The 57,671-nt window shown below is 62.3% G+C and carries 48 protein-coding genes and 1 tRNA gene (2 of these 49 only partly in view); 27 read left to right on the top strand and 22 right to left on the bottom strand.

Features of this window, described 5'->3' with window-relative positions:
- Together AC6IY7_RS16050 and AC6IY7_RS16045 are read left to right on the top strand one after the other, a co-directional pair.
- Nucleotides 1–487, top strand: the 3' portion of a protein-coding gene (locus tag AC6IY7_RS16050; RefSeq protein ID WP_497780411.1) for a D-glycero-alpha-D-manno-heptose-1,7-bisphosphate 7-phosphatase. The gene continues 86 nt to the left of window position 1, outside the view; only the last 487 of its 573 coding nucleotides appear in the window; its start codon lies beyond the left edge, outside the window; the stop codon is at nt 485–487.
- Between the two features lie 15 nt (nt 488–502).
- Nucleotides 503–1,816: an O-antigen ligase family protein gene (locus tag AC6IY7_RS16045; protein ID WP_497780410.1), complete on the top strand. Its 1,314-nt coding sequence runs from the start codon at nt 503–505 to the stop codon at nt 1,814–1,816.
- 16 nt (nt 1,817–1,832) lie between these two features.
- On the opposite strand, the gene AC6IY7_RS16040 is transcribed toward AC6IY7_RS16045, so the two are convergent.
- Complete coding sequence (locus tag AC6IY7_RS16040) at nt 1,833–3,101, bottom strand: rhamnosyltransferase WsaF family glycosyltransferase (protein ID WP_497780409.1); 1,269 nt, start codon at nt 3,099–3,101, stop codon at nt 1,833–1,835.
- A 78-nt stretch (nt 3,102–3,179) separates the two neighbouring features.
- Nucleotides 3,180–3,407, bottom strand: coding sequence for a hypothetical protein (locus AC6IY7_RS16035; RefSeq protein ID WP_497780408.1), 228 nt, complete (start codon nt 3,405–3,407; stop codon nt 3,180–3,182).
- A gap of 72 nt (nt 3,408–3,479) precedes the next feature.
- On the opposite strand from AC6IY7_RS16035, the gene AC6IY7_RS16030 reads away from it, so the two are divergent.
- Nucleotides 3,480–4,673: a glycosyltransferase family 2 protein gene (locus tag AC6IY7_RS16030; protein WP_497780407.1), complete on the top strand. Its 1,194-nt coding sequence runs from the start codon at nt 3,480–3,482 to the stop codon at nt 4,671–4,673.
- Nucleotides 4,674–4,681: 8 nt separating this feature from the next.
- Here AC6IY7_RS16030 and AC6IY7_RS16025 read toward each other — a convergent pair whose 3' ends face one another.
- Entirely contained in the window at nt 4,682–5,839 is a 1,158-nt protein-coding gene (locus tag AC6IY7_RS16025) for a polysaccharide biosynthesis/export family protein (protein ID WP_497780406.1), read from the bottom strand.
- 442 nt (nt 5,840–6,281) lie between these two features.
- Here AC6IY7_RS16025 and AC6IY7_RS16020 point away from each other — a divergent pair, with 442 nt between their 5' ends.
- From AC6IY7_RS16020 to AC6IY7_RS15990, 7 genes are all read left to right on the top strand, one after another.
- Entirely contained in the window at nt 6,282–6,515 is a 234-nt protein-coding gene (locus AC6IY7_RS16020; RefSeq protein ID WP_497780405.1) for a hypothetical protein, read from the top strand.
- Nucleotides 6,512–6,994: an acyltransferase gene (locus tag AC6IY7_RS16015; RefSeq protein WP_497780404.1), complete on the top strand. Its 483-nt coding sequence runs from the start codon at nt 6,512–6,514 to the stop codon at nt 6,992–6,994. Before AC6IY7_RS16020 ends, AC6IY7_RS16015 begins: the two co-directional genes overlap by 4 nt.
- Before the next feature lie 303 nt (nt 6,995–7,297).
- Entirely contained in the window at nt 7,298–8,344 is a 1,047-nt protein-coding gene (locus AC6IY7_RS16010; protein WP_497780403.1) for a Gfo/Idh/MocA family protein, read from the top strand.
- Nucleotides 8,323–9,447: a DegT/DnrJ/EryC1/StrS family aminotransferase gene (locus tag AC6IY7_RS16005; RefSeq protein WP_497780402.1), complete on the top strand. Its 1,125-nt coding sequence runs from the start codon at nt 8,323–8,325 to the stop codon at nt 9,445–9,447. The genes AC6IY7_RS16010 and AC6IY7_RS16005 overlap by 22 nt, the downstream gene beginning before the upstream one ends.
- Nucleotides 9,444–10,085 carry an acetyltransferase gene (locus tag AC6IY7_RS16000; protein ID WP_497780401.1) on the top strand — a complete coding sequence of 214 codons (642 nt, stop codon included), beginning with the start codon at nt 9,444–9,446 and terminating at the stop codon, nt 10,083–10,085. Before AC6IY7_RS16005 ends, AC6IY7_RS16000 begins: the two co-directional genes overlap by 4 nt.
- A gap of 25 nt (nt 10,086–10,110) precedes the next feature.
- Nucleotides 10,111–11,079: an NAD-dependent epimerase/dehydratase family protein gene (locus AC6IY7_RS15995; RefSeq protein ID WP_497782860.1), complete on the top strand. Its 969-nt coding sequence runs from the start codon at nt 10,111–10,113 to the stop codon at nt 11,077–11,079.
- Nucleotides 11,076–12,281 carry a DegT/DnrJ/EryC1/StrS family aminotransferase gene (locus tag AC6IY7_RS15990; RefSeq protein WP_497780400.1) on the top strand — a complete coding sequence of 402 codons (1,206 nt, stop codon included), beginning with the start codon at nt 11,076–11,078 and terminating at the stop codon, nt 12,279–12,281. Before AC6IY7_RS15995 ends, AC6IY7_RS15990 begins: the two co-directional genes overlap by 4 nt.
- On the opposite strand, the gene AC6IY7_RS15985 is transcribed toward AC6IY7_RS15990, so the two are convergent.
- Nucleotides 12,240–13,334: an NAD(P)/FAD-dependent oxidoreductase gene (locus AC6IY7_RS15985; RefSeq protein ID WP_497780399.1), complete on the bottom strand. Its 1,095-nt coding sequence runs from the start codon at nt 13,332–13,334 to the stop codon at nt 12,240–12,242. The two genes, AC6IY7_RS15990 and AC6IY7_RS15985, sit on opposite strands and share 42 nt — an antisense overlap.
- A gap of 171 nt (nt 13,335–13,505) precedes the next feature.
- Here AC6IY7_RS15985 and ilvD point away from each other — a divergent pair, with 171 nt between their 5' ends.
- A complete protein-coding gene (ilvD, locus tag AC6IY7_RS15980; protein ID WP_497780398.1) occupies nt 13,506–15,350 on the top strand; it encodes a dihydroxy-acid dehydratase in 1,845 nt (614 codons plus the stop codon).
- A 70-nt stretch (nt 15,351–15,420) separates the two neighbouring features.
- Here the strand turns inward: ilvD and pgi are convergent, their stop codons facing one another.
- Nucleotides 15,421–17,064: a glucose-6-phosphate isomerase gene (gene pgi / locus AC6IY7_RS15975; RefSeq protein WP_497780397.1), complete on the bottom strand. Its 1,644-nt coding sequence runs from the start codon at nt 17,062–17,064 to the stop codon at nt 15,421–15,423.
- A gap of 575 nt (nt 17,065–17,639) precedes the next feature.
- On the opposite strand from pgi, the gene AC6IY7_RS15970 reads away from it, so the two are divergent.
- Nucleotides 17,640–18,677, top strand: a complete 1,038-nt coding sequence (locus AC6IY7_RS15970) for a C45 family peptidase (RefSeq protein ID WP_497780396.1) — start codon at nt 17,640–17,642, stop codon at nt 18,675–18,677.
- Here AC6IY7_RS15970 and AC6IY7_RS15965 read toward each other — a convergent pair whose 3' ends face one another.
- Nucleotides 18,678–19,664, bottom strand: coding sequence for an L-threonylcarbamoyladenylate synthase (locus AC6IY7_RS15965; RefSeq protein ID WP_497780395.1), 987 nt, complete (start codon nt 19,662–19,664; stop codon nt 18,678–18,680). It lies immediately after the preceding gene.
- Nucleotides 19,661–20,407, bottom strand: coding sequence for a proteasome-type protease (locus AC6IY7_RS15960; RefSeq protein ID WP_497780394.1), 747 nt, complete (start codon nt 20,405–20,407; stop codon nt 19,661–19,663). Before AC6IY7_RS15960 ends, AC6IY7_RS15965 begins: the two co-directional genes overlap by 4 nt.
- A gap of 182 nt (nt 20,408–20,589) precedes the next feature.
- Between AC6IY7_RS15960 and AC6IY7_RS15955 the strand changes: the two genes are divergently transcribed.
- Nucleotides 20,590–20,665, top strand: a tRNA-Ile gene (locus AC6IY7_RS15955).
- A 458-nt stretch (nt 20,666–21,123) separates the two neighbouring features.
- On the top strand, nt 21,124–21,771 hold the full coding sequence (locus tag AC6IY7_RS15950) for a phospholipase D-like domain-containing protein (RefSeq protein ID WP_497780393.1): 648 nt from the start codon (nt 21,124–21,126) through the stop codon (nt 21,769–21,771).
- Between the two features lie 41 nt (nt 21,772–21,812).
- On the opposite strand, the gene AC6IY7_RS15945 is transcribed toward AC6IY7_RS15950, so the two are convergent.
- From AC6IY7_RS15945 to AC6IY7_RS15930, 4 genes are all read right to left on the bottom strand, one after another.
- Entirely contained in the window at nt 21,813–22,997 is a 1,185-nt protein-coding gene (locus tag AC6IY7_RS15945) for an SAVED domain-containing protein (RefSeq protein ID WP_497780392.1), read from the bottom strand.
- 111 nt (nt 22,998–23,108) lie between these two features.
- Complete coding sequence (locus tag AC6IY7_RS15940) at nt 23,109–23,621, bottom strand: Mov34/MPN/PAD-1 family protein (RefSeq protein ID WP_497780391.1); 513 nt, start codon at nt 23,619–23,621, stop codon at nt 23,109–23,111.
- A complete protein-coding gene (locus AC6IY7_RS15935) occupies nt 23,621–25,402 on the bottom strand; it encodes a ThiF family adenylyltransferase (RefSeq protein ID WP_497780390.1) in 1,782 nt (593 codons plus the stop codon). Before AC6IY7_RS15935 ends, AC6IY7_RS15940 begins: the two co-directional genes overlap by 1 nt.
- Entirely contained in the window at nt 25,395–26,687 is a 1,293-nt protein-coding gene (locus tag AC6IY7_RS15930; RefSeq protein ID WP_497780389.1) for a nucleotidyltransferase domain-containing protein, read from the bottom strand. The genes AC6IY7_RS15935 and AC6IY7_RS15930 overlap by 8 nt, the downstream gene beginning before the upstream one ends.
- Nucleotides 26,688–26,850: 163 nt before the next feature.
- Here AC6IY7_RS15930 and AC6IY7_RS15925 point away from each other — a divergent pair, with 163 nt between their 5' ends.
- The 4 genes from AC6IY7_RS15925 to AC6IY7_RS15910 all read left to right on the top strand — a co-directional run bounded on the left by AC6IY7_RS15925 (nt 26,851) and on the right by AC6IY7_RS15910 (nt 30,137).
- Nucleotides 26,851–27,765, top strand: a complete 915-nt coding sequence (locus tag AC6IY7_RS15925) for a helix-turn-helix transcriptional regulator (protein ID WP_497780388.1) — start codon at nt 26,851–26,853, stop codon at nt 27,763–27,765.
- A 143-nt stretch (nt 27,766–27,908) separates the two neighbouring features.
- Nucleotides 27,909–28,151: a hypothetical protein gene (locus AC6IY7_RS15920; RefSeq protein WP_497780387.1), complete on the top strand. Its 243-nt coding sequence runs from the start codon at nt 27,909–27,911 to the stop codon at nt 28,149–28,151.
- Between the two features lie 121 nt (nt 28,152–28,272).
- On the top strand, nt 28,273–29,196 hold the full coding sequence (locus AC6IY7_RS15915) for an HNH endonuclease (RefSeq protein WP_497780386.1): 924 nt from the start codon (nt 28,273–28,275) through the stop codon (nt 29,194–29,196).
- 92 nt (nt 29,197–29,288) lie between these two features.
- Nucleotides 29,289–30,137, top strand: coding sequence for a hypothetical protein (locus AC6IY7_RS15910; protein ID WP_497780385.1), 849 nt, complete (start codon nt 29,289–29,291; stop codon nt 30,135–30,137).
- Nucleotides 30,138–30,150: 13 nt separating this feature from the next.
- Here the strand turns inward: AC6IY7_RS15910 and AC6IY7_RS15905 are convergent, their stop codons facing one another.
- Entirely contained in the window at nt 30,151–30,975 is an 825-nt protein-coding gene (locus AC6IY7_RS15905) for a Ros/MucR family transcriptional regulator (RefSeq protein ID WP_497780384.1), read from the bottom strand.
- Between AC6IY7_RS15905 and AC6IY7_RS15900 the strand changes: the two genes are divergently transcribed.
- Together AC6IY7_RS15900 and AC6IY7_RS15895 are read left to right on the top strand one after the other, a co-directional pair.
- The gene (locus AC6IY7_RS15900) at nt 30,974–33,598 is read left to right on the top strand and encodes a PD-(D/E)XK nuclease family protein (RefSeq protein ID WP_497780383.1); all 2,625 of its coding nucleotides are present in this window, start codon (nt 30,974–30,976) and stop codon (nt 33,596–33,598) included. The two genes, AC6IY7_RS15905 and AC6IY7_RS15900, sit on opposite strands and share 2 nt — an antisense overlap.
- Nucleotides 33,595–36,750, top strand: coding sequence for a UvrD-helicase domain-containing protein (locus tag AC6IY7_RS15895; protein ID WP_497780382.1), 3,156 nt, complete (start codon nt 33,595–33,597; stop codon nt 36,748–36,750). Before AC6IY7_RS15900 ends, AC6IY7_RS15895 begins: the two co-directional genes overlap by 4 nt.
- A 183-nt stretch (nt 36,751–36,933) precedes the next feature.
- Here the strand turns inward: AC6IY7_RS15895 and AC6IY7_RS15890 are convergent, their stop codons facing one another.
- Nucleotides 36,934–37,704 carry an AIPR family protein gene (locus tag AC6IY7_RS15890; RefSeq protein ID WP_497780381.1) on the bottom strand — a complete coding sequence of 257 codons (771 nt, stop codon included), beginning with the start codon at nt 37,702–37,704 and terminating at the stop codon, nt 36,934–36,936.
- Nucleotides 37,705–37,732: 28 nt separating this feature from the next.
- Nucleotides 37,733–38,686 (bottom strand): AIPR family protein, encoded by a 954-nt coding sequence (locus AC6IY7_RS15885; RefSeq protein ID WP_497780380.1) that lies wholly within the window; start codon nt 38,684–38,686, stop codon nt 37,733–37,735.
- Nucleotides 38,687–38,859: 173 nt separating this feature from the next.
- On the opposite strand from AC6IY7_RS15885, the gene AC6IY7_RS15880 reads away from it, so the two are divergent.
- Nucleotides 38,860–39,498: a hypothetical protein gene (locus tag AC6IY7_RS15880; RefSeq protein WP_497780379.1), complete on the top strand. Its 639-nt coding sequence runs from the start codon at nt 38,860–38,862 to the stop codon at nt 39,496–39,498.
- Between the two features lie 11 nt (nt 39,499–39,509).
- Here AC6IY7_RS15880 and AC6IY7_RS15875 read toward each other — a convergent pair whose 3' ends face one another.
- A complete protein-coding gene (locus AC6IY7_RS15875) occupies nt 39,510–40,466 on the bottom strand; it encodes a helicase-related protein (protein WP_497780378.1) in 957 nt (318 codons plus the stop codon).
- Nucleotides 40,467–40,831: 365 nt separating this feature from the next.
- Here AC6IY7_RS15875 and AC6IY7_RS15870 point away from each other — a divergent pair, with 365 nt between their 5' ends.
- Both AC6IY7_RS15870 and AC6IY7_RS15865 read left to right on the top strand, forming a co-directional pair.
- A complete protein-coding gene (locus AC6IY7_RS15870) occupies nt 40,832–41,716 on the top strand; it encodes a hypothetical protein (RefSeq protein WP_497780377.1) in 885 nt (294 codons plus the stop codon).
- A gap of 303 nt (nt 41,717–42,019) precedes the next feature.
- The gene (locus AC6IY7_RS15865) at nt 42,020–43,141 is read left to right on the top strand and encodes a hypothetical protein (protein ID WP_497780376.1); all 1,122 of its coding nucleotides are present in this window, start codon (nt 42,020–42,022) and stop codon (nt 43,139–43,141) included.
- Between the two features lie 12 nt (nt 43,142–43,153).
- Here AC6IY7_RS15865 and AC6IY7_RS15860 read toward each other — a convergent pair whose 3' ends face one another.
- A complete protein-coding gene (locus AC6IY7_RS15860; RefSeq protein WP_497780375.1) occupies nt 43,154–43,840 on the bottom strand; it encodes a DUF2971 domain-containing protein in 687 nt (228 codons plus the stop codon).
- Between the two features lie 591 nt (nt 43,841–44,431).
- Between AC6IY7_RS15860 and AC6IY7_RS15855 the strand changes: the two genes are divergently transcribed.
- Nucleotides 44,432–45,574 carry a hypothetical protein gene (locus AC6IY7_RS15855; RefSeq protein ID WP_497780374.1) on the top strand — a complete coding sequence of 381 codons (1,143 nt, stop codon included), beginning with the start codon at nt 44,432–44,434 and terminating at the stop codon, nt 45,572–45,574.
- Nucleotides 45,575–46,568: 994 nt separating this feature from the next.
- Here AC6IY7_RS15855 and AC6IY7_RS15850 read toward each other — a convergent pair.
- Together AC6IY7_RS15850 and AC6IY7_RS15845 are read right to left on the bottom strand one after the other, a co-directional pair.
- Complete coding sequence (locus tag AC6IY7_RS15850; protein WP_497780373.1) at nt 46,569–47,312, bottom strand: hypothetical protein; 744 nt, start codon at nt 47,310–47,312, stop codon at nt 46,569–46,571.
- A gap of 50 nt (nt 47,313–47,362) precedes the next feature.
- The gene (locus AC6IY7_RS15845) at nt 47,363–49,579 is read right to left on the bottom strand and encodes a carboxypeptidase-like regulatory domain-containing protein (protein WP_497780372.1); all 2,217 of its coding nucleotides are present in this window, start codon (nt 49,577–49,579) and stop codon (nt 47,363–47,365) included.
- Nucleotides 49,580–49,682: 103 nt separating this feature from the next.
- Here AC6IY7_RS15845 and AC6IY7_RS15840 point away from each other — a divergent pair, with 103 nt between their 5' ends.
- From AC6IY7_RS15840 to AC6IY7_RS15830, 3 genes are read left to right on the top strand one after another with little or no spacing between them, the layout of a single operon-like run.
- Nucleotides 49,683–49,964 (top strand): hypothetical protein, encoded by a 282-nt coding sequence (locus AC6IY7_RS15840; protein ID WP_497780371.1) that lies wholly within the window; start codon nt 49,683–49,685, stop codon nt 49,962–49,964.
- Nucleotides 49,961–52,273: a DUF1549 and DUF1553 domain-containing protein gene (locus AC6IY7_RS15835; protein WP_497780370.1), complete on the top strand. Its 2,313-nt coding sequence runs from the start codon at nt 49,961–49,963 to the stop codon at nt 52,271–52,273. Before AC6IY7_RS15840 ends, AC6IY7_RS15835 begins: the two co-directional genes overlap by 4 nt.
- 36 nt (nt 52,274–52,309) lie before the next feature.
- Entirely contained in the window at nt 52,310–53,758 is a 1,449-nt protein-coding gene (locus tag AC6IY7_RS15830; protein WP_497780369.1) for a DUF1501 domain-containing protein, read from the top strand.
- A 95-nt stretch (nt 53,759–53,853) separates the two neighbouring features.
- Here AC6IY7_RS15830 and AC6IY7_RS15825 read toward each other — a convergent pair whose 3' ends face one another.
- From AC6IY7_RS15825 to AC6IY7_RS15810, 4 genes are all read right to left on the bottom strand, one after another.
- Nucleotides 53,854–54,378: a hypothetical protein gene (locus AC6IY7_RS15825; RefSeq protein ID WP_497780368.1), complete on the bottom strand. Its 525-nt coding sequence runs from the start codon at nt 54,376–54,378 to the stop codon at nt 53,854–53,856.
- A gap of 209 nt (nt 54,379–54,587) precedes the next feature.
- Nucleotides 54,588–55,514, bottom strand: a complete 927-nt coding sequence (locus tag AC6IY7_RS15820) for an MBL fold metallo-hydrolase (protein ID WP_497780367.1) — start codon at nt 55,512–55,514, stop codon at nt 54,588–54,590.
- Nucleotides 55,515–55,804: 290 nt separating this feature from the next.
- Nucleotides 55,805–55,966, bottom strand: a complete 162-nt coding sequence (locus AC6IY7_RS15815) for a hypothetical protein (RefSeq protein ID WP_497780366.1) — start codon at nt 55,964–55,966, stop codon at nt 55,805–55,807.
- Between the two features lie 46 nt (nt 55,967–56,012).
- Nucleotides 56,013–57,671, bottom strand: the 3' portion of a protein-coding gene (locus AC6IY7_RS15810; RefSeq protein WP_497780365.1) for a DUF885 domain-containing protein. 174 nt of this gene lie beyond the right edge of the window; only the last 1,659 of its 1,833 coding nucleotides appear in the window; its start codon lies off the right edge, out of view; the stop codon is at nt 56,013–56,015.

Genomic DNA, 57,671 nt, shown 5'->3' with positions numbered 1-57,671 from the left:
CATCGACGGCATTTTCGATCTCTGCCGAGCGGCGATCGCGAAGGGCTTCGACATCATCATCGTGACAAATCAGGCCGGCATCGCGAGGGGCCTCTACGAGGAAAAGGATTTCGCGGCGCTGACCGACTGGATGCGCCGTCGCTTCGAGGAAGAGGGCGTCGTCATTCGCAAAGTCTATTATTGCCCGTTTCATCCGACGCATGGCATCGGCGAATATCGAAAAGACGCCTTCTGCAGAAAGCCGAATCCCGGCATGATAATCGCCGCGCGCGACGAATTCGGATATGATCTCGCGCGCTCTATGCTCATCGGCGACAAGCCCACCGATATCGAAGCCGGAAGGCGCGCCGGAGTGGGGCTCAATCTCCTCATCGACGCCGCCGTGACCGGTCGACCACCCGGCGCATTTCGTCGGTTGCGGGACATGCTTCCGCTATTTGGAGGCGGCGCGCGCATTTCCCATCCGACAGCGGACGAAAATGGATAGATCGCGAGCAAAGCGATGAGCCCTTTGGTGAATTCCGATGTGACGCTCGACGCCGACGAGCGCGTCTCGGCCGACGCGCCTTCGGTCGGCGCGCCGCTCATTCTGGCCTTGATCGCCGTGACGATGTTCCTTCCAGAAGAAGCGTCATTCTATCTCGGCGAACGCCGCATGACGGTCACCCGGATTCTTCTGCTCCTCGTCGCTCCCCTCACAGTGATGCGCTTTGCCCGGCTGACGGCGGAGGGGCGCTATCACTTCGTCTTGCCCGATCTGCTCGTGCCGCTCACCGGCTTGTGGATGTTCATCGGCCCGGTCGCCAATGACGGAGTCGAAAGGGCCCTGGTCGCCAGCGGGTCCTCGGCTCTCGAATTCTGTATTCCCTATATGGCCGCGCGCCTCTTTCTATCCGAACGCGGACAAGCCATGGCGCTCACGCGCATTCTTTGCATCGTCATCGCGTCAGTGGGAATGCTCGCTATAGCAGACGAGGTCACGCGGCGCTTCGTGCTGCGGGAAACGATCGGGGCGCTCACTGGCTACGACAATGGCGCACTGGAAGGCGACATGCGCGGCTTTCTGTTTCGCGCGACGAGCACGCTCGAGCATCCGATTCTGATGGGAACCGCCTGCTCTTTCGGACTGCTGCTGGCGACGACGCTCAGCGGCTGGTCGCGGACATTCGGCGCTGCGGGCGCCGCTATCGGTCTCGCTCTATCGGTTTCCTCGGCTCCGACGGGGGCAACGCTCATCGGAGCCGGCGTTCTCGCCTATGAGCGGGTCACGAGAGGCCTCCCTTTGCGCTGGGTCCTGCCGGCGGCCGGCCCCTTCCTCTTCGTCGCGGCGATCTTCATGTTTCATCCGAGCCCGCTCGGCTTCTTCCTGCGCTATCTCACTTTCGATCCCGCGACCGCATGGTATCGCGTTCTACAATGGAGCTGCGCCGGCGATCTCGTCATGCAATCGCCCATTCTCGGCATCGGCCTGTCCGACGAATGGGCGACGATCTGCGGATTGGCGAAGACGATCGATTCCGTCTGGCTGCGCATGGCGATGATGTATGGACTTCCGGGGTCCGCGCTCGTCTTTTTCTGCTATGCCGCCACATGCTTCTTGCCGATCGGCGCCGAGGAGGAGAATTGCGACTCCTTGGAGCCGGAACGACGTTTGGGCTTCGTCACGAGCGTCATTCTCGGCCTCGCGATTTTTATCGGATTCACCGTGTTCTATTGGGGAACCGTCTATATTCTGACGATGTTTCTGATGGGGATGAAAGCCCATTTGAGCGCGCTCGCGGCGTGGCCCGACGAGTCGGAGGTCGACGATGCGTAAAGCGCGGCGCGCCGCTTCAGCGCGGAACATCGTCGGCGATTTTCGCGCGAGCTCGCGCTGCGATCGCTTTCCGGATGATGGAATCGACCTTGTCGCCCGCCTCCTCCCAGGTCGTGGCGCGCACGCTCGCCGACGCCGCGCGTGACAATGTGTCGAAATCGGATGCGGTCACGACATCCTCGAGCGCGCTCGCCAAAGCGGCGGGATAGGGCTGCGCGTAACGAATAAACGGATTGTCGAGCACGAGCCGATTATGATCGGCGTCATTGACGATGGGGATGCAACCGGCGGCCAGCATTTCGTGAGGGACGAGCGATGCATTGGTCATCGACAGGCTGAGACCGGCATAGCAGCGGTTATAGACGAGGTTGAGCTGCTCCGGCGCAATCGAGCCGTGATCGACGAAGGGGAACGACTGCTTGCCGATCGCAGCGCCGTAGAAATGCAGCTCGACGTCGGGGCGTCGGGCGGCGAACAGCTCCATGGCGATCAATCCGAGCTCGAAGGCGCGACGCGACGCGCCGGGACGCGCGTAAAATGCGACGCCGGAGCGCCGCGCATCGGTCGAGAGGCGATAGCGCGACGCATCCGATCCGAATTCGAAGAAATCCGTCTCCATGCCGAATTCGCTGCGCAGCTTGCTCGCCAGCCAACGTCCCGCGGTGATGCCGTGGAAGCCCATTCTATATGTGTTTTCGGCGAGGTAGCTCGCGGCGCCTCGAGGATGGAAATAGGGTTCGAAGTCCTGAACGAAATAGAAGCGCAGGCCGCTGCACCGCGAATTGAACACAGGATAAGCGGTGGGCCAGGCGGTGGCGACGACCGCATGCGCATCGGCCATGCCGTCGTCGACCTTTGCGACATGGCCGTCGAAATCATAATGCCGCCGAACGATGGCTTCGTAATAGCGAAGATCGCTTCGATAGACATCATAGAAATAAAGTCTGTTTTCGTAGCCCTGCGACGCGAGATGTCGGATGATCCGGAACAGCGTCGTATGGCCGCCGGACCTCGGAGCGGGCGGCGTCGTCACCCAATTGACGATCGGCGCTCGTCCGGGCTCGAGATCGGGAATTGGCGGAACGAAGCGAGACAATAGGTCGGCGGCGAGAAGGTCACTATGTGCGACCGGCAAAATCTCGCTCTCCGCGCCAAGGCGAGCGACGAGCGCCGAGCGCAATCGAAGAGCGACGCCGCTCGCCCCTTCATGTTTCGAAATATCGAGCAATTGCCGTCCCAAGCGGCCCAATTGCGCCGGGATCGACGCCGGGTGAAAGCTCATCATCGGCTCCGACACGCTGCGACTGGACGCGCTGGTCGAGCAGTCGCCGACTCCTCCGCGATCCAGTCGCCGCGAGCTTTATCACGAGGTCGCCGCAGCATCGCGCCCATCCGGTAGAAAGTCATTCAAATAGAGTCGGGTCGTCTCGAAGTCGTCAATTCGCTTATTCCGGCACAATCTCGATGCTTTGTCCAGCGCGGCGACGCCGACGAGAAATTCGAGTCGAGATCGCCGGAAAACTATGCCATCATCGCTGAAATTCGATTTATCGGCGCCGATCGAGGATTCGAGCGGCGGATTTTCAATCACGGACCGCTCACGAAAAATTTCGACGCCGGCGTCCTCCGGCTGAAGCGGTCGCCGAATTTCGGAGATCGAGACATGATCGATATCATAGAAATTTCGATCGCGGCGCTGGCCTTTGTCATCGGCCTTCAGGCCCTCTATTTCCTCTGCCAGGTCGTCGCCTCGCTTCGCGACGAGCCGGACGCGCCCCGCGCTACTCCGCAGCGCAACGGCGCGCTCTGCGTGCTGATTCCCGCCCATGACGAAAGCAGGCTGATCGCCGCGACAGTGAGCGCGATCAGGGCGCAATTGACCGCCGCCGACCGGCTCCTCGTCGTCGCCGACAATTGCTCGGACGACACCGCCGAGAGAGCGCGGCTCGCCGGCGCCGAAGTGGTCGAGAGACGCGATCCGCAAAGGATCGGCAAGGGATATGCGCTCGATCGGGGGATCGAGTTTCTCGCCCGCGGCACGCCGCCATCGCTCGTCGTCTTCGTCGACGCCGACTGCGAGCTGGCGCCCGGCAGCATCGCCGAACTGGGCGCGGCTTGCGCCACGCATGGGCGGCCGGCGCAAGCGACAAATCTGATGGAGGCGTCCCCCTCCGCAGGGAGAACGGCGCGCATCGCGCAATTCGCCTGGAAGGTGAAAAATTTTGTCCGGCCGCTCGGAGTTGAACGATTGGGACAGCCGTGTCAGCTCACAGGGACCGGAATGGCGATTCCCTGGCCCCTGCTCGCCTCTGTCGAGCTGTCGACCGGACATATAGCGGAGGACGCCAAGCTCGGCGTCGAGCTCGCAATCCAGGGTTTTGCGCCGCGATTTTGTCCGCGCGCGCGCGTGACGAGCAGCTTTCCGGTCACCGCCGGCGGCGTCACAGCTCAAAGAACCCGATGGGAGCATGGGCATCTGACGATGATCCAGCAGCATGTTCCCTATCTTTTGCGCAATGGCTGGACCCAACGGCGACCGCAGTTGCTCGCCATGGCGCTGGATCTCAGCATCCCGCCATTGGGCCTTTTCCTGCTCACGACGACGGCGCTGGCCGGCGTCGGCCTAGCGACGACGCTCAGCGGAGGCTCGCCTTGGTTCGTCTTTGCGGACATGGCTCCGCTCGCTCTCTTCACCGTCGCGATCGCGCTGGCTTGGCTGCGACACGGACGCTCGATCGTCTCCGGCCGGGACCTTTTGTCTACGCCCGCCTATGCGCTCACCAAGCTGCCGACCCTCTGGCGCTTCGTCACCAAGCGCCAGATGATCTGGGTGCGAGCGGAGCGCAATGTGGATTGAGCCTTTCGTCAATTGGCGCCGCCGCCGGTGGTCAATGTCGTGATCACGCTCGTCCCCGCGGGGTGAAGGAGGCCCTTCAGCACGAGAGCGCCGCTCGCTGCGACAATCGGATCATTGGCCGTCGCGACGAGCAGGCGGAAGTAGGACATCGCCTTGGCGCTCTCCACCGCGAAGGAATTGGAGACGTAGATCACGTCCTTGTTGCGCATCGCAAATTTCGTCGCGAGAAAATAGCCCGCAGGATCGCGAAAATTGACCACATAGATGACCGGAACGATAGGGCCGGGAAAAGCCGAACAGTCGACGCCGAGCCGTTCCGCGACATTTCGCGTTTCACCGCGATAGAGGAAGACGGCCGCCGGATCGGCCCTGTCGTCATTGAGCCCGCCGGCCTTTCCGACCGCCTCCGCCAGCGAGATTCGCCAAGCGTCGAAGGGCAATTGTCCCTGGCGCCCCGCGGCGCCGAAGGCGACGAAGGTCTGCGGCTCCCGATACAAATAGAGCGTGTCATTGGGATGCACATAGATGTTGTTGGCGGGCTCATAGACGAGAGCGCCGAATGGCACGGTCGCCCGGCGTCCTCCCCGCTCCAGCATGACCCAGCTGTCGAACCCTTGGCTCTTCGGGCCCTGCGCGCGCGTGATCGCATCGAGAATATGCTCGCCCGAGGCGTTCGCCGGAAAGCGCGAGGGCATGTTCACATCGCCGAGCACGCTGATCAGCGAGGTGCGCGCCTCGACCAGGCTGACAACCGCCTGCGGCTCGATCGCACGCTTTTTCAGCGCGTCGACGATGGCGCGCTGCACTTCCGGCGCGGTGCGTCCTTTCGCGACGATCGGCGGCGCATAGGGAATTGTGATATTGCCGAGATTATCGATCGTCTGATTGGGCAAGGTCACATAATTGCCCGGCCGAACCCCCGCCTCCGCCGGCACGAAGAGGCCGCCCGCTCCCGCTTCGAAAATCGTGACGCTGATGATGTCGCCGACGCCGAAGACAATGTCCTTGGGCGGGCGCCGATCGCCGAAGGCCGTCGACAGCCGCGGCGTCTCCTTCTCGAGAATATCCACGGCCTCGGGGGCGATCTTGACGATCGCATAGGACAGGCTCTCGGCGTCGGTCTGGCCGCCGCGCACATCCATGGAGGCGGGACCGGACGCAGGCAATATTTCGCAACCACTGAAAAAGACCGACGCGCACAATGTTACGCCAACTCGAAAATACGAAGACATCATAAATAGACCTTCGTTGTCTCAATGCCAACGAGCCGCCATCGGGCGACGCGAATGCTCGACGAGCCAGCCCCCGCCGAGAGCGCCCCGCGCCGACTCGCCCGCGGCGCAGACCGGAGCTCGACTGTACCGTAAAGCAGACGATGCTCTGGCCGCAAGCGCTCGCGCGAAACGGACGCGCTTTCGACGCCGGCCGGCTTCGCCCTCCGCGACAAACGAAAGCGCGCGTGGACAAACAGCTCCGTCTGTGCTGTTGACCTTTAAATAATCTGCGATAGTATAACTGCGTCTAACATTGGAATATCAAATACCGGCCTGACGCCGACAAAAGTTTTCTCCTGTCGACTGGGACGCGCTCCATCGCTGTGGAGCCGAAATGGCGGTTTTTTATGTAGTCGGGCGCTTTCTGTCCGATGACGACAAAGGTTTTCAGCTCGTGGCGTATTTTGTAAATGGCGCAGCGCCGCCGATCCCCTCTGACGAATTGTCCCACGCTGAGTGGCCGATCGCCGTCATCGCCGCCGATATCTCGGTAATTCTTCGCTTTTCTTCGATTGAACGATCCTCGAGGTCGCGGCGCGCCTCGCAGAGCGGGGGCGTCTCCAGATGATCAGCGATGATGTCGTGCTCGGCGAGGGCGTGCAAATCTTCCATCCATCGATGGTCAATCTCTACGGATGCGCGGTCGGCGACAAAACCAAGATCGGCGCTTTCGTCGAGATCCAACGCGGCGCCTCGGTCGGACGCAATTGCAAGATATCGAGCCACGCCTTCATTTGTGACGGCGTCGAGATCGAGGACGGCGTCTTCATCGGCCATGGCGTGATGTTCACCAACGACATCTATCCGAGCGCCGTCAATGCCGATGGAACGCTTCAGAACCCGGACGATTGGAAGCTGGTCAAAACGCTCGTCAAGACGCGCGCCGCCATCGGCAGCAACGCGACAATTCTCGCCGGCGTGACGATCGGGGAAGGCGCACTGATCGGCGCCGGAGCGGTCGTCACTCGCGACGTTCCCGACAATGTCGTCGTCGCCGGCGTTCCCGCTCGCGAGACAGGCAATCTCGAGAACCGGAGGAGCGAATGATGAGCGCTCCGATTTCGGCAAATCGTCCAACGCTTCGCGCCGGCTGGGGAGGAGTTCCGCCGCCCACTTCGCACGCGCAAGACATTTCGCGGCGATGTGGATGACCATTTGACGAATGTCGCCCTGGACACGGGTCGGCGATCAGCAATATGCGCCGCGATTCGATATCGAATTCGCCGCACGGATTTTGAACGAATTCTTTCTTATCGGGCGCCGCGGCGGCCCACGACCGACCAATGCCGCTCGATATCTCCGGCTCGAACGAGTCGTCGTAATATTTCGTAACAAAATAAGAGATTGGCCATGATCAATATTGGCGTCATCGGATATGGTTATTGGGGCGCGAACCTTCTGCGCAATTTCGCAGAATCGCTAGCGACGCGGCCGCATGTCGTCGTCGATCCAGATCCCGCGAGGCTCGAGATCGCGCAAAGGCGTTATCAAGGCGTCAAAACCGCGACCGACATCCACGACGTGCTCGACGATCCGGCGCTCGACGCCGTGGCGATCGCGACGCCGGTCAGCACGCATTTCGATCTCGCCATGACGGCTCTGCGCGCCGGCAAGCATGTGTGGCTCGAGAAGCCTATGACGGAGACCTCCGCTCAGGCGCGTCAACTCATCGAAGAAGCGGAAAAGCGCAATCTGACTCTGCTCGTCGATCACACATTCATCTATACGGGCGCGATCCGCAAAATGCGCGAGATCGTCGCCAGCGGCGATCTCGGCGAGATTTTCTATTACGACTCCACCCGCATCAATCTCGGGCTCTTCCAGCGCGACGTCAATGTCATCTGCGATCTCGCCGTCCACGACTTCTCGATCCTCGATTTTCTGCTCGAGGAGCATCCTATCGCGGTCACCGCGAGCGGCACGACGCATTTCTCCGGCGTTCCCGAGAACCTCGCCTATGTGACGCTGTTCTACAATTCGGGAAAGATCGCGCATGTGAACGTCAATTGGCTGGCGCCGGTCAAAGTTCGCCAGATTCTGCTCGGCGGCAGCAAGAAGATGATCGTCTATGACGATATGGCGGCCTCGGAAAAGATCAAAGTCTATGATTCCGGCGTGAAGTTCACCACCAGTCCGCAAGAAATCTATCAGCTGCTCGTCGGCTATCGCACCGGCGACATGTGGGCGCCCAAGCTCGACACGACGGAAGCGCTGCGCATCGCCAGCGAGCATTTCGCCAAATGCATCGAAACCGGCGCCGCGCCGATCACCGATGGTCGCCTCGGCCTGCGCGTCGTCGAAGTCATCGAAGCGGCCACGACCTCCATGCATGGACGTGGCGAGACGGTTCAAATCGAATGTCGAGGAATGAAGTCATGGTCCCCTTTGTCGATCTGAAAGCGCAATATACGAGCATCAAGGACGAGATCGACACAGCGATCGGCCGCGTGCTGGAGAGCTGTCAATTCACGCTCGGACCGGAGGTCGGCGCTTTCGAGACGGAATTCTCCGCCTATTGCGGAGCGACGCAGGGAATCGCCGTGAACAGCGGCACCAGCGCGCTGCATCTCGCATTGCTGGCGGCCGGCGTCGGCCCCGGCGACGAGGCGATCACCGTTCCCTTCACCTTCGTCGCAACGGTGTCGGCGATCTGCTATACGGGCGCAACGCCCGTCTTCGTGGATATCGATCCGCAGTCGCTCACCATGGACCCGACGCAGATCGAGGCGGCGATCACCGATCGGACCAAGGCGATCATCCCCGTTCATCTCTATGGCCAGACGGCCGATATGGACCCGATTCTCGCGATCGCCGCGGCGCATGGTCTCGTGGTGATCGAGGACGCCGCGCAGGCCCATGGCGCCGAATATAAGGGCCGTCGCGCCGGAAGCATGGGCGACATGGGCTGCTTCAGCTTCTACCCCGGAAAAAATCTCGGCGCCTATGGCGAGGGCGGGATGGTCGTGACCGACAATCCGGAATTCACACGCACGATAAGAATGCTGCGCGATTGGGGCGCGGAGAAAAAATATCAGCATGTGCTCAAGGGCTACAACTACCGAATGGAAGGACTTCAGGGAGCGGTGCTGCGCGTGAAGCTGCGCCATCTCGAGACGTGGACGCAAGGGCGACGAAACGCGGCGGCGCGCTACGATCGCCTTTTTTCGGGAAGCGGCGTATCGACCCCGACCGAAATGCCCTATGCGCGACATGTCTATCACGTCTACGCCATTCGCACGCAGAGCCGGCAAAGCTGGCAGGACGCATTGCAGGCGCGCGGAGTCTCCACCGGAATTCACTATCCGATTCCCATTCATCTGCTGCCGGCTTTCGCCGATCTCGGCTATGTCGAGGGGCAATTCCCGCATTCGGAGCTGGCCGCTGCGCAAGTGCTGTCGCTTCCCATGTTTCCGGAGCTCACCGCGGCGCAGAGCGCAGATGTCGGCGACGCCGTGATCGCGCTCGCGCGGGAGTCGCGAGCTTGCGCGGCGACAGCATGAGCGGCGGACGCGAGCCAGACCCATTGCTGGTTTTTCCCTGCAATGGAAACGGTCTCGAGGCGCTCGATTGCCTCGCGGATCGCTACCGCTGCCTCGGCTTCGTCGATGACACGCCGGCGAAGCAGCAGGCGGGCGCCTATGGATATAGGGTCTTCGACCGAAGCGCATTGGAAACGTCGCCGCAAGCGAAAGTGCTCGCCGTCCCCGGCGGTCCCGCGTCCTTCCGATCGCGACGCGAGATCATCGCCGGGCTCGGGATCGAGACGCGCCGCTTCGCGCGCGCGATTCATCCCGCCGCCAGCATCGCGCCTTTCGCCACGATCGGCCATAATGTGCTCATAATGGCGGGCGTCGTGCTCACCAGCAATTGCGTCATCGGAAATCATGTCGTCATTCTTCCCAATACCGTCATTCATCATGACGCGGTGATCGGCGATTGGAGCCTCGTCGGCTCCAATGTGACCATCGCAGGCGGCGCGTCGGTCGGCGAGAATTGCTACATCGGCAGCGGCTCCAGCATCATGAACGGCGTCACTCTCGGGGCGGGCGCCATGCTCGGCCTCGGAAGCAATCTGATCTGCGATCTCGCGGCGGGCGTGGTCGCGGTCGGCAATCCGGCGCGGCCGATAGGCCGCTAGAGACATCGGGCGGTGAGACATGGAAATCAACGGTTCACGAATATTGGTGACTGGCGGTTGCGGTCTCGTCGGCTCGACGACGATCGATCTGCTGCTGCGCGACTATTCTCCCGAGCGCATCGTCATTCTCGATGATTTGAGCAGAGGGTCGCTGGCGAATATCGAGTCCGTGCTGGCGACGCCGCGCGTCACGCTCGTGCTGGGCGATATACGCGATGCGAACCTCGTCCACGAGCTCAGCGCCGGAATGGACGCCGTCATTCACATGGCGACATTGCGCATCACCGCCTGCGCCGCGGAGCCCCGCGAGGCGCTCGGCGTCATGTGCGACGGAACATTCAATGTCGTCGAGGCGGCGCAGGCCGCCGGACTGAAAAAGATCGTCACCGCCTCCTCGGCCTCCATCTATGGTTTGGCCGACGTGTTTCCGACGCGGGAGGATCATCATCCCTATAATAATCGCACCTGGTACGGCGCGAGCAAGATCATGCTCGAGGGCCTCCTGCGCTCGTTCAACGACATGTATGACCTGCCCTATGTCGCGCTTCGCTATTTCAACGTCTATGGCCCGCGCATGGACATTCACGGCAAATATACGGAAGTGCTGATCCGTTGGATGGAGCGGATCGACAGAGGCGAGCCGCCGCTCATTCTGGGAGACGGCAAGACGACGATGGACTTCGTCTACATAGAAGATGTCGCCCGCTCGAATATTCACGCGCTGGCGTCGGATGTGACGGATGATGTGTTCAATGTCGCGAGCGGCTCCGAAACCAGTCTCGAGGAGCTGGCCGAGGCGCTGCTCCGCGTCATGGGCTCCGATCTTCGTCCAGAATACGGGCCCGAACGCAAGGTCAATCCGGTGCGACGGCGATTGGCGGACGTCTCCAAGGCGGAGCGCTTGCTGGGCTTTCGCGCGGAGGTCGGCCTCGAGGAAGGCCTCGCGCGTCTGGTGCGGTGGTGGCGCGCCAATAAGGACAGGATCAATTCATGATACCGATCACCAGGCCTTCGATGGGCGAAGCCGAGGCGGAGGCGGCGCGGCGCGCGATAATGAGCGGCTGGATTTCGCAGGGGCCGGAAGTCGCGGCCTTCGAGCGCGAGTTCGCCGAAGCCGTCGGCGCGCCGCACGCCTGCGCCGTGTCGAATTGCACCACGGCCTTGCATCTCGCTCTGCTCGCCTGCGGCGTCGGGCCCGGCGACGAAGTGATCACCGTGAGCCATTCCTATATCGCCACGGCGAACGCCATACGCTATTGCGGCGCGACGCCGATCTTCGTCGATATAGAGCCCGATGGATTCAACATCGACGCCTCGCGGATCGAAAGCGCGCTGACCCCTCGCACGCGGGCGATCCTCTGCGTGCATCAGATCGGCATGCCTTGCGATCTCGCGACGATCGTCGAGATCGCACATCGCCGAAAAATTCCGGTCATAGAGGACGCCGCCTGCGCGATCGGCGGCGAAATTCTCTGGCGCGGACGCTGGGAGCGGATCGGCAAGCCGCATGGCGACATCGCCTGCTTCTCCTTCCATCCGCGCAAAGTGATCAGCACCGGCGACGGCGGCATGATCACCACCGCGAATGCGCAATGGGACGCGACATTTCGTCTGCTGCGGCAGCATGGCATGAGCGTTCCGGACACGGTCCGCCACGGCGCGAACCGCGTGATCTTCGAATCCTATGGCCAGCTCGGTTACAATTATCGCATGACCGACATTCAGGCGGCCGTCGGGCGCGAGCAATTGAAGCGCCTGCCGCAGATCGTCGCGGCGAGACGCGCGCTCGCCGATCGCTATCGTTCGCTGCTCGCGTCAATTCCCGGATTGGAGCTTCCGCGCGAGCCGAGCTGGGCCCGCAGCAATTGGCAGAGCTTCTGCGTTCGTCTGCCGGACGGCTGCGACCAGCGCGCGGCGATGCAGACGATGCTCGACGAGGGCGTCTCCACGCGACGTGGAATCATGTGCAGCCACAGAGAGCCGGCCTATGGCGATCTGCCGCTGCGCGCGAGTCTGGCGCGCTCGGAAGTCGCTCAGGATCGGTCGATCATTCTGCCGCTCTATCCGGAGATGACGTCCGCGGAGCAGGATCTCGTGCAGGCGGCGCTGGCGCATGCCTGTCTCCTGCATGAGCCGGCGACGAGCGCCGAAAGCTCATTCCAGCAGGGACGCGGCCAGATCGCCGAGCGACAATGAGGATGTGAGGCCCGGGCTCTCTATGCCGAACAGGCAGACCAGCCCGGACAAGCCGTGATCCGCCGGACCACAGATGCGAAAATCGACCGCGGGCGCGCCCGGCCCGGTCAGCTTGGGCCTTATCCCCGCATAGTCCGGGCCGAGCCTTTCGGCGGGAAGCTCGGGCCAATAGCAGCGGATGCGCTCCGCGAAGGCGGCGCGGCGCTCCTCCGCCACCAGATAATTCTCTTCGTCGATCCATTCCACATCCGGGCCGAAGCGCATGCGCCCGGCAAGGTCCAGTGTGACATGCACGCCGAGCCCGCCGTCGACCGGGGCGGGATAGATCAAGCGGCCGAAAGGCGCGCGGCCGGAAAAGGCGAAATAGCTCCCCTTGGCGAGAATGAGAGGCGGGATCGAGCCAGGATCGAGCCCGTCTATGGCGGCGGCGACCGCCTGGGCGCGCAGGGCCGCCGCCACGACGAGAAAATCGACGTCGACGGCGCCCGGCTCGGCGCCGCCGAAGCGCACGCGCCAGCCATTGCCGGCCCGCTCCGCGCCCAGCGCCGGCGTCGCCAAGGCCACCGCGCCGCCATGATCCTCGATCTCGCCGCGCAGCGCCAACATGAGGCCATGCGCGTCGATGATCCCGGTCTCGGAGCTGAGCACAGCGGCGGCGCAGGAAAGGGCCGGCTCCAGGCGTCGCGCCTCGGCGCCGCCCAAGGCGACGAGGCCTTCGACGCCATTGGCGATCCCATTCGCCAGCAGAGCTTCGAGCTTCGTCTCCTCGCCCGGCTCGGTGGCGACGATCAGCTTGCCGAGGCGCCGATGCCCGACGCCATGGCTCTCCGCGAAAGCGTAGAGCGCGCGCCGCCCGTCGACGCAAAGCCGGTGACGCAGGCTGCCGGTCGGATAATAGAGCCCCGCATGGATCACCCCGCTATTGCGGGAGGAAACGCCGCCGCCGATGACATTGGCGGCCTCGGCGACGATGACCTCATGGCCTTTCAATGCGAGGGCGCGGGCGACCGCTAATCCGACCACGCCGGCGCCGACGATCAATGCATGCGCCATCGGCCTCCTCCGCGCGTCGGCAGGGTCAGCCTAGTCCTCTATGGCTGAAGTTCAAGTTCCGAGGGCCATGTTGTCGAGCGCCATGCCGCCGGCTCGGTCGGCGGGTTGCGGGGGCCTGCTCCTTGGGATAGTTCATCTGCGACATGCCTCGAGAAGAGAAGAGAGCCGCCCATGCCGCCGTTCCGCTCACGCACCACCACCCATGGACGCAATATGGCGGGCGCGCGCGGTCTGTGGCGCGCCACCGGCATGAAGGACGGCGACTTCGGCAAGCCGATCATCGCCGTCGCCAATTCCTTCACCCAATTCGTGCCCGGCCATGTGCATCTGAAAGACCTCGGCCAGCTCGTCGCGCGCGAGATCGAGAAGGCCGGCGGCGTCGCCAAGGAGTTCGACACGATCGCGGTCGATGACGGCATCGCCATGGGCCATGACGGAATGCTCTATTCCCTGCCCTCGCGCGAGATCATCGCCGACAGCGTCGAATATATGTGCAACGCCCATTGCGCCGACGCTCTCGTCTGCATCTCCAATTGCGACAAGATCACGCCCGGCATGCTGATGGCCGCGCTGCGGCTGAACATCCCCGCCATCTTCGTCTCCGGCGGTCCGATGGAGGCCGGCAAGGCCGTGCTGCATGGCGAGAGCCACGCGCTCGACCTCGTTGACGCCATGGTCGCGGCCGGAGACGACAGGGTGAGCGACGCCGATGTCGAGGTGATCGAGCGTTCGGCCTGCCCGACCTGCGGCTCCTGCTCCGGCATGTTCACCGCCAATTCCATGAACTGCCTCGCCGAGGCGCTCGGCCTCGCTCTGCCCGGCAATGGCACTGTGCTGGCGACGCACGCCGATCGCGAGCGCCTCTTCGTCGAGGCCGGCCATCTCATCGTCGATCTCGCCCGCCGCTGGTACGAGCAGGACGATTCCAGCGTGCTGCCGCGCTCCATCGCGAAGTTCGAAGCCTTCGAGAACGCCATGACGCTCGACATCGCCATGGGCGGCTCCACCAACACCGTGCTGCACATTCTCGCCGCCGCCTATGAGGCGGAAGTGCCGTTCACCATGGCCGACATCGACCGCCTGTCACGGCGCGTGCCGGTTCTGTGCAAGGTCGCGCCCAGCGTGCCGGACATTCATCTCGAGGATGTGCATCGCGCCGGCGGCATCTACGCCATTCTCGGCGAGCTGGCGCGCGCCGGCCTGCTGCATACGAATCTGCCCACCGTCCATGCGACGACGCTCGGCGAAGCGCTGGCGCGCTGGGATGTGCGCGTCTCCAATAGCGAGAGCGTCGCGACATTCTTCCGCGCCGCGCCCGGCGGCGTGCCGACACAGGTGGCCTTCAGCCAGAGCCGCCGCTTCGACGCGCTCGATCTCGACCGCGAGAAGGGCGCCGTGCGCGACGCGGACCACGCTTTCTCCAAGGATGGCGGCCTCGCCGTGCTCACCGGCAATCTGGCGCTCGACGGCTGCATCGTGAAGACGGCGGGAGTCGACAGTTCCATTCTGAAATTCGCCGGCCCGGCGCGCGTGTTCGAGAGCCAGGACGCCGCGGTCGACGCGATCCTCGGCGGCAAGATTGTCGCCGGAGACGTCGTGGTGATCCGCTATGAGGGGCCGCGCGGCGGCCCGGGCATGCAGGAAATGCTCTATCCGACGAGCTATCTGAAATCGAAAGGCCTCGGCAAAGCCTGCGCGCTCATCACCGATGGGCGTTTTTCCGGCGGCACATCGGGCCTCTCCATCGGCCATGTCTCGCCGGAGGCGGCCGAGGGCGGCCTCATCGGCCTGGTGAAGGAAGGCGATTCCATCGAGATCGACATTCCGGCGCGCTCCATCCACCTCGCCGTTTCCGAGGACGAGCTGGCGAAGCGCCGCGCGGCGGAAGACGCGCGCGGCAAGGACGCTTGGAAGCCTGCGGCTCGCGCCCGCAAGGTCTCGAAGGCTCTGCGCGCCTATGCGGCGATGACGACGAGCGCCGCGCGCGGCGCGGTGCGCGAAGTTCCGGAGGAGTGACGCGCGTCATTGGCGCGTAATTGGCGCGTCGTCTTGCGGGTGAAAGGCGAAACAGCAGCCGCCTGACGGCTCAGGCGCCCTTCTCCCGCCGCCAGGCGATGAGTCCCGCGGTCGAAGCGTCGATCCCATCGAGCGGCGCATCCGCATTCTCGACGATGGGCGCGAGGCGATTGGCGAGCTCCTTGCCGAGCTCCACGCCCCATTGATCGAATGGGTTGATGTCCCAGATCACCGATTGCACGAAGACCTTGTGCTCATAGAGCGCGACGAGCCGGCCGAGCGTGCGCGGATCGAGCCGGCGATACAGCAGCACGCTGCTCGGCCGATCGCCCGAGAAAACCTTGTGCGGCGCGAGCTCGTCGACGCGCGCGGCGTCGAGGCCCTGAACGGCGAGCTGCGCCTTCGCCTCCGCCAGCGTGCGCCCGCGCATGAACGCTTCGCTCTGCGCGAGGCAATTGGCGAAGAGCAGCGCATGGTGATGCGCGTCGGCGTCGGTCGGCTCGGCGGCGATCAGGAAATCGATCGGCGTGACATCGGTTCCCTGATGCAGCAATTGGAAGAAAGCGTGCTGGCCATTGGTGCCTGGCTCGCCGAAGACGATCGGCCCCGTCGCGAATTCCGCGACGCCGCCGTCGCGCGTCACCGATTTGCCGTTCGACTCCATATCGAGCTGCTGCAGATAGGCGGGAAAGCGCGCGAGGCGCTGATCATAGGGAATGACGGCCTGCGCCGCCCTGCCCTCGACGTCGCGGTGCAACACGCCGATGAGGCCCATCAGGACCGGAATATTGCGCTCGAGCGGCGCGGTCTCGAAATGCGCGTCCATGTCGGAGCCGCCGCGCAGAAATTCGGTGAAATTTTCCGGGCCGATAGCGATGACGAGCGAGAGGCCGATCGCCGACCAGATCGAATAGCGTCCGCCGACCCAGTCCCAGAATCCGAAGACGCGTGATGAATCGACGCCGAATTCGGCGACCTTGTCGAGCCGCGTCGAAACGGCGGCGAAATGCGCGGCCACCGCCGCCTCGCCCAGCGCCGCGACGATGAAGGCGCGCGCGCTCGCGGCGTTGGCCATCGTCTCCTGCGTGGTGAAGGTCTTCGACGACACGATGAACAAAGTGCGCGCCGGATCGAGGCCGGCGAGCGTGTCGCCAATGTCGGCGCCGTCGAGATTGGACACGAAATGCGCGCGCGGCCCCTCTTTCGCGAAGGGCGCGAGCGCGCGCGCCGCCATGGCCGGCCCGAGATCCGAGCCGCCTATGCCGATATTGACGACATCGGTGAAAAGCTCCCCGCTAGCGCCGCGCAGCGCGCCCGAGCGCACCGCGCGCGCGAAGGCGTAGACCTTCTCCCGCTCCGCCTCGACGGCGCCGCGCACATCCTCGCCTTCGACGATGAGCGGCCGCTGCGAGAGATCGCGCAGCGCCCAATGAGCGGCGGCGCGGCGCTCGGTGAGATTGATCGGCGCGCCGGCGAACAGAGCCGCGCGCGCCCCCTCGACATCGGCGGCGCGCGCCAGCTCGACGAGCAGACGCAGCATCTCGGCGTCGATGCGATGCTTGGAGAAATCGAACAAAAAATCGTCGAGCGCCACTGAGAATTTTGCAAAGCGATCGGAGTCGGCGTCGAACAGATCGACCGTGCGCGAGGAGCGCAGCTGCTCGGCATGCACTCGCAGCGCCTCGATCGCCTCGACGACTTTCGAACGGTACATTCGGGACTGCCTCGGAAGAAAGACGAAATCACAGGACCGGCCGCGGCCCCGCCCGAGACCATGCGACCAGCGAAGCGCTCGATCGCCGATCTGCGGGACGAAACTTAGAGCACAAACGCACGATCCGAGCGAGTCGGCGCCACGCTCGAGAGCTGGTCGCCGACGCTCGAGCCGTACAGCCTTTGCTCGGCCTCCACGGTTTTCGTAAATCGCAGGTGAATCGTCGATGAATAGCCGACGCGCTCGCGGCCTTTTTCATGCTCGTTCCGCCTATCGTCGGAGGAGGCGAGAGAACGCGTCCGCCGGCGCGCGATCGAATTCGAGCCGCTATTCGCTGCTCGTGGCGACGATGCTCGGCTGAAAACGCCGGCCCTCGCCGCAGCGCGAGGGCGCGCCGCAAGACGCCTTTCTCCCGACCTCGCGATCACGCGCTCGCCGCAGGCGCAGCGTCGACGCACGCCTCATCGCCTTTGCGAGAACCACCGCGCTTTGCGGCGAAATGCGTAGGACGCCCTATATTATGACAGTCGCATGTGAGAATTGTTTCGATTGGATGACATCGGAGGACATTCGGAATGCGGCAGATTCCCCTGCTCGATGTGCGCGAAGGCGGGCCGATCGCCCATGCGGCCGCGCGCGTCGCGGCCGCCTTGGCGCTGCGCGACGCCTGCCTCGCGCCTATGCCGCGCTGGGGCCATGTCTGCCTCGCGCCGGTCGACCGTCTGGCGCGAGCCTGGCTGCGGAAATCGGCGTCCCGCTATTTCGAGGATTTGGAGCGCATCGCCGAGATATTGGGGTTTCACGGCGCGGCGACGCTCAATCTGTCCTATCTCTTCGCCTGCACCACCCAAGCCTTCGTCGATCCGCTCGGCGCGCCGACGATCCGTCGCTCGCTCGACTGGCCCTTTCGCGGCCTCGGCCGCGGCGTCGAGATCGCCTGGACCGCCGGGCCCGCGGGAGGCTTCTACAATGTGACCTGGCCCGGCGCGATCGGCGTGCTGACGGCCATGGCGCCGGGCCGCTTCTCGGCGGTCATCAATCAGGCGCCGATGCGCCGCCGCATCGACGGCGCCGCCGCCTTTCCGTATGATTTCGCGCTCAATCTGACCAATGCCCTGAAAAATGAGACTGGCTGGCCGCCCGATCATCTGCTGCGCTACGCTTTCGAGACTTGCGCGACTTTCGAGGAAGCGGTCGCCCTGCTCGCGCGCGAGCCGCTGGCGCGGCCGGCGCTGTTCACCCTCACCGGGACGAGGCCGCATGAGATCGCGCTGATCGAGAGGACGGAGCGCGACGCCGAGGTCCTGCGCGGACCGGTCATCGTCGCCAATGATTGGCAGGACCCGCGCTCCGGCTGGCGCGGGCGCATGGGCCCGGAGAATAACGAAGCCCGCCGCGCGCTGATGCGGGGAACGCCGGCCGGCGCCGCGTCTTTCGCCTGGGCGGTTCCGCCCGTGCTCAATCACACGACGCGGCTCGTCGTCGAGATGACCGCCGCCCGCGACGGCGGCTTGGCCGCGCGCGGCTATGAATGCGCGCCCTGGCGTCAACTGCCGGAGCCGGCGACGGCGGATTTCCGCCTCTGCGACGGCGTCGCCGCTATCGCCGCCTGATCACTTCGGCGCCGCGGCGCGCCGCAGCCGATCATTGATCGCCTCGCCGAGCCCGCGCGCCGGGATCGGCGCGACAGCGACGAAAGCCGCGCCGCGCGCGTCCAGCTCGCGCAAATAGAGGAAGAGATTGGCCGCCGCCTCCGCGAGATCGGCCGAGGGCGACAAATCCAGGAGCGGCCCATGCCCTTCGCCGGCGCCGAAACGGCCGCCGAAGTCCAGTCCGGCCTCCCCCTCGCGCAGCTCGGCCGCCTCCAGCCGCAGCCGCGCCCGCGGCGCATAATGGGAGGCCGTCATCCCCGGCGCGACGATCGCCACCGCGCCGCCGCCCTCTCCCGCCTCGAGCGGCGCGCGCAAAACCTCCTCGAGCGCCTCCCTCGTCAGCGCGCCGGGCCGTAGCAGCCGCGGCCGCTCGCCGAGCACGGAGACGATCGTCGATTCGACGCCCTTATCGGCGCGCCCCCCGTCTATGACGAGATCGACGCGCTCGCCGAGATCCTCCAGCACATGGCGCGCCGTCACCGGGCTGACATGGCCGGAGCGATTGGCCGAAGGCGCGGCGATCGGCCGCCCCGCCGCCACGATGAGCGCGCGTGCCACTGGCGCGGAGGGGACCCGCAGCGCGACGCTGGCGAGGCCGGCGCGGGCGAGATCGCAGACCGAGCCGCCCGCCGCCCGCGGCGCCACCAGCGTCAGCGGCCCCGGCCAGAAGGCCTCGGCGAGCCGCAGCGCCGCCGGCGGCAGCTCGGCCTCCCGCCGCGCCGCGTCGAGATCTGCGACATGGGCGATGAGCGGATTGAAGCTCGGCCGGCCCTTGGCGGCGTAGATTTTCGCGACCGCCGCGGCCGAGGTCGCATCGGCCCCTAGCCCATAGACCGTCTCGGTCGGGAAAGCGACGAGCCCGCCCTCGCGCAAAATGCGCGCGCCTTTTTCGATCGCCTCCTCGCCGGCCGGCGCGCGCCGCGACGCGCCGTCCTCGCCACGCGTCATCGCGCCCCGCCATAGGGCGGCGTGGGAATGGCGATATGGGCGGCGCGCAGCGCGCGCGACCAGCTCTCGCGCAAATCGCGAAAGTAGGGATCGGAGCCGTCGATGCGCGTCGAGACATCGGTGCGCAGCGCGTCGCGGCGCAATAATGCGACATCGATGGGCAGGCCGACGGACAGATTGGAGCGGATCGTCGAATCCATGGAGATGAGCCCGATCTTGAGCGCATCGAGCACATCGGTGTCGAAGGAGACGGCGCGGTCGAGGATCGGCTTGCCGTATTTGTGCTCGCCGATCTGCAGATAGGGCGTGTCCTGCGTGCATTCGATGAAATTGCCGGCGGTATAGACCATGAACAGCCGCAGCTGGCCGGAGCCGATCTGGCCGCCGAACAGCAGCGACACGTCGAAGCTGACGCCAGAATCCTCGGCCCCCTCCCCGGCGATGGCGTGCGAGCGCCGCACGGCGCGGCCGACGAGCTGCGCAGCCTGCAGCATTCCGCGCGCATCGGCGAGCCTCTCGAGCTCATGGGTCTCGGGATTTTCGAGACCTTCCGCGAGCAGAGTGACGGCGCCCTGGGTGACGGAGAGATTGCCGGCGGTGGCGAGCATCATGACGCGCTCGCCCGGCTGCTCGAAAACATGGAGCTTGCGAAAGGTGGAGATATTGTCGAGCCCGGCGTTGGTGCGGGTGTCGGCGATCATGACGAGGCCGCCGCGCACGAGAATGCCACAACAATAGGTCATCGCCGCTCCGATGCGTTGGCCCGGCTCCGACGCCGGGCGCGTCCGGCGGGCGGGCGCGGCAACTTAGCCCATCGCAACGGACTTCGTCGCACGAAAATCCGCCGGCGCCCAATTTTCGATCGGACGTTGCGGCGCGGCGCGAATCCGCTATAGGAACGGTGATCCCGGCCGAAACGGCGGCTGGGCCGGTAGCTCAATGGTTAGAGCCGGCCGCTCATAACGGTCTGGTTGTAGGTTCGAGTCCTACCCGGCCCACCAGGGCGGTCCATCGTGTCGGTTTTCACGAGAACCGACTCCTTTTTTCACGATTTGACTCCTTTTTTCTCAGTAGCGATGACTCGTCGTTTTCAGGAACGCCGACTCCTCGTTTTTCAATAGGGCGGACTCCTCGTCTCCAATAAGCCTGACTCGCCTCTTTCAATAGCTTTGACTCGTTGGTTGCCGCGAATGGTCACTTGAGAAAATAATCATTTGAATTCATGCTGTTAACTGGCTTCCCGGATGATGGCGTCTTGGTCGACCATCGGGGCGATTTGTCCGTCCTATCTCAGCCACAAAGAGCAACCTGATAACGACAGAACTGCATAGACAGCACCTCATGTGTTCTGTATATGTTCTCACAACGTCGCGGTGTTCCGGCAAGGGTCTACCGGCGGAGCTCCGCCCATGGTCTGCCGGTTGTCGCGCTTCTTTGGCTTTTGATGTTGGCGGCTTCATTGCGGCCGGCCCACGCCGAGCAGGTCGAGATCCACTACGCACCGGTCGAAAATCTTGAGCGCATCGACCTCTCGCTGATCCGCTCGGCGCGCAAGACCATCGACATCGCGGCCTACACGCTGACCGACCGTCCGGTCGTGGACGCGCTAGTCGACGCCAGCCAGCGCGGCGTCGCGGTCCGCATCGTCCTCGACTCCGGCCAGAGCCACGCCGTCGACCTGCTGCGCGGGATCTCCGACGACGTCCGCATGAAGACGCCCGGCCCTCATATGCATTTCAAGGCCTACGCCATCGACGGCGTCGTGCTGCGCTCGGGCTCCGCGAACCTCTCGGCATCCGGGCTGAAGAAGCAGGACAACGACCTTATCGTCCTGTCCGACCACAAGGCTGTCGGCGCGTTCGAGGTCCGTTTCGAGTCGATATGGACGTCCGCCATCCCGTGGTCGACGCCAACCGATAGCCGCGCACCCGAACGCGGCGGCGCGGCCTGCGCGATCAAGGGCAACGTGAATCACAAGGGCGAGAGAATCTATCATCTGCCTGAACGGCGCGGCTATAGTCGCGTGACGATGAAGGGTGCCGGCAAGCACTGGTTCTGCTCCGAGGCGGAGGCGGTCGCCGCTGGGTGGCGGAAGGCGGCGCGTTGAAGCGAAGCCAGCGTGTCGCAGGACTGTGATCGGCAACGATCCTACGCTGTTTCGTTGATTTCGAGCGCCATTTCGAAGCCGCCCAAGCGGTTGTTTTGGTCGTAGACGACGAGAGGCAGATCGGCTTTCGGCATCCAAACGCGGCCCACCTCAATCGCCGCAGAAACTGGAATGGCCGGAAAGACATTGATCTTCGCATCCTCACCGTGCCTAGCTTTGATCTCGTTCAGAAGCGAACGCATCAGGCGGCGGAATTCGGCCAGGTCCGACGAGCGCTTCATGATGTCGTTGTGCGGATTCTTGGCCGAAATCGACCAGATAACCGTATCCGCCCCCAGAACCGCCGCGATCCGCTCGTCGATGACTGTGGCGCTCAGCGCCAGGACCAAGGCGATCGGCGCGGCGCGAGGCGAGACAGCCTCGTTGGGTCGACGAATCTCGAATTCGATTGGTGGGCCGCCGTCCAGCCATTTCCATCCCTTCGGCTCTCGATGGAGTTGGTGGACTGTTGTCGGGGCGATGTCGCCCAGCAATCGGCCAAGCTCCATCAGCAGCGGCTGGGGCGCGAGACCGAAAACGGACAGGTGACGAATCTCTCTAGATTCGATTCGCTCGCGTACCTTTGTGGAGAAGGCATACCGAAGCGACTTGCGCTGATTGGCCCAATACTCTGGCGCGTGATCCCGGTCCGAAGATCCCCGCACTTCGATATCGATCGTATGGCGTCCGTTGACGGGATACCGTTCCGGGAGGAGAGCCGCGCTGACGTGCTCGTACGCGACGGGCGATTCGTGACCGCCGATGTTGGCGGCGTAGCGCAGGACGTGCGTGGCGCGATCTTCGTGAATGTCGGCTACGATTGCGATGCGGTCTTCGTGCGCCTTCTTCATTGCGAGCAATCGCTCCTCTGGATGACCATCGACGTCATCATCGTCGATCAGCTTGTGATGCACTTGGCACAAGAGCATCAGATTGGCGATGTCGTCCGAAAGGAGTTCGGAACGTACACGATCGCCTCTTGGTCCCGTGACGCGATCGGCGACGACGTGCGCGACAAAGCCGTAGTTCTTGTCTTCATTGCCCGATATCAGATCGCCGATGAGCGACTTATTGCAGCCCTCATATTCGCATCGCCCAGCCGCCCTCGCCCAGAGAACATAACGAGTCTTCGCGGTTAGTTTGTTCGTTCGCCCGCTTTTTGAAGGGGTTTTGTTCGTCGCGTCCATTCCAATTCCTCTTCGTATTGATTCATACAGCTACGTCTCGAACACAACCGAGATCGCCGTAATGGGTCGACACAATAACGGCCAACGCCGTGCGACCGGTCGGACAAGCGATCACGGCAATTCGCGTCGTCCCGGCGATGCCGTGGGCATACGGCATTCATGATCCAGAGAGAGCCGATACACTTGCGAGCCGTCCCCGACTCCGACGTACAGACCCGGCGGAAACTGATGCTGCCCCACTATCACCTGAACGAATCCGTTCAACTGGTGCTTCGACATGCGAAACGATTCCGTGATGCTGTCGCTGTCCATCTTCGAAGGACTCGGAAACATTTCTGGATGCGTATGCCAAAAGCCAACCAAGTGCTGTCCCTGCGCGTGGAGCAGGTCGATCTCGCGTTGCTCCGCCTCTCGGTCGGGGGAGTAACGCCAGCGCGAACGCCCGTCCGTTGATCTCGGGCCGGTGGCGGTGACAACGTCGATGACCTCGGGAGACACCTTAGCGAAGAGCAGTCCACCGGCCTCGGCGCGCCAAAAGCGGGTCTGGCGATGCCTGATGAAATGTTCCAGCACGGAGGATGCGAAGGACAGCGATTGGCCCGATATTCCAATTTTGTAACGCATCAATTCGCCCGCAGCGTCTCTGCGGCCCATCGCCGTTCGAATATACCGCCTTGACGGCCTCTTTCTTCATTCATGATGCTGGTCCATCGCTCTGTCCATTGCCCGCCAGCGCTGGCCAGCAAACTGTCGCGAGCGGCCCATATTCGGTGGGTCGCGTCGTCCACCTGGTCCAGAAGCACGTCGAGGCAGAGTTCGCCGATCATATTGTTGATGTAGCCGACCTCGATCGGGCCGTACGGCTGAAAGAACGCGCCGCACGCCGGCTCCGCGCGCAGGTTCATGTCTTCCGACCACTCGGTTACTTGCAGGAGCGGCGTTCCCGTCTCGTCGAGGCCGTCCCGAAGTCTCGCTCCGTCGCCTTTCAGCACGACAGCCTGCCCAGCGGCGGCATGAGGCTCGGTCCATCCATAAACGATCGCTGGTGGAGCCGCGCTGGCCGAATGCCATTGATCGAGCAGCGCCTCCGCCGGCCATGAGCCGAGCGCGGAAACGATCAGATCGATCCCTTCCATCTGTTTCGAACTCGACAACAGCATGTTTTCGACCGACGAAACTTCGTAGTCGATGCAAAGATGCGGGTAGCATTTGCGCAGCAGGAGCGCCAGCGCCTCCGATTTGTGCCGTCCGAGCGCGTCGATGCCGAGCGGATGCCGACCGACATTCGCGGCGGCCAAGGTGTCCTTGTCGACCAGAAGGAGATGCCCGACGCCCGCTTCGGCGAGCATGGTCGCGACTGGAGCGCCGACCGACCCGCAACCGAAGACTGCAACTTTCGCCTTTTGCAGTTCCGCAATTCGGACGTCCCTGTCGCGTCCATGGATCCAAGCCGCGTCTATTCGCTCGACGGGCGCTCTGAGACATGGCAGCGAGCCGAAATAACGTGCGCCCATCACAGACGATATGGCTCCCCCGCCCTTTCGGAAGCCGTTCGTGATCCCCTCGCCGTGGCGACGTTTCGGATGCTCGACCACCGTGGCGACCACCGCATGGCCATCAGCAGCAGGGAGGCTGAAAATCGCCACGACTTCCTGCGGATCCCGAGCCGCCGCTTGGTCGAGCAAGTGCGCGCATCCGACCGAATCCGCGAGCCGGTAGACGTCCGATCCTGTTCTGGGGAACCGATCGGGCGTCAACGAGTCGTTCAGGCGAATCAAAGCGCCGATCGATGTCTTGATTGATTGCGTCTTGGAAAAACGATTATGGATCCATCTTGAGATCGCATGATCGTCGTTCGCGACAATGATGGAATTTTCTACCAGCCGCCATTTTACGATGCGGCTCTGCGTCCAGCCGCCGACGATCAGGCTGAGTATTCTCGCGCGTTTGAGACTGGCATCCTGACTCCAATAGGAGACGACCTCCGATTTAAAATCTTCTGACGCCCCTCCAGCGGCGATCTGCGAGAGCAGATCACACGCTCTTTGTAGTAGAGCGCCGATGACGGATATTGGAGCGCCGGTCGAAAACGTTGTGTGGTCGGGCGTGAGGCAGAGGACGCCATCGCGCTCGACGTGTGGCCAAGTCAGGAACGAAGGCGGTGAAGCAAGAGCAATGCGGGGCGGCAGGTACGGAAACGCCGCCGTAATAATGATGTCGAACTCTTGCGTCTCACCGGCAACTTCGACCGGGACTCGCCAACCACGAATGATGCCATGGGCGGAATATCGCGCGATATCGTCTCGGGAAAGGCGACGAGGCGTCCGCAGCGCCGCCTCGAGCCATCCTTCCACATCGCGCACGGCCTCTTCGTGACGCTCCGCAACCGTGGGGGAATCAGGCATATCTGCCGCCGCCCTTCAGATTGACGGCGTTTGGATTCTGATCGACGGCATCCTTGATCAGTCCCTTGGTGAGCACCGCCGGCGCCGCCGGGAGGCGACGCTGGCGGGCTCGCTTAGCCAAGTCCTGACCCACGGAGCCTTTCATCAGGCGTTCCATCTGATCCCGATCGGCCGACTTGGCGAGACTGTCGAAATCCCTTCGCGCCATGTCGAGCCACTCGAAGAATGCCTTGGCGCGTTCCGGATGATCGACCCATTTGTCGGCGAAATTCTCCAACTCGTCGGTCGGATTCGTGATGACGTAGACGCCGTTGATCTCCGTGATGAAGCGATCCATTTTTGTAAGAATGGCCTTCAGCGCCGCCCCGATTTTCTCCTCGCCCTCATAGGCCTTCGCGGACAGGGTCGTGATGATGATCGATATGGGCGCCTCGTCCGCCCGCTCCGCGAACGAAATATCGCGGTGTTGCTTGAGCAGCATGATGGCTGATTGAAGAGGGGTGCGGACCTTGTAGTCGGGGATTTCCTCCACGCTCGCCTGCATCTTCTCGGCCATCCGACGACGCCCTTTTTCCAGGACGACGGCCATGCGGGTCTTGAACCATTCGCAATAGCCCTTCGGATTCGATCGGGGCCAATCCTCGCAGATGTCTGAGTAGTTGGAGACTTCGTTGTCGGTGATCGCGATCGCGGTCGAGGCGAACTGGTCGTTCAACTTGTGTTCAGCGAGCAATTTGCGCAGACGATCCTCGTTCGAAAGCGCAGGAACGATGTCCATATGGAATTTTGCGCCGTCGGCGTATTGGAGAGTCCAGCATCGACGCCCTTCTTTCAATGGCTTGTCCATCTTTTTGCTTTGGCGATAGCTCTCGACCTCAACGCCGAGCTTTTTCTTCAGATCCTTCTGAGTAATGCCGGCCTTCGTCAGAGCGGCGAATTCGCAAACAGAATCGACGTCGTACTCGGCGTCTTCGGTACGGGGCCTGATCACGGTGCCGAGCCGGAAAGATCCCTGCACGTAGACCTGCGGATCATAGTCGCGCACGCTGGAATCATCGCGGTGAAGCCACTCCCCCAATGATTTGTAACTATGCTCCGCAGCCTCATAGCGCGTTGCAGGGACTTCCAACTCGTCGACGAGATCCTCGAGGAACTCCTCGGAATTTTCGTTGAAATCCGAGAATTTGGTGAAGGCGTTCATTTCAACTTCCTTGCCGTTGCGATGAATTTCGGCGGATCGCTGGGGAATCGAGCGATCTCTCGATGATCGGTCGTCGAAACTCATTCTCTCCAATGACGACGATGAAGGCCTCGCCTTCGATTTCGTCGGGGCAGCCGCATAGGAGGTTGCGGATCGGCCATGGGTCATTTAAATATATGTATCGCGCCTATGAGTCAAATTTTATAGACGCATCTACGATAAAAAACGAAAAAAGTAGGCTGATGCCGTGACAACTGAAGCGACAGACTCCCTCAAATGGGGCGTGAAGCGCCGCCTCGAGTTCATCGATTTCCGATTGTTCTGGGAGGGCCGGGTCAACCGGGCGGACCTTTCCAAGGTCTTCGGCATCTCGACACAACAAGCCTCTGCGGACCTTCAGCTCTATCAGCAGCTAGCTGCGGGGAACATGGACTACGACACCGGCGCGAAGACCTATCTTCGGCTGGCGGGCTATCGTCCATTTTTCGTGGGGAAAAGCGCCGATCGGCATCTTCTCAGAATGGTCGCCCTGAAGAACGACTGGATGACCAAGGACGAGACGTGGTTCGAGGAATTGCCTTCCTACGAAGTCGTCGACCTACCGCGGCGGGATACCGTTCCAGAAGTGCTGCTTGGAGTGTTGGACGCGATACGCCTCAGGCGGGAAATCACGATCGAATACCAATCCGTGACCGGGACACCGCACGGAATTCGAAAAATCGCGCCTCATGCTCTCACCCAAAGTGCAGGCCGTTGGTACATCAGGGCATGGTCCCGCGAACATAACGACTTTCGTGATTATCATCTCAGTCGGATTGTGACTGTCATGGATTCCGAGAAAACAAACATCGACTTTTCATTGGACTACGCGTGGAATCAACAAATAGATTTGATCATAATTCCAAACCCAGAATTGAGCGACGAAAGGCAGCGGGCCGTCGCCGCCGAATTTGATATGATAAACAATGAACTTGTGATGCCACTGCGTCTGAGTTTGTCTTTTTATTTGATGAGCCAATACAATATGGATGTGCCGCTTGGTGTGCTCTCACCGGAAAAGCAGCAGATAGTCCTGAAAAACAAGGAGCAGGTCACGTACGCGCAGGAATCGGCGCAAGAGATGGCCAAACAGGCATTGGCCCGCAGCCATCGGCCAAAATAGATGCGGCGCATGTCTTGGTGTCGGCCACGACGCGGCATGCGCGATCACGGTCGCGCCGCTTTTTTTGCGCGCGTACGACAATTTGCCGGACCTGTCGCCGAAATGGAAGAGTGGCGGAAGACCGTGCGCTGAATCGAGGGATCATGTACGGACTCGCCTACGTATTTATTCCTACCGAGTTCGCCTCGCTGCAAGGCGCACTCGACAAGACGCTCGCGCCGTTCAAGCGCGGGGACGCCGACGTCTTCCCGCATGAAAAGCTGGAATTCGACGACGTGACCGACGCGCTGCGCCTCCTTCACACGACGCCGCTGAAATTCGAGGCCGGAAACGGACTGAGCATTCGCGGCGGCGATCTCGCTCACGCCCACGATCGCGTGCTATAGAGGCTGGCTCCCTCCCGATATAATATGCGCGACACAAGCCGTTTGACGGATCGGGAAAGTCAGTGACGTAGTCGTTGATTTAAGTTATATGTAGGCTCTTCTGTTTTATAGAGAGTTTGCCATGCCAGATAAAGATGACAAGGATTTATTGATCTCCGTAGCCGAGCGCGTATTCGCTCATCTCTCTTCAGTTCCCGTAATCTCGAGATATGTCGCTGGGCAAACATCCCCATTCGAGAGCGAGACAGATGGCTGGGGCGTACGCGTTGCAAAAGTCAAGCGACTCGATTTTTGCCTCTACTTCGATCGTGCTTGGCAGGATCCTCGACGAACGCTCTGGGCCGGGGTCGAGGCGGCGAGAGCGGACGCCTTCGCGCCGATCCTCGAGGCAGCGGGACTTAAAACGGACCCTCAGTATTTGGAACGCGACACAAGATGGCTTTCGGAAGGCCTGTGGGGATTCAAAAAGGACGTCGCACGTCCAAGTGACTTCGTGCCCGTATTAGAAACCTACGACGGCGAAAATTATTTCGGTTTTTATTGCTTCCTCGCGACGCCTGAACGTTTCATCGAGGAAGCATCGTCTTTTCTGACGTCGTCCATCGCCGATCTCTTGAAGACCATGGACCCCGAAGACAGCAAGGGTCTCACGAAAACTGAAAGAATGGCTGTCATCAGTGCTCGCGTCGGGCAAGGCGTTTACAAGGATAATCTCTATCGGGTCGAAAACGCGTGCAGGATAACCGGCGTTTCAGAACCTGCTCTGTTGCGCGCGAGTCATATGAAGCCTTGGAGTCTCTGCGAAAACGCGGGGGAACGGCTGGACGGGAACAACGGGCTGCTTCTGACGCCGACCTATGACGTGATGTTCGATCGAGGCTATCTGACATTCGACCCGGATGGTCGTCCCATCGTGTCGCCGCGAATTTCAAAGGCCGTGATTGAATTGCTGCGCATGCCCGATGCGGCTTCGATGCCGGTTCGTCCATTCTCGGCCAAACAGGAGAAATATATGGCGTTTCATCGGAGCCTCTTTAAGCGCTGAGCACCTTGTCCTCCTCGCCATCCCCACGCAAGCCCTCTACCGCATCCTCGCGCCCATCGACCGTGACATATCCTCACGGAGTGGGGCCTCGCATGGACGCCATTGCGACCGAACACCGTGATCCAAGCATCACGGTCCAGAAATCCGCCTCCTTCGTTCGCGCGGGCCTCGTCCTGTTCGGGGCGCGCTGGAAGGCGCCGATGGCGCGCGCCCTCGGCGTGACCAGGGAGACGGTGTCGCGATGGGTCTCCGCCGACGACGTGCCGCCATGGGCGGCGAAGATCGCCCGGCTGATAATCGCCAACCAAGGCGCCGTCCTCTCGCTTTGCGATCGTACCGGCAACATGGCGCGCCCATGGGCCGACGCCGGCTTCGAAACCTTCTGCGTCGACCTCCAGCATCCCGAGGGCGAACACGCGCGCGACGGGATCACATGGATCGGCGCGGATGTCCGGGCGTGGCTGCCGCCGCCGCGCCGATACGCGATCGTGTTCGCCGCGCCGCCCTGCACCAACCTCGCCGTTTCCGGCGCCCGCTGGTTCAAGGAGAAGGGCATGGGCGGCCTCACCGAAGCGATCGAGATCGTCGAGGCCTGTCGGCGAATCTGCGAATGGAGCGGCGCGCCCTGGATGATCGAGAATCCCGTCAGCACGCTCGGCAGCTATTGGCGACGCCCAGACTTCTCGTTCCACCCGAACGAATTCGGCGGCTATGAGGGCGGCGAGGCCGACGACTATGTGAAGCGCACCTGCCTCTGGACCGGCGGCGGGTTCCGCTTCCCGCAGAAGCGTGAAATCCCCGCGTTCCGTCCTCTCTTCATCCACAACATGCCGCCGTCGGATGAGCGCGGAAGCCTTCGTAGCGTCACGCCGCCCGGATTCGCGCGGGCCGTCTTCGAGGCGAACGTGGGCCGGTCGAGCGCGAATCCCTTGGGCGCCTGATAGGGCGACGACGTCACGCGTTCGCCGCTGCCTTCTTGGGCGCGCGTCCATTGACTGCCTTCTTCGGCGCGAGGCGCGCTTTGGCCGCCGCCGGCTTGCGCCCGAGGCCGAGCGACTTCGCCAAGGCCGATCGCTGGGCGGCGTAATCCGGCGCCACGATCGGATAGTCTTTCTTCAGGTCGAAAGCGGCGCGATATTCGTCGGGCGTGAGCTTGTGCTCGGCCTGAATATGCCGCTTCAAGGATTTGAACTTGTCGCCGCAGCACAGGCAGGTGATGGCGTCGGATGTGACGGACTTTTTCACCGGCACGGCGGGCTGTCTCTTTTCGGTCGTCTCTTCCGTTACGGTAATTGGGGAGGAAGCGCCGCCGCCGAAAGCCTTTTTCACGGTCTCGATGACGGAAGACAGATCGGGCGGGGCGACGATATTATTGGAAAGATAGGAAGAAAGGATTTGTGCGACGAGCGCCTTGTCATCGGTTTCGGCCATTGCTTTTCCCCCTAGCGACCCGTTTTCAATGGAGTCGATATTAGCATATAGAGCAATCGGGGCTGATGTGAACAATACGCATATACGAAGTTGTTTGCTGACTAGCTCGTGGGCGTAATTGTCACTCGCGCAGGCCGAACCCTTCGGCCATCGCCTATTCAGTAGGACGAACAGGAGCCCTCGCTCGCCCAGATCGATGATGGCTTTTTCATTACATAATGTCGATACTGAAGCATTTGAACGGGGAGTGCCGTCGTTCCCAGCCGCCAATTCAAGCAAGAAATTCGATTGCCAAATCCCGTATCCCATATGATCGTATTTTGCAGCCTTTCTCGGAATCAGTTGCATGCGCCTCGTCTTTTCATGGTTCGCCAACTCCGGTGCATCGCCGGAGCATCCGGGCGCAGGGGCTGCGGTAATCGACCAAGAGGTCGTCGGTCCGCTCCGTCTGCTCGATCATGTCGAGACGATGCTCGGCTTGGGGTGTCCACAGACGGCTACCGTGAAGCGGATCGCGATCTTTCAACGCAAGCTCCACGAAGCCGGCGTCGACAGGTTCTGGTCGAAGTCGTTCGAGGTCGATCCATGGTCGGCGACGCGCGAACTGCTTTCGTGGCGCGACGAATTGATCGAGGCCGGTTGGAAACCTGGCGCCGGACACACGCGAAGTCGTCTCGCTGATCTGTCGGCTGCGGAGACGTCAGGCCCCGAATTGCCGCTGGGGCAATCCGATCGCCTTCGAGCCGTCATCGATGCACTCGAAGAGACACCCACGCTCCGTTTATCATCCATCGCGCTTGTCGACGACCGCGTCCTCCTGCCGATTGGGTGGAGGACACTGCTCGACACCCTAGAACGATGCGGCGTCCGCATCGAGCAGGTTCATCAGCCGGACGCTCCCGCATTGGACGAGGGTCGTCTCGCTCTGCTTTCCGCCGACACGGAAATCGTCGCCGCTGAAGCGCTGGCTGCCTGGCTTGCCGCCGATCCCGCCGGTAACGCAGGATCCGTCTTCGTCCTCGGCAAGGAAACTTCCCTGCTCGATCACGCATTGGCGAAGGCCGGCCTGCCGCGTCTCGGTAAGTCCTCGCAATCCCCGCACCGCGCGCTTTTGCAAGTGCTGCCGCTCGCCTTTTCGCTGGCGTGGAATCCACCGGATCCGAACCGATTTCTCGATTTCCTACTCCTGCCGATCGGACCGATCCCGCGGCGCTTCGCAAACCGGCTGGCCGGTGTCGTCGCGGCCCAGCCCGGCGTCGGCGGCTACGAATGGCTGGCCGCGTGGGTTGGGATCGAAGAGTCGCTCGCCAAAGAGGAAGGTTCCGACTTCAAGAAGGACGCCAAACGCATCGCTGAATGGCGTGCCTTCGTCGAGCCTCCTAGGCATGATCCGAAGGTGGGAATGCCCCGGTGCGACGCCAAAGCGATCGCGGATCGCGTCGGCGCTTGGTCGCTCCTGCGCGCGAACGCGGATGATGGCGACCATCTGTTCCATCTGCTCGCGAGCGTCGCGGCAGACCTATCGGAGGCGGTCGACACACTCGGAGTGGAAAGGCTCGACCGCGTAATGATCGAGCGCATGATCGAACAGGCGCTGGGCGACGGGGCCTCGGATCCGCTCGCGGTCACCGAAGCGGCTCCATGGCGCGCGGTCTCGCATCCGGGCGCGATCTGGGGCGAGGCCAAGACGGTCGTGTGGTGGCATTTCGCCGACGTCGACGAGACGAGCGCCTCGGCCAAATGGAACAGGCGGGAAAGGGTCGCCTTGGCGGAGGCCGGCTGCCCATTGGACGAGCCGGAACGCGAACTCGAACTCCTCGCCGCCGCATGGGAGCGTCCTCTGCGTCATGCCCGTGATAGGGTTCTGTTCGTCCGTCCGACCTTCGCCGCCGGCGTCGAGATGTCGGCACACCCTCTCTGGCATACGCTCGCGGCACGCCGACGCGATCTGGCGGAGGAGATTTCGGTGCGCTCCGAGACCATCTTGAACGAACCTGCACCTTCCTTCGCAGGACGCCGACTCGTGCGCTCACCCGTGGAAGCGGCCCCGCCATCCGAGCCGCGGCTGATCTGGAAGGCACCGCCCGAGACGGTTGCTGCGCGCGAGTTCGAGTCCGCGTCGTCGCTCTCGACGCTGCTTTCCTGCCCGCTGCGATGGACGCTGGAGCACGCCTGTCGTCTCCGGCCGGGCGTGAGGCAATCCGTGCCCGACATCGACAAGCTGGTCGGCATCGTGGCCCATCGTATCGTTCAGGACGCTCTCGTTCCGGGCACCCCGCCGTCGCCGGACGCCGTCAGAACTTTCGCGGAGCGGCGCTTAGAGGAGCTTCTTCCGCAGATAGCTGCCACGTTGCTCCTGCCAGGCGCAGCGGGGGAACTCGCGGCAGCGAGGCGGTCGCTTCCCGCCGCCCTGGCCGAACTCGCCCGCTTCCTGCACGCGGAAAGACTCACCGTCGTCGGAGTTGAGGCGCCAATCAAAAAGCCGGACACGCTCGCGCCCGGCGTCGGAGTAAAAGGTAGCATCGATCTCCATGCCGCCACGGAGTTGGGCCGGCCCGTCATCCTCGATCTCAAGTGGTACTTCACCGACACCTACATGCGGCGGGAACTGGAGAATGGCACGGCGTTGCAGCTCGGCGTCTACGCGCATCACGTCCAAAACGGAGGCGCCGACGATGAACAAGCGGAGGTCGCCGCCGGCTACTTCATGCTTCGACAGAAACGCTTCCTGACTGCGACGCCTCTCGGCGGCGGGGCAGGGACCGAGGTCGACGGCCCGACCCCGAAGGAGACGTGGCAGAAGGTTCTCGTCTCGTTCGGCGCGGCCATGCAGGACATTCGCTCGGGCGACGTCCGGGCCTCTTTCGAGCACGACGGCGAGAAGCCGGCTGACTTTTCGGATACCTACCTGCTGACGCCGCCGCGATGCGGCCGTTGCGACTACTATGGCGTCTGCGGAGCGCATGAATGAGCATCGACCAACAAGGCTCTGTCGGCCTCGTCACCGCGTCGGCCGGCACGGGCAAGACCCACCACCTGACGGAACGCATCAAGGACGCGATCTCCGACGGGCGGGCGGCGGATCGCATCCTCGCGAGTACCTTCACCGTTAAGGCGGCGGAGGAACTGCTCGAACGCACCCGCAGCCGGCTGATCGCCCACGGCGACGCCGCGAACGCCATCCGGCTTCTCGGCGCGAGAATCGGGACGATCAACGGCGTATGCGGCGGCCTCGTCAAGGAGTTCGCCTTCGGCCTCGGCCTGTCGCCTATCGTCGATGTCGTCGATGAAAACGTCGCGAAAGCGGTATTCCTCGAAGCCGCCGACAAGGCGATCGGCGTGCATGCCGACGAACTCGGGCGCCTCGCGCGTCTTTTTGGATACGACGACGCCCATAGCTCGTCCGACTGGCGAAAGGACGTGAAGGACGTCGTCGACCTTGCGCGCGCCAACAACATTGGGGCCGACGATCTTGCCGCCTGCGCCGAACGCTCCGTCGCCGGTTTCGAGAAGTTGATGCAATCGCAGTCCCGTGGGGAGACGGAGTCCGATCTCGACGGCATGGTCGAGACGACGATGGCCGCGGTCATCGCCGGCTATGCGACCGCCACCGGACTGAAACAGAAGACAGAGGGCGTGCTCGAAGATGTCCGCGACCTCGCCTCCAAGGATCTCGCCGATACGCCTTGGCAGCGTTGGGCCAGACTCTCCAAGCTCGATGTCGCCGTGGCCGACAAGCCGCGATTCGAGCCGCTGAAGACAGCGGCGGCGGGCTTCGCCCGCCACCCGCGCCTGCTCGATCAGATCCGGCGCTACGTCGTCGGCGTCTTCTCCTGTGCCGCCGAAGCCATGCGCGCCTATGAGGCGCACAAGCGGGCATGGGGCTTCGTCGATTTCGCCGACCAGGACAGGCTGGCTCTCGAACTCCTCGGCAAGGAGGAGCTGAAAGAGCAATTGAGCGAGCGTGTGGAGTCCGTCTTCATCGACGAGTTCCAAGATACCAGCCCACTCCAATTGGCCGTGTTCGTCGGGATATCACGGGTCGCGAAGTCGAGCGTCTGGGTCGGCGACCCCAAGCAGGCGATCTACGGCTTTCGCGGCGCCGACCCCGACCTCATCACCCACGTTGCGCCGAAAATCATGCAGGCGACGAACGGCGCGGAGAACACGCTCGAAAAGAACTGGCGCAGCAGGCCGGGGCTGGTCGCCTTCTTCAACGACGCCTTCGCTCCGACCTTTCAAGCGTCGGGCATCTCCGCAAAGCAAACGCGCATCGAAATGACGGCGCGCGAGGACCTGCCGGGTCAGGCCGCGCCGCTCGCGATCTGGCACGTCGAGGCCGGACGAGGACTCCAGCCGAGAACCGATGGAACGGTCGCCGGGATTATCGATGCCCTCGCCAACGCGAACGACTGGCTCGTCGCAGAGGACGGGAAGGCCAGACCACTCGTCGCCGGCGACATCGCGGTTCTCTGCCGCGGCAACAAGGCGTGCGCGAGAGTCGCCGTCACCCTTGCGAAGGCCGGACTGAAAGTGGCGATCGAACGAGCCGGTCTCTTCGGCATGCTCGAGGGACAGCTGGCGTTGGCGGCTTTGCGCTGGTGCGCCGATCGTGGAGATACCGCCGCGCTTGCCGAACTCGCGCATCTCCTCAGCGATGGCGATGAGCAGCCGGCTTGGTTCGTCGCCGGCCTCGACGAGGACAGGGCCGAAGCAATCGAAGCCCTCGTCCCGATTGCGCGTGGCCTGCGGGCCGTGGCCGAAGGCGCCGTCCACAAGACGCCTCTCGAATTCCTCGACGCGGTGCTAATCCAAGGCGGCGTCGCGAACGCGATTTCTCGCTGGGGCTCCTTCGAGGACCGTCTGCTGAACCTCGAAGAGCTTCGAAAGCTCGTCGCCGCCTATCAGGACGAGCGTGACCGCGAACGCGCGCCGACGACGGCGACCGATCTGTGCGCGTGGCTCGGGAAAAAGGAGGCGAGCAGGCCGGCGAGCCGCGCCACGGACGCGATCACCGTGCTGACCTATCACAAGTCAAAGGGGCTGGAGTGGCCATTCGTGGTCCTGACCGACCTTGAGGACGAACCGAAAGGCAACGCTTTTGGTGTCCATGTCGCCAGCGACGTGACGTCGACCGAGATCGATTGGACGGACCCGCTCGCCGGACGATGGATCCGCTTCTGGCCTTGGCCTCTCGGCTCGCAGAAGGACGATGTCCACTTCGACGGCGAGGCAGCGAATTCCGAAGCCGGCCGCGAAGCAGAGCGCGCAGACAAGGCGGAGCGGGCGCGACTGCTTTACGTCGGCGCGACCCGCGCGCGGGACTACCTCGTTCTGGTGCGCCCAAAAGCGAGGAAGGGCTGGGTCTGGCTGGACGAATTGCACTCGGCGTCGGGCGATCCGGCTATTTCTGTTCCGGAGGCCGGCGACGCAACGTTCACGGTCAACGGCGTTTCCCACCCGCTTCGCGTGACGGAACCGAAGCCCGCCGGAACCGCCGCCCCCTCGGTCGTCTCGATTTCCTACGTGACGCCGGCTGCGGCGAAGAAATTTCCGCCGCTCGCCGTGAAGCCGAGCGAAGGACACGCCGTCGAGGACGCGAAAATCCACGAACGGATCGACCTCGGCCATCGAATTCCGTTTGCCGGCACGCCCGATATGACGAGTGTCGGCGAGGCGATCCATCGCTTCCTCGCAGCGGACGACCCTTCATGGAATGACGATCGGCGGCAGGCGCTGGCCCGACGACTGCTCGACGCGTGGGGCGTCGCCGCGCTCGATCCGAAAGACGTCGTGATCATGGGAGCACGATTCCGCGGTTTCATCGACCAGCGATGGCCGGGGGCAGTTCTGCGGCGCGAGGCCCCCATCGTTTGGCGAATTGGCGACCGCACCCTGTCCGGGCGCATCGACGCGATAGTCGAGGCGGCGGACGTCGTCGTGGTGTTCGATCACAAGAGCTTTCCTGGACGGGCCAGTGAGTTCCTCAAAAAGGTCAGGGAGCACGCCGGGCAACTCCGCCTCTATCGTGATGCGATCACAGCGGCCCTGCCGGCGTCGAAGCCGGTCGTCCTCGCGCTGCATCTGCCGATCTCGGGGGAAGTGCTGGTAGTCGAGGCTTGATGGACAACGCTATCCTCGTTCCGCGGGAGAAGACGGTCCAACCGCCTCCCGATCCACGTCATCACGGCACGGGTATCGAATTGCCGACATCGCGGTAGCGCGGGCCGTCCGCCGCAATGCCTCGCGCCGCGCCGAATGCGAACCGCCTAGGCCCGGAACAAGTTAGGCAAGCCTTTTTCTTGTCTACTTCCACTTTACGTAGGCGATCTTCATACACTTCTCGAATGCGGCGTCAGTTCGTAGGAACCCAAGCTTATCCTCCTGTATTTTGTCAACGTAATCCTTGTCCGCCATAAGTTCCCCCAATATCGGAGCAACTTTTAGCGTCGCAATTTTAGAGATATATGAAACGTAATTTGCTGAGACGTTTAAAGAGCGCCCCTCCTCATCAGAGTATTTTTCTATATTTTCTTTGTCATTTAGGACGCCCTGACAGGTGAGAGCCCAAACTAAATATCTGGCCTTTGGGACAAACCAATATTTATTCTGACCTTTTTGCCTTATATCTTCAATCAGCTTGCGCAATCTTCGCTCAATTTTGTAACATAAAACCATATGTCGCGAATCGGCGCGCAGCCGATTCTGATCGAAGACACTTTCATAGACTTTGTCGTCCTCAAACACGCGACGCATCTCAGAAAGTCTACTAATACTTCCATCCGTGAGCAGAAATGTTTGTGTTAGCTTAAGCATCTGAATCGCTTTAGAATCTGACTTAATTCCATAATCGTCAAGGTCTTCAACGCTTAATTGATCGAATGCATTCTCTTGTCGTTCGTAGTAAATCTGCAAATCATCAACAAACTTATCTTGTATCTCAAGCTGAATCAAATCGTTAGCGTGCAAATTCCATGGCTCAATCGGATTCTGCCGATTGTTGTTTATTGCAACTCTAGTTACGACTTTATCATCTGCATTCGAAATAATCTTGCATAGAACTTTTATTTCCTTCATGCGCGCTGCGTTTTCCTCTAATTTCGGATTATCCGCATTCTCTTTTAAAAAAATTTGCGAAGGTTGTTACCGTCTGGGCACCGTTTAAAAGACGCGGCGAACTAAGTTTCACCTCATCGTCTTCCTCGTCGACGCCTTCGGCGTAAAGGGTAACGCCATTGTGGTTGAAAGCAAACGAGGCTGGACACGCGGTCTCATCGATCACTATTTCTCGGAGAGCCTTCGATATCGCACGGTTGACAGCCTCGGCAGAGCCGAGGCCGTATCTTACGTTTCGGTCGAAAAAACGAGAACCAAGCGCTTGATGCATCGCGTGCATCTCCGTCAAAGGGATGAAGAAGCTCAATAATTTCTCTCCGTTATCGGAAACGGTACATATCCGTTGGTCTACGGCGACGGAAAATTTTGAGGATCTTTCCAAGGCGCGCAGTCCGCCTACCTTCCCGGTAGAGGAGCGGTATTCGACGACAAATCGAACGGAACGCGGCTCAAAAAATTTCTCCACGTAGAAGCGCCTATTTTCCAAGTCCTCTCTAAGCTTCTCAAGGACTTTGCTTCGCTCTGCTTCGCTGGGGTTTCCGGCAAACACAAATCGAAAACATATCTGATCGATTGCGGAACGATTATCGATCAGACAACTTCGAAGCTGCATCAAGACTTGGTTTTTGTTATCGTCCTGATTTGGCGTTGCAAAAATCCGACCCATGCCGCTATCGATGAGGCGCTGCATAGACCCTTTGAATTGGCTATATGAATCAGTATATTTGAATTGGAATAGGTGGAGATTTCTTTTTGCTTCGTCGAAATGAAATCCATCCAGCCCATAATCATTTCCGCCGAACGCGATCTGGTTTACGGCTTTTTCATGCGGGACGCCGAACTCTTTTTTTAGAAACAAGAGCCCGAAATAGTCCTCTTTAACGCCGCCGCAATCCCTCCGGTAGTCCGAAAAAGCCTGCGCCACTTGTTGGTCAGTGATCATCTGGGTCCCGCTAACGCGCTTGAGAATTATTGCCGACAGAATCAGATTTTATCGCGCATCGTCGGAATGGTCACGTCAGCCCCAACGCCTTAAAAGCGGCGGTCTTTGGGGCGCCATAGAAGATCGGGTCGACTCCTTGATGGCGCCCGTGAACTCGAGGACGTTATCGCCTCATGAACGCCAACAAGGGTGCCGTCCTCAGCCTCTACGATCGCACCGGCAACATGGTGCGTCCCTGGGCCCAAGCCGGCTTCGAATGCTTCTGCGTCGACCTCCAGCATCCCGACGGCGAGGAGACGTGCGACGGAATCACATGGATCGGCACCGACATCCGACACTGGCTCCCGCCGCCGCGCCGATACGCGATAGTGTTCGCCGCGCCTCCCTGTACCAACCTCTCCGTTTCCGGCGCCCGCTGGTTCAAGGAAAAGGGCATGGGCGGCCTCACCGAAGCCATCGAGATCGTCGAGGCCTGCCGGCGCATCTGCGAGTGGAGCGGCGCGCCATGGATGATCGAGAATCCGGTCAGCACCCTCGGCAGCTATTGGCGAAAGCCCGATTTCTCGTTCCATCCCCACGAATTCGGCGGCTACGAAGGCGGCGAGGCCGACGACTACGTGAAGCGCACCTGCCTATGGACCGGCGGCGGGTTCCGCTTCCCGCAGAAACGCGAAATCCCAGCCTTCCGGCCCCTCTACATCCACAACATGCCGCCGTCGGACGAGCGCGGAAGTCTTCGGAGCGTCACGCCGCCGGGATTCGCGCGGGCGGTTTTTGAGGCAAACGTGGGACGGAATCCTGCTTTAGCGTAATCGATGGCTCGTCAGGCGAACTGCTCCAAACGCGGAAATGCTGGGCTGCCCGGCGTCCAAAACTCCACGCTGTCGGCGTGCTCTTCGAAAAATTCGGAGTCGACGGTCACCCGAATTGCTTCCGGTAGATCGCCATCTTCGTAACGGAAGTCGGCGCCGTCTAGGGGTTTCGCTTCCGTGCCCGGCGGCATCAAGCGCGGCTGATTCAAGACTTCCCGCAAGTCTGCCAATGTGAGAGCGGGGTCGGGACGCTTCGGCATGCTCAAGTCCGCGTCCGCGAACTCGTCGAGGTCGATCGCTGTCGCCCGGCCCTCCTCGATTGCCCCCTCCAAAGCGCGAACCGCCTCCGAGCCCTTTTCGGACTCGTCGCCAGATCTTGACAGCACCGCGTCCGCGATCAGCCCAGGTATCCGACTGAGGATCGGTTGAAGTCCCCCGACCACATTCGTGAACACCGAGATACGCTGCTGAAGGGCGTGATACACGTCGGCCTCGACGGTATCGCGGTAATGCAGGTTCGTGATGCGGATGTCCGCGAAACTTTGACCGAGACGGTCAATGCGGCCAATTCTCTGCTCGACGCGCATCGGGTTCCACGGCATGTCGTAATTTATCAGCGCGCCACAAAACTGGAAGTTCAGCCCCTCCGCGGCGGCATCTGTACAGACAAGAACGTCCGCAGCACCTTTCTTGAAGCGCGCCTTGACCTCCTCGCGCGATATCTGCTTCCAGCTTCCGTCTTTTACGCGGATTTCGCCGCCCCGGCCCGAGAAGCACATCACGGTCTTTCCCGTGGCGTCGACCAAATGATCGCGGAGGTAGTCCATCGTGTCGGTGTATTGCGTGAACACGATCACTTGGCGGTAACCTGCCGCCTCAAGGTCGCGAATCTCGTCGGCAAGTCGACGCGCCTTGGTGTCCGTCGGCAATCTCGCGATCGCCCCGATGATCGCGTCGATCTCATCCACCTCCTCCGCAGCGAACGCCTTGCGCTCGGCCTCCGTGAGCGTTTCAGCGGCCTCCTCGTCTCCGGCCTCGACGTAGTCTGCGACTAGCCCTAGCCGGTAGAGCGCTGATCGATTGGCCGAAAGGATTCTTCGCAATCGCCGATATTTTACGCGACGGGCAGGCCGATCGGAATGGATGCTTCGGCATCAGAAAGGAACCTGGCCCTCTTCTTTTAGCTTTTCGTCAAGCGCGCCTGCCTGAGCACCTCGAGTCACTGGCCAAACTCGCCATCGAGTCGGACCTCAAGCGATCGGATCAGACAAAACCCGTTACACGCCGCAAAGGATATCGTTCGGAAGGCCGCATCACGTCGGTGGAGGCGTCATTGCGCTTCCGGATCGATCGTCGGAAACTAGCCCGCCTCGCTAAAAGCGGTTCCGTGACGATCGCCCGTCACAAGAAGATTGTTGTCTTCGATCTCACAGAGATTGAAGCGATCATGAAAGATCATGACGACAGCATCGGCGCGATGGAAGCATGCGCGTGTCTCGGCGTACCTCTTGGGGCACTGCCAGACCTAGTAGCTCGCGGCCTTGTAGAAAAACTCACGGGGCCGGTGGTGTTCATGATGAATGAGAAGGAGCAATACCGGCGATCTTCGGTCGAACAGCTTTGCTGTCAGTTGAATGCACTAATAGCGGGGAACGAGATCACAGATGATCAGCGTTTGGTTCCAGCCGTCAGCAGATTGTACGTTGGTCCCAAGCCTTGGGCGACCATCATCGAGGCGATACTCAAAGGTAGGTTGCCGGTTCGGCTCGCGTCGAACGTAGCGTCGGGCGTTCTCGAGGGTATGGCCATGAACGAGGTCGACCTCCACGCTATCGTGGCGAAGGCGCCTACACCCATAGCGGCGGATGACGACGGAGCAACGAACTACATTGAGGCCGCGGCCTATTTCGGCGTAACAAAAGCGGCTTTCTGTGATCTGACTGCAATTGGGCTGCTGCCCGCATTCGATAGAATCAATCTACGGCTTCGGCGAGGCGACCTCGACGCTTTCGCCAAGAAGTATTTTTTCACGGCGGAGATTGCTCGACTCCTGGGGACAACCCCGCGGAATGCCAGAAAGGCGCTCGAGGCAACGGGCATCGAACCAGTTGCATCTGTGGGAGATGGCAAGACGCAAGTATGGAAGATCGACGAGGTCAAAGCTTTTTTCGAGAAGGAATCGTCGCGCGGAATTTCGCGCCCCTCTCGACGCAAATAGGAAGGTCACGGCTTCGCCAAAGATCTAGCGTTTACGTTGCTGTGTCCTCGCGCTGCCCTCGTCAGCGTCAAGCGGCTTGGCTAAAACACGCAAGCCGAGGCCCGCCCGGCTCCGCCTTGGATTTCCGGGCTTCCCGCCGCCGCCCCCGGATCCCGGCCCCGCGCCGGCGACCGATCCGAACCGGCGCGGATCGCACCGAAGGTTCGCCCGAAGGATCTCCCCGAGGACGCCGCATGGATCGCCCGGTGATCGCGCGAAGGATCGACGGCGGGGAGATTGCGCCGGCGCGCGCGCGGCGGCAGAATGCGGCAAGACGGCGGCACCCATTTCGCTGCCGCCGGTTTTTTCGTCGGAGCGTTTTCCATGATCCGTTTGCCCGAAGGCCGCCTCGCCCGCGCGCTCCTGCTCGGCGGCGTCCTCGCCGCCCCCGTCGCGGCGTCGATCCTCGCCGTTTCCCTGGTATCCCCCATGGCCATGGCCCCGCCACAGCCGCCTTTGCCGTCCCCGCCGAATTCATCCGATGCAGACGCCCGCGCCGAGGCGGAGCGATCCGTGGCGCGGGCCGAACGCGAAGCCCGAGCGCGGACCCTGGCGCGTCTCCGCGAAAAAAGCGCGGCGGAGATCACCAAGAATTCACAATACGAGGATAGGGGGCGTTCCCCCGCCTTGGCCCACGAAGCCGCCTTCGAGGACGCCCTTGCGCGCCTGCGGGACGCGGAAAAGCGTCTCGCGCTCGTCGACACGCCGACCGTCGACGAGGCGCTGGGGCGCCTGAAAACCGGAACGGTGGCGTTCGACGTTCCCGCGCGCGGGCGGGCCACCAAGCCGTTCCTGTTCGAGGCGAAGCTGTCGGCGACGTCGCTCGCCGACGATCCCGAGCGGACGGTTCGGGAGGTCGGCAGGACCGAAACCTCCACGCTGAAGATTTCCAAGCGGATGACGGCGACCCTCGTCGGCGGCGGGTTCGACATTTCCCCGTCGGGACCGCAGGAGCAGTGGATTTCGGACCGCGAGCCGACGTCGTGGACATGGACCGTCACGCCGAAGGCCGCCGGCAGGAGCCAGGTGCTCGTCCTCGGCTTCGACGCGATCATCGCCATCGACGGCAAGGACGACCGCCGCACCGTGAACACGTTCAAGCGCGAGATCGACGTCGATGTCGCGTGGCCCGAGACCGTTCCCGAATGGCTGGAACTCATCAAAAAGACCGCCGAGAACGCCTCGTGGATCTGGGCCTCGCTGCTGATCCCGATCGGCGGCGTCGCGTGGGGATGGGCGACCGGCAAGAAATCCGAGAAGGAAAAGCCGGAAACGAAACCATCCGAGAAACCGTCCGACAAGGCGGGGGATTCCGCGCCGGCGCGCGCAGCGAAGACATCCCCGGTCGCCGATCCCGAGCACGTCGACCCTAGCGGTTCGGCGTGAGGCGGCTAGCGGTCAGACGTTCAGCCGATAGCCGTCGACCTCCAGCCGTCGCGTCGGGATGCCAAGGTCGCCGAGCGCGCTGCGGACGCGCTCATATTCGGCCTGCGGCGCGCGCGGCCCGACGATCACGCCGGTGACGCAAGCACGATCGAAGTAGTCGAGGCGCCGCAGCGGCCCCAGCACGCGCCATTCGCGTTCGTAGAGCCAGGCCCGATGCTTGCAGGATAGGATCCGCTTGGCGATGGCCCTCGTCGCGTTGCTCCCGCTGTCGGGCATTCCCGGCTTGGCGTCGGGACCGATCCTCGGCATCCGGTCGTCGTAGTGGACGCGCACAAGGTCGACGGTGTTGGAAAGCCGCCGCAGGAGCGTCGACAGGTCATATTCGACGCAGAGGCCGCGGAACTGGTCGGCGTAGTGCGCCCACATCAGCTCGTTCGTCCCGGTCTCCGACAGCGAGCAGATTCCGACGTCCAGCTTGCCGTAGTAGATCCCGTCGCGGAGCTCTTCGTATCGCGGATGGTCCCGAAACGCGTCGTCCGCTTGGTACAGCCCTTCCATCGGGTCGTTCATGTCGCGAAACGGGCTGCACCAGAGGTAGCCCTCCTCCAGCGCGCACAGTTCCTGTTCCCATTTTCGATCTTCGATCGACCGGTATCTGTAGAGCTTCGCCGGCGTGACCAGTGTGCGGATCTTGGCCACTGTCGTCTTCCTTCATGCTCCGAATCAGGCTCGGCCCGCTCTAGTTGGCTTATATCCCGCAGCATCTCCGGCGCGACCGCAAGGTCAAGAGTGCGCGCATGCGGTACTCGACAGGGCTTCGGTCGCCGGCGGTCGCGGGACATTTCGGGTTCGCATCCGGCGACACGAAGAAGCCCGCCCGGGACTCCCCGCGTGGGCCTCGTCTCCACCCTTCACCCTTCACCCTTCGTCGCTCGCCTCTACTACTCCGGCCCGTTCCGCCGCGCGTCGCCGGCGCGGTCGCGGCCCCTGCGCGCGAGGCTGGACAGCACGCCCGGAGCCTGCGCGGCGAGCTGGCCGACAAATGCCCTGTGGAGACGTCGCATAGGCCGCTTGTGAGAGATTGCCTCCTCCGCCCAAGCTAGCATTCAAATCCACAGCGCTGGAGCGCCTTCCACGATGAGCCATCTTGACTCCCTACTGCACGTCCGTCGCCAGATGCCAGTTGGGCAGGGAGGCTTCCATGTCGGTGTGATAGCAGGCACACGACGGTGGCCGGGTCAGCGTCCAAGCAATGGCCGCTCGCTCTACGTTTATGACTGTGGCGCAGTAGTGAAGAAGCACGTTCTTCGTGAGATAGAAATGCTTCGCAATGCATTTCCCGAGGGAGGCATCGATGTATTGGTGCTATCGCACTTCGATACGGACCACATCTGCGGAACCCCCCACCTTCTCGACCCTGTCGGCGGCTTCACGGTCGACACCATTATGCTGCCATACGTCGATATGGACGAGCGGATCGTCGCGCTGGCTCGAGCTGCTGCACGGCATGACGAAATCGACGATTTCCTGATGGCGATGGTCGGGAATCCCGTCGACGCACTGGCCGACTTTCGACCACGGCGGATCATATTCGTTCGACCGAGCGACGGCGACGGAGATGATGACCCGCTAGACTCCATGCCTGATGTCGATCCATTTGATGGTTTCCGCGGGGAAGGAGCCGAGGCGATCGAATGGATTCTCCAGCGCGCGCGGCAAGATCGACCCGCACGACAAAGGCGTGAGGCGAACGCGGGCACCGAGGTGCTGGTTGTTCAGGACGCGGCTCTGCACACTTCAATTCCTGGGGTGGGGGTAATTTGGAAGTTGCGCCCCTACGTAAAGAGCGCGGATCCGAGGCGTATCGCGGATTTCCGCAATGAAATTGAGAAGCGGTTCAAGTGGGCGTCGGGCTCATTCAAGGATCGCGTCGCAAACGCTGGAGTACGGCAGATGATGGTAACAACTGGCCGTGCCGAGACTTCACAGGCCTACAAGGAAGCGTTCGGCGACAAAAATCTGACTTCGCTTTGCCTCTATTCCGGTCCAGAAGACCACGCAGGCCTCGCCGTCTTAAGCCATGATGGTCGGCATGGCCTGAATAAGATCGGCTGGCTCGGGACGGGTGACGCGCATCTACGCAAGCGCTCAGATGTCGCGGCCATAAGGAAGGAGTATGGGGAGGACATCGACCGGGTTTTAACCTACGTCTTCCCGCACCACGGGTCGATCTGCAATTCAGATCCAGGCAACCTCGTCTGCGACGCGGACGCATGGATCGCCGCAGCCGAGCCCGTCCACAAGTGGAAACATCCCCATTGGAAGCTAAAAGATGCAGTCGTGAAATGTGGGAAGTCATTCCAGCGCGTTGGCTCGAAGCCAAAACAAGCGTTCTTTGAATTGTTCGCCGTTTGGCGGCGGCCCGTGCCCTAAATTCTCGACACACTTTGAACGCAACTATTCCTACCTCGATCAATCCACGTGCAACGCGCCGCGCAAAATCGTCATTTTATTGGCGCTTTGACCTGCCCCCGAAGTTTCATCCAGCGGCGAGTTGAGTCCCGGCGGTAGATACGCCCGCGGGCGTAGGGTGAGCAACAGGCGATCGGCGGAGAAGCCGGAAACGAAGCGGTCACACAGCCGGGGATCAGCCGCGTGCGCCGTGGATGCATCCGCAGACGTCTCGTTTGCTTCGTATCCAGCCCTTCATGTTGAGATGAACACGCGAGGCGGCAGCCTCAAACGTAGCAATTTTTTCACTAACCCGACTCCTGAGCGCAGAACGGAGCGCGGCCGTCGCAATCGTCGCCTAAATGGTCGTTTTTAAAACATATCCATTTCAATATATTATAAGCAGGAGTCGGCGTTATTGAAAAAGTGACCCTGCGGAGTCTGGCTTATTGCAAAAGGAGTCAGGAGGTCGATAAAAAAACACAGCAAAATCAATGGCGAAAAGAGTCGGCGTTCGTGAAAACCGACACATCGCGCAGCGTAAATCGCTGAAAATCAAATGTTAAATGCCGTCGCCCGGCTCTTGCGCCCGCAAGAACTGCATAACATGATGCGGCCGCATCCACCAATTTGTGCGCCGTGTTCCAGAAGAGCAGGCGGTCGATCGATCAAGGCCCATGCGAGGAAGCGCTATATGCCGGTGCGAAAAGAGCTGCTGAAGGGCGGCGTCATGAAGATCGTCGAGAATGCTCGCCAAAAGTGATGGAAAACCTTGTGGGCGGCGGCCGAGGAGAACGCCGATGTCCCCTCGGTCTCGAATATGTTTCCTCGTTCTGGAGCGATCGACTTCGTAACGACCTTTTGATCCATAATCTCGCCAGACGCGACGGCGATCGAGCATTTGATTTTCCGCGATTTGCGAGCACGCACCTCGCCCCTGCCCCCCAGGAGGCCCGCCGCCGAGTGGATCCCTTGATTACAAGGGATATCCGGTGAGGAAGGACGCGAATTGAAGCCAAAGCTGAGCACCGCTCAAACTCGCGAAAAGCAGAAGAGCCGCCACCAGCTGAACGCCGACGACGACCAGGGACGCTCGGGACAAATTTCCGGATTGGTCTTTGAAGCTGGCCGTTCCGGCATAAAGCAAAAGGGAAATCAACAACGAACCATAGGTCACCGCCGGGCCCGCCGGAATGACGAAGCGCAGGGCGCGCGCCGTCGCCGGGGCAATGAAGGTGAAGAAGCTCGCCAGCTGAAATTGGCGATGCCAATCGGGACGACGGATCGCGGCGAAAGCCCCCACCCCGAAAATCGCGACCTCTGCGAGAACCCAGAACGGATAGGCGAGGCCGATCAGAGGCGCGAGGCTCGCGGTTTGGGAATCCGCCGCAGCGACCCGGGCCACTGCGGTCACGATCGACAGTGCGATGACGAGACCGAAAAGGATCGCGCCGATCACGCCGACTGTCCTATGGCGCGTCAGCGCGCCTCTGCTCGCGCTGACATATTGAAAGATGAAGACGGCGAGCCACGCCGTCGTCGTCGCGCCATGCGCGAGCACGAGCAGCGTCAGCGGCTTTCCGGCGCCGAAGATGGGCTTGAGATAGAAGGTCGGCGCGAAGCCGACGAGCAGCAATAGGACTCCGAGCCCGACGAACAAATCCTGCTTCTTGAGACGGATCTTGGACTCGATCGGAAAGCTGTCGACGGCTTCGCTCATGGGGAATGGCCTCTGGCGCGAGAAGGTTCGAATGTCTTGCAGGCCCGCGCTCAATGCGCGAGCGGATCAGGTCTCAGCTGGAAGTTCACGACGAGCGGGCTCGAATAGGCGGCCGGCGTAGAGCCCGGCGCGCCCGGAGGATCGGCGTCGATCGCCTCTATGTGATAAGGCGTGCGATTGCCGGAGGTGACCCAGAGGCCCCTACCCTTCCAGCCGGCCTTCTCATCGTCGATGCGGCCGTCGACGCCCTTGGCGTAGAAGCCGAGCGGATAGGGCACGCGCAGCTCGACGATTCTGCCGCCGACGAGCGCATGTAGGGAGTCCGACTGATTGCCCGTGGCGATCGGCGTATTCGCCCCGAGGCCCAGAATATCGTGCTGATCGACCCAGAGATAATAGGGCGTCTCCGCCGCGCCCGGCGCGCCGGCGAAGCCCGGCCCCGGCAGCGGATAGAAAAGCCAGCCCTCGGGGCATTTCTCGCCTTTCTCGGCGCCCGGTCCGTTGAGCGGCCCCTTGCATTTGCGCCGATCGAAGCTCGCTATGTGTCCGCTGCCGAGCGCCGCCCAGAAGACGCCGTCGCGATCGACATCCGCGCCGCGAACGCCATAGCCGGGCGCCGGAACTTTGTAGACTTCGGCGAGCGCCGTCTCCGGCGGGTTCTTTCCCGGATCGAGACGCACCGCATACCCCGGAAAGGCGAGGCTCGATCCCCATACGGAGCCATCCAGCGGGCTCCAGGAGATAGAATAGTAATTGAGCGGAACGCGCGTGTCCTTTGTGGGATCGTTCGCCTTGCCCGGTTCGTTATAGCCCTCGTCGCGCTTGCCATTGCCATTGGTGTCGACGATGAGCGGCGTCCAGCCCTGCGCCGTAGCGGCGTCGCCGGTCTCGAAGAATTTCTTTGTATTCACCCAGCCGACGACGGCGAGATCGCCGGAGCCGAGCGTGTTGAGCCACAGCGTGTTATTCGCATCCTCTGCGAAATTCAGATGATGCGACGAAAAGCATGTATCGATGAAGGAGAATTGCTTCGTCGCCGGATCATAGATCGTCACCTGACGCTGTCCGCCCGAGAACCCCTCCGGCCGCGCCGAGAGCGGATAGAGCTGCGCGGAACGTAGCGACGACGTCTTATCGCAAAAGGCGGGCGCATTCTTCGGCGCGCGTGTCTGCGCGGCGAAATAGATCTTGCCCGTCTCGTCCAATGTGGGCGTATGCGCGTTGAACTTGCTGTTCCAGATCGCCTCGCTTCCGAAATAGGGCGAAGGATCGACCACCGGATTGCCAAGCACAGACGACGGCGTATCCGCGTCGCGCACTTTGGCGTCGATGAGCCATCTCTTATTCGTCTGCGGATCGATCACCGGAATATCGTCGCTGCCGAGTTCCGTCGCGCCATAGATCGGACCTTTGGCGTTCACGCTCGGCTTGCGTTTGTCGGTAATGGCGAGATCATGCAGATAATGCTTGGGCGAAGCCCATTCGCGCACTGTGACGACGATATTGCGCTCGACCCCGGAAGGACGCGGCGGCGTCTCATGCGGCAGCTCGCCGGCCTTTATGCGATCTGTCCAATCGGCAAAGAGCGCGAGCTGACCGCCGTCGGTCGTATCGAGGCGCGCGATCGTGTTGACCATCGCGGTCCCCGCCTGACCGGAGCGCAGGCGCCGCGTCCAGGCCTCCTGCGCGCTGTCGAAATGGCCGAGCGCCGGCGAGATCGTGCGCGTCGCATAATTGCCGAGCTGGTGGCACGGCCCGCAGCCATTGGTCTTGACCAGATCGAGCCATTGCTCCTGCGATTTGAAATTCTCCGGCACGCCATTGCCGGACGGCCCCGCGCCAGGGAATTTGGCCCTATCCGGCACGCGCAGCAGCGAGAGCCAATAGATCGGAGGATAATATTGCGCCGCCGCCTCGAGGCTCGGCGCGACGGCCGCCTCATGATCGACGAGTCGCCCCGGCTCGGCGGAAATCTTCTTGGAATCGACGAGCCCATAGCCGCGCGTCCACACGCGGTAATGCGCCTTGGGAAGATCGGGAATGACATAACGGCCGAAATCATCGGTCACGACGATCTTGGCGTAGCGCGTGCCGACCTCGGTTGTTTCGGCGATGACCCAGACGCCGGCCTCCGGCCCGAAACGGCTCGTCACCACCCCGCCTATCGCGTGGGCGTCGAACGCGACGCGCGTCTCGGCGCGAGCGTCGAGGAGATGAAAAACCGCGCCGAAAGCCGCGGCGACGGCGAGAAGAGTCGAGAAGCGCATGGCCCATCCGTAAGCAGTCACTCTACTTACTATAGCGATTTATAGCGGCTGTCGAGCGGCGTGTTCAGCGCTCATCAGCCGAAAGCGCGAGGGAATCGAGCGCTTGACCGACAAATTCGGCGAGCGTCTTTTTGCTGCGCGCAGCCGAGACGGAACTCACACCATTCCCGATGGCGCAGCCCGCCAGACCCTGTGCGCATATGGCTCTTCGGCGTGGAACACGATCCACTCGCGCTTTTCGATCGCCGCTCCAGCCGCGCTCGGCTGTCACCCGCAAGCGAGGCTTGCAAAACAATATATTCATAGTAGGATTATATTATCATCGGTCGATTTCGGGCTCGCGGCCTTCCCGATTCGACTTGCTGGCAGAGGGGTGACTGAATGAAAAAGCCTTTGAAGAAAGCATATTTGGCGCTGCTGCTCGGCGCTTCGTGGGCGTCCCTCGCCCTTGCCGCGGACCCGACGCCGACGGAGATAACGCCGCGGGCGGCCACGGGCCGCCCACACTGGGCTTATCAGCCCGTGCGGCGCCCGGGGATTCCGGACGTCGCGCAGAAATCATGGGTGCGATCGCCGATCGACGCCTTCATTCTCGCGAAGATCGAAGCCGGCAAGCTTGCCCCGTCGCCGGACGCCGATCGCGCGGCGCTCATCCGCCGCGCGACTTTGGACGTCTGGGGCCTCATTCCCGAACCCGAGGATGTCGCGGCCTTCGTGAACGACGTCTCGCCGGACGCCTATGAGAAGCTCGTCGACAGATTGCTCGCCTCGCCTCGCTATGGCGAGAGGCAGGCGCGCCGCTGGCTCGATCTCGCCCGCTATGCCGACAGCGCCGGCTTTCAGGGCGACGTGACGCGGCCCAATTTCTTCCGCTATCGCGACTATGTCGTGCAGTCCTTCAACGACGACAAGCCCTATTCGCGCTTCATCCAGGAGCAGATCGCCGCCGACGAAATCGCGCCCGGCGACCAAAAGGCGCTGGTGGCGACCGGCTTCCTCGCGAGCTATACGGATAACCCCAACGCTCGCGATCTGATCGGCCGCAAATATCAGATCACGACCGACATCACGGACACGATCGGCACGGCGATTCTCGGCACGACCGTCGGCTGCGCGCGTTGCCACAATCACAAGTCCGACAAAATCACCCAGAAAGACTATTTCTCGCTCCAGGCCTTTTTCGCCAATACCGCATTCGACGAGAAGATCCCCTCCGCCAAGGGCGATCAGGAAGTCGAATATGAGAAGGCGCTCGCCAAATACGAGACCGCTGCGAAAGACATTCTCGCCAAGCAGAAGGCGATCATCGAGCAGATTCGTGAGAAGGCCTCGACCTATTACAAGGAGCGCTACAATCCCGATGCGCGCGCGTCGATCTTCAAGCCGAAGAGCGAATGGAACGCGCTCGACCGTTGGGTGAATTATCGCGCCGACACGGTCACCGATCAGCCGGTTCTGGCGAATTATCTGCGCGACATCGCCAATGACGCGCAGAGCCCGGATCATACGCCGGAGGCTGTGGCGAAATGGGCGGAATATCAGAAGCTCACCGAAGAGCTGAAGAAATTCGAGAAGCTCAAGCCGACGCGCGGCGCGGACACATTCACCGCGGCGACCGAGCTCGGTCACTCCGATGCGCCGCCGACCTATGTGTTCTTCGGCGGCAATCACGAACGTCCGCTCGACGAAGTGCAGCCGGCTTTCCCGGAGGCTTTCGCCAATGGCGAGGTTCCGACCATCGTCCCGACCGCGACGTCATCCGGCCGCCGCACCGCGCTCGCGAATTGGCTGGCGAGCCCGACCAATCCGCTGACCGCGCGAGTCTTCGTGAACCGCGTCTGGAACGAATATTTCGGCAAGGGCGTCGTCGGCACCGTGAGCGATTTCGGCAAGGCCGGCGACAAGCCGACCAATCCGGAGCTGCTCGATTATCTCGCCGATGATTTCGTCCAGGGCGGCTGGAGCATCAAGAAGCTGCATCGGCAAATTCTCCTGTCGAGCGTCTATCGGCAGTCTTCGGCGCATCGCGAGGATGTCGCCGCCGCCGATCCGGAAAACAAGCTGCTCGCCGTCTTCCCGCGCAAGCGCCTAGACGCCGAGCAGATTCGCGACTCCTTCCTGCTCGCGTCTGGACGTCTCGAAAAAGCGATCGGCGGCCCCGCCGTCTTCCCGCCCCTGCCCCCCAATCTCAATGTCGGCCCGGCTTGGGAGGCCTCGAGCGATCCGCATGAGATCAACCGCCGCAGCCTCTATATTTTCGCGCGGCGCAGCGTTCCCTACCCGCTGCTCGAGACTTTCGATCTCAACAATCCGCAGCAGGCGCATAGCAAGCGCGACGTCACGACGACGCCCTTGCAGGCGCTCACTCTCGTCAACAATGAACTCGTCTTCCAATGGTCGCAGGCGTTGGCCGGCCGCGTGATCCACGAAGCGGGGGTCGACGAGAATGCGCGCATCGATCGTCTGTATCAGATTTTGTTCGCACGCAGCCCCGACGACTATGAGAGATCGGTCCTGAAAAAGTTTCTCGACGAGCATGAGAAACTGATCGCGAGCCGAGCGACAGACGGCAAATTCTCGATCGCGGTCCCGACCGGCAAGGATTTGACGGCGACGGACCCGATTCGCGCATCGGCCTTCGTCGACCTCGTGCACACCGTCGCCAATTCCAACGAGTTCATCTACCGCTTCTGAGAAAATCGCATCTGTCGCGAGGAAAGGACTGTCATCATGAGCAAGACGCGTCGAGAATGGCTTTTCAACGCAGGATTTGGCCTCGGCGGAGTGGCGCTGAACGGCTTCATGCCGGGCGGCGGCGTATTTTCGGTTCCGCTCGCGCAAGCGGCGGCGACCTTAGTCGATCCGCTCGCCAAGAAGGAACCGCATTTCGCGCCGAAGGTGAAATCGGTCATATGGCTGCATATGGACGGCGCGCCGAGCACGCTCGATCTCTATGATTATAAGCCAGAGCTCGTGCGTCTCGCCGGCCAGGAGGTTCCCGAGTCGTTTCTCAAAGGTCTCCAGGTCACGACCTCGGGCGGCGCCGGCAAGCTCTTCGCCTCCAAGCGCACATGGAAGCAATATGGCCAGAGCGGCGCTTGGTTCTCCGACCTTCTGCCCAATCTCGCCGAACACGCCGACAAGATCACTTTCATCAAATCGAGCGTCACTGTCGGCGCGACGCATGACATATCGATCCTCAAGCTCAATACCGGCGATTTGACGCCCGGCCGTCCGTCGCTCGGCTCGTGGATCACTTATGCGCTGGGTTCGGCCAATCCGGATCTGCCGCCCTATGTCGTGCTCTACAGCGGCAAGCGCGAGCCACGCGGCGGCTCCGTGAATTGGAGCTCCGGCTTCCTGCCGGCGATCTATCAGGGCGCCGCCTTCCGTCCCGGCGCGTCGCCGATTCTCAATCTCGACAAGCCGGAACTCATCGCAGCCGCTCAGCAGCGCGACAATCTCGATCTGCTGCGCAAGCTCAACGAGCACAAATCCGGCGAGCAGCCGTCGGACACCGAGCTGCAAGCGCGCACGCGTTCTTATGAGCTCGCCTATCGTATGGAATCTTCGGCTCCCGAAGCCGTCGATCTCTCCAAAGAGACGGCAGCCACCAAGGCGCTCTATGGTCTCGACAATGATGCAACCAAGGACTACGGCACCGTGCTGCTGCGCGCGCGCCGTCTGGTGGAGCGCGGCGTGCGCTTCATTCAGGTCGTCTCTGGTCCGGTCGACGGCATCAATGACGACAATAAGAATTGGGACGCGCATCGGAAGCTCGAGGAGAACCACGGCGCCAATACGCGCGCGATCGACAAGCCGATCGCCGGCCTTCTCGCCGATCTCGCAGCGCGCGGATTGCTGGACGAGACGCTCGTCGTGTGGACGTCGGAGTTCGGCCGCACCTCTTACGGCCAGAGCGGCGACGGCCGTGATCATAATCCCTGGGGCTACACGCAATGGCTCGCCGGCGGCGGTCTCAAGCATGGCCTCACTTATGGCGCGACCGACGAGATCGGCCTCAAGACGGTCGAAAATCCAGTCGACACCTATGATCTTCACGCCACCGTGCTTCAGCTGCTCGGCCTCGATCATTTGAAAACGGTCTATCTGCGCGCAGGCCGCGCCGAGCGTCCGACAGTCGTCTACGGCAAGTCCGTCGTAGATATTCTCGCCTGAGAAAGCCAAAATCGAGGCGCCTGTCCGAAGTCGAATCGGCGCCTCGAAACTTTTCGGAACGCCGGCGGCCCGCGATGCGGCCGGCGGCGTTTTGCTTATGCGATCATTGCGCCCGGATTTTGCGGATCGGCATGAGCGCCCATCCTGGTTCGGGGAGAGCGACAAGCCGGTTTGGATTTATCAATATTCGTTGCGGGAAGAAATTCCAGCGGAGTTGCTAATGGCGATGTCCGCCTCTGCCCGCGCCGCCGAGGCCCACGCTTCTGTTCACGTGTCTCCGCCGTCTTTTTTTCGTCTTTGCGATTTCCTCGGGCGTCGAAATTCTCACCCGCTTCTGCTTCTGACCGTTCGGCGCTGCAGGTCGAGCGGCGCTCCGCTTCGAATTCGGCTCGGCCCATGGATCGGGAGCCGGCTTCCGCTGCTTGCGAAGAATAGGCGCCGTCGGTGACATCGGCCGCGCGGGCTTTTCTGACATATGACTTGCGCAGGAAATGTGCGGCCGACGAGCGATGGGATCGCCGCGTTTTTTGCCACGCGGCAGGAGGACGGCGACGTCGCGCGTCTTCTCGAAGGATCGAATCGAGAGACTTGTCGGCGATGATGTCGGCGAGCCCTGTCATCGCAGTGCTTCCGACAGCAGGACCAAGGCCATGCCCTCGCCCATAAATCGGACAATGCAGTAGCGGTCGCTGGCGCGCCAGCGACCGCTACTGCGACCGGCTCGTTATCCCGGCAGCGGATGACGATCTCGCCCGCACGTGAGCCGAGCGAGAATCGTCAGGCTGAATCCACTCCGTTCACACTTGTCTTTTCGGCAGCGAATTCGCCGTCAACGCGCCGCCGTCTTGGTCTTGGCGGCCTTCACCTCGGCGTAGAGCCATTTGACGAAACGCTCGGAGGTCTGTTCCGCCTGCGGCACTTTGGCGTCGAATTCGGCCGTCGGCTTGGCCGCGATCGTTTCCTCCAGCGTCTTGCCCTGATCGATGAGCGCCGCCACCTTGTCGCGCACCGCGACGATCAGATCACGCTGGGCGATGAGCGCATTGCGGTCGACGATCGCGCCATGGCCGGGAACGACCTTGGTGTTGGGGCCCGCGCGGCCGATGGTGGCGCCGAGGCCGTCGATGATGCCGGCGAGTGTGCCGCCATTGTTGAGATCGACGACCGGATAGCCCGTGCTGCGAAAATAGTCGCCGACCGCGAGAATGTCGTGCTCGGGGAAATAGACCAGCGTATCGCCATCCGTATGCGCGTTGCGGATCGGGATGAGGCGCACATGCTCGCCATTGAGATGGATGGTGACCTGATTGTCATAGGTCACGACCGGCAGCGCCTGTGCGGCGGCGGGCTTGCCGGGCGCTCCATCCGGCGCGGGATTGGGATTGAGCAGACGCGCGCGCAGCTGATCGCGCGCGAAGATCAGCGCGCCGAGCTTGGCGAGATTCTCATTGCCGCCGACATGGTCGCCATGCACATGGGTGTTGACGAGGAAACGGATCGGCTTGTCGGAGATCTTTTTGATCGCCTCGACGATCTTGTCGGTGAGCGGCGCGAATTGGGAGTCGACGAGCAGGACGCCCTCCGGGCCGCTCAGCACGCTGATCGCGCCGCCCTGACCTTCCAGCACATGAAAATTATCGGCGAGCGGCGTCGTTTTGATCTCGACCTTGCTGAAATCGGGGCGCTGCTGCGCCAGGGTCGCGAAAGCGAAAACGCTCGCCGCGAGGACGAGAGATGTGCGGGCGATCTTGCGCATGGCGGCTCCATTAGCTCACTAATATACTAGTAAGATAGATATATATCGGCGAACATAGCGCGGGCAAGCGGCTTTTTGCTGGGGTGGATTTTTCTCGCGGCGGAGATTGCGGGAGAAAGAAGGAGCGTCGACGCAGATCGATTGGACGAATGTCGTCCCCGCGAGCGCGACGCTGGGCGGAGCGGCGGTCGGACTCGCAGCGGGCCTCGCGATTTTCTCTTGCTGGGACGCATAGCGGGCGTGAGCGGGATCGTCGCCGGCTTGTGGCCGCCGAAAGCGGGCGATGTCTCCTAGCGGATCGCATTCATCCTCGGGCCGTCGCCGCCGCGCTTCTGCGCGTCTTCGGCGCGGCGCCGACGCCGGTCTTCGACATAGGCCCTGGCGCGACGATGCTCGCCGGATTGCTGGTCGGCTTTGGCGCGCGCCTCGGAGGCGGCGGCACCAGCGGGCATGGCGTTTGCGGATTGTCGCGAGGCCACGCGGCGCGGACACTGACGCTCATATCTTGCCGCTACGCGCATAGTCGCCGATCACGCGCTCCAGCACGGCGAGCGGCATGGCGCCGGACAAGAGGCCCGCGTCGTGAAATTTACGCAGGTCGAAAGTCGGCCCGAGCGCGCGGCGCGCCTCGTCGCGCAGACGCAGCCAAGTGAGCTTGCCGACCATATAGCTGCAAGCCTGGCCGGGCCAGACGCAGTATCGCTCGACCTCGGTGGCCGCGACGCTCGGCGTGTCGCCGAGCGTCTCCACGAAATAGTCGATCGCCTGCTCGCGGCTCCAGCCTTTGGTATGCAGTCCCGTGTCGACGACGAGCCGGACAGCGCGGAACAGCGCCGCCTGCAATTGTCCGACATGACCGAGCGGATCATCGTCATAGAGGCCCATTTCGACGGCGAGCTGCTCGGAATAGAGCGCCCAGCCTTCGCCATAGCTCGAGAACCAGATGATCTTGCGCAGCAGCGGCAAGTCCGAGACTTCATTGGCCAGCGTGATCTGCAAATGATGTCCCGGGATCGATTCGTGGAAGGTCAGCGTCGGCAGCCTCCAACGGGCGTGCTCGGCCGTGTCGCGCAGATTGATGTAATAGGCGCCGGGACGGGCGCCGTCGAGCGATCCCGGCTCGTAGTAGCCGCTCGGCGTCGCGAGCTCGATCTCCTTCGGCACGCGGCGGATTTCGACGGGCGCTTTGGGCAGCGCGCCGAAATAATTGGAGAGCTTTCCCTGCACGACCACGACCTTGCGATTGAGATCGCCGATCAGCCGCTCCTTGCCGGCGTCCGTGTTCTCATAGAGGAATTGCGGGTCCGCACGCAGCGCCGCGAGCCTGCGGCCGACCGGCCCCCCGGGAACACCCTGGGCGTCGAGCAGAGCCGCGATCTCCGAAGACAATCGCGCGACGAGATCCAGTCCGGTCCGGTGGATTTCCTCCGGCGCGAGAGTCGACGTCGTATTGTCCTTCAAGGACAGGCGGTAGAACGCCTCGCCCTCGGGAAGCCGCGCGACGCCTGCCGTATGGACGGCGCGCGGCAGCAGCTCTCGAATATAATTCGCCTGCCGCTCGAGCGCCGGAAGAATGCGGCGCCCATAGACCGCCTCGGCGCGGCTCTCCCATTCGCCGATAAGGGACTTTTCGGCGGCGCGGCGCGCTAGCGAGCGCACGAGCGTCGACTTTTCCGCCGGCGTGCGTAGAAGCGTCGTCAGCTGCGTCAGCGCTTTCTCGATGACGAAATCCGGCGGGATCACGCCGGCGCCGACGTCGTGCTTCGAGAGCTCCAGCTCCTCGTCGAGTAGAACGGCGAAAGCCTCGAGGCGCGCGAGATAGAATTCGGCATCCTCGACCGTGTCGATGCGATGCTTCTTGTCCAGAAAATCCGGGACCCAGCGATAGGAGCCGCTCAATTGGCTGAGCACATAGGGCTCGCCGGCGCCGCCGCCCCCGTAATCGAAGTTACGGTCGGCCTCGGCGCGAATATCGAGGGTGAAGAGAAGCGTGTCATAGCCGACCGCGTCCACGCCCGAGAGAGCGGAGCGGTCGATGCGACGCAACTCCTCGAGAGCGCGCGCGGCCTCGGCGGCGTCGCGCGCGACGGAGGCCGGAGACCGCTCTCCGAGCTTTCCCTTGGCGGCGGCGAGCTCGCCTTTGTCGAGGCCGAGACT

It is taken from the genome of Methylosinus sp. is20ea, from assembly GCF_059718135.1.
Note: the sequence above shows the minus strand (reverse complement) of the source record. Positions and strands in the feature narration are given on the sequence as shown.

Excerpts from the sequence above, each read along its gene's own strand:
- AC6IY7_RS16045 (WP_497780410.1), top strand. The coding sequence starts at position 503 with ATGAGCCCTTTGGTGAATTCCGATGTGACGCTCGACGCCGACGAGCGC.
- AC6IY7_RS16040 (WP_497780409.1), bottom strand. The coding sequence starts at position 3,101 with ATGATGAGCTTTCACCCGGCGTCGATCCCGGCGCAATTGGGCCGCTTG.
- AC6IY7_RS16030 (WP_497780407.1), top strand. The coding sequence starts at position 3,480 with ATGATCGATATCATAGAAATTTCGATCGCGGCGCTGGCCTTTGTCATC.
- AC6IY7_RS16020 (WP_497780405.1), top strand. The coding sequence starts at position 6,282 with ATGGCGGTTTTTTATGTAGTCGGGCGCTTTCTGTCCGATGACGACAAA.
- AC6IY7_RS16015 (WP_497780404.1), top strand. The coding sequence starts at position 6,512 with ATGATCAGCGATGATGTCGTGCTCGGCGAGGGCGTGCAAATCTTCCAT.
- AC6IY7_RS16010 (WP_497780403.1), top strand. The coding sequence starts at position 7,298 with ATGATCAATATTGGCGTCATCGGATATGGTTATTGGGGCGCGAACCTT.
- AC6IY7_RS16005 (WP_497780402.1), top strand. The coding sequence starts at position 8,323 with ATGGTCCCCTTTGTCGATCTGAAAGCGCAATATACGAGCATCAAGGAC.
- AC6IY7_RS16000 (WP_497780401.1), top strand. The coding sequence starts at position 9,444 with ATGAGCGGCGGACGCGAGCCAGACCCATTGCTGGTTTTTCCCTGCAAT.
- AC6IY7_RS15990 (WP_497780400.1), top strand. The coding sequence starts at position 11,076 with ATGATACCGATCACCAGGCCTTCGATGGGCGAAGCCGAGGCGGAGGCG.
- AC6IY7_RS15985 (WP_497780399.1), bottom strand. The coding sequence starts at position 13,334 with ATGGCGCATGCATTGATCGTCGGCGCCGGCGTGGTCGGATTAGCGGTC.
- ilvD (WP_497780398.1), top strand. The coding sequence starts at position 13,506 with ATGCCGCCGTTCCGCTCACGCACCACCACCCATGGACGCAATATGGCG.
- pgi (WP_497780397.1), bottom strand. The coding sequence starts at position 17,064 with ATGTACCGTTCGAAAGTCGTCGAGGCGATCGAGGCGCTGCGAGTGCAT.
- AC6IY7_RS15970 (WP_497780396.1), top strand. The coding sequence starts at position 17,640 with ATGCGGCAGATTCCCCTGCTCGATGTGCGCGAAGGCGGGCCGATCGCC.
- AC6IY7_RS15965 (WP_497780395.1), bottom strand. The coding sequence starts at position 19,664 with ATGACGCGTGGCGAGGACGGCGCGTCGCGGCGCGCGCCGGCCGGCGAG.
- AC6IY7_RS15960 (WP_497780394.1), bottom strand. The coding sequence starts at position 20,407 with ATGACCTATTGTTGTGGCATTCTCGTGCGCGGCGGCCTCGTCATGATC.
- AC6IY7_RS15945 (WP_497780392.1), bottom strand. The coding sequence starts at position 22,997 with ATGGACGCGACGAACAAAACCCCTTCAAAAAGCGGGCGAACGAACAAA.
- AC6IY7_RS15940 (WP_497780391.1), bottom strand. The coding sequence starts at position 23,621 with ATGCGTTACAAAATTGGAATATCGGGCCAATCGCTGTCCTTCGCATCC.
- AC6IY7_RS15935 (WP_497780390.1), bottom strand. The coding sequence starts at position 25,402 with ATGCCTGATTCCCCCACGGTTGCGGAGCGTCACGAAGAGGCCGTGCGC.
- AC6IY7_RS15930 (WP_497780389.1), bottom strand. The coding sequence starts at position 26,687 with ATGAGTTTCGACGACCGATCATCGAGAGATCGCTCGATTCCCCAGCGA.
- AC6IY7_RS15920 (WP_497780387.1), top strand. The coding sequence starts at position 27,909 with ATGTACGGACTCGCCTACGTATTTATTCCTACCGAGTTCGCCTCGCTG.
- AC6IY7_RS15915 (WP_497780386.1), top strand. The coding sequence starts at position 28,273 with ATGCCAGATAAAGATGACAAGGATTTATTGATCTCCGTAGCCGAGCGC.
- AC6IY7_RS15910 (WP_497780385.1), top strand. The coding sequence starts at position 29,289 with ATGGACGCCATTGCGACCGAACACCGTGATCCAAGCATCACGGTCCAG.
- AC6IY7_RS15900 (WP_497780383.1), top strand. The coding sequence starts at position 30,974 with ATGCGCCTCGTCTTTTCATGGTTCGCCAACTCCGGTGCATCGCCGGAG.
- AC6IY7_RS15905 (WP_497780384.1), bottom strand. The coding sequence starts at position 30,975 with ATGCAACTGATTCCGAGAAAGGCTGCAAAATACGATCATATGGGATAC.
- AC6IY7_RS15895 (WP_497780382.1), top strand. The coding sequence starts at position 33,595 with ATGAGCATCGACCAACAAGGCTCTGTCGGCCTCGTCACCGCGTCGGCC.
- AC6IY7_RS15890 (WP_497780381.1), bottom strand. The coding sequence starts at position 37,704 with ATGAAGGAAATAAAAGTTCTATGCAAGATTATTTCGAATGCAGATGAT.
- AC6IY7_RS15885 (WP_497780380.1), bottom strand. The coding sequence starts at position 38,686 with ATGATCACTGACCAACAAGTGGCGCAGGCTTTTTCGGACTACCGGAGG.
- AC6IY7_RS15880 (WP_497780379.1), top strand. The coding sequence starts at position 38,860 with ATGAACGCCAACAAGGGTGCCGTCCTCAGCCTCTACGATCGCACCGGC.
- AC6IY7_RS15865 (WP_497780376.1), top strand. The coding sequence starts at position 42,020 with ATGCGGCAAGACGGCGGCACCCATTTCGCTGCCGCCGGTTTTTTCGTC.
- AC6IY7_RS15850 (WP_497780373.1), bottom strand. The coding sequence starts at position 47,312 with ATGAGCGAAGCCGTCGACAGCTTTCCGATCGAGTCCAAGATCCGTCTC.
- AC6IY7_RS15845 (WP_497780372.1), bottom strand. The coding sequence starts at position 49,579 with ATGCGCTTCTCGACTCTTCTCGCCGTCGCCGCGGCTTTCGGCGCGGTT.
- AC6IY7_RS15835 (WP_497780370.1), top strand. The coding sequence starts at position 49,961 with ATGAAAAAGCCTTTGAAGAAAGCATATTTGGCGCTGCTGCTCGGCGCT.
- AC6IY7_RS15830 (WP_497780369.1), top strand. The coding sequence starts at position 52,310 with ATGAGCAAGACGCGTCGAGAATGGCTTTTCAACGCAGGATTTGGCCTC.
- AC6IY7_RS15825 (WP_497780368.1), bottom strand. The coding sequence starts at position 54,378 with ATGACAGGGCTCGCCGACATCATCGCCGACAAGTCTCTCGATTCGATC.
- AC6IY7_RS15820 (WP_497780367.1), bottom strand. The coding sequence starts at position 55,514 with ATGCGCAAGATCGCCCGCACATCTCTCGTCCTCGCGGCGAGCGTTTTC.
- AC6IY7_RS15815 (WP_497780366.1), bottom strand. The coding sequence starts at position 55,966 with ATGCCCGCTGGTGCCGCCGCCTCCGAGGCGCGCGCCAAAGCCGACCAG.